45 protein-coding genes (1 of these 45 only partly in view) are annotated in these 57,671 nt (G+C 41.2%); 13 read left to right on the top strand and 32 right to left on the bottom strand.

Annotated elements, in window-relative coordinates:
* The 13 genes from TOL9009_RS0112060 to TOL9009_RS0112005 all read right to left on the bottom strand — a co-directional run.
* Nucleotides 1–316 carry the 5' end (the start) of a GumC family protein gene (locus TOL9009_RS0112060; RefSeq protein WP_029633033.1) on the bottom strand. The gene continues 1,916 nt to the left of window position 1, outside the view, so 316 of the gene's 2,232 nt are visible here — the first part of the coding sequence; its start codon is at nt 314–316; the stop codon falls past the left edge of the window.
* Between the two features lie 24 nt (nt 317–340).
* Complete coding sequence (locus tag TOL9009_RS0112055) at nt 341–1,441, bottom strand: glycosyltransferase (protein ID WP_029633032.1); 1,101 nt, start codon at nt 1,439–1,441, stop codon at nt 341–343.
* A gap of 460 nt (nt 1,442–1,901) precedes the next feature.
* Nucleotides 1,902–3,215 (bottom strand): NAD(P)H-dependent oxidoreductase, encoded by a 1,314-nt coding sequence (locus TOL9009_RS0112050; protein ID WP_029633031.1) that lies wholly within the window; start codon nt 3,213–3,215, stop codon nt 1,902–1,904.
* Between the two features lie 236 nt (nt 3,216–3,451).
* Nucleotides 3,452–4,009 (bottom strand): dTDP-4-dehydrorhamnose 3,5-epimerase, encoded by a 558-nt coding sequence (gene rfbC, locus TOL9009_RS0112045; RefSeq protein WP_029633030.1) that lies wholly within the window; start codon nt 4,007–4,009, stop codon nt 3,452–3,454.
* A gap of 193 nt (nt 4,010–4,202) precedes the next feature.
* Complete coding sequence (locus tag TOL9009_RS0112040) at nt 4,203–5,171, bottom strand: glycosyltransferase family 2 protein (protein WP_029633029.1); 969 nt, start codon at nt 5,169–5,171, stop codon at nt 4,203–4,205.
* Nucleotides 5,172–5,403: 232 nt separating this feature from the next.
* Nucleotides 5,404–6,432 (bottom strand): NAD-dependent epimerase/dehydratase family protein, encoded by a 1,029-nt coding sequence (locus tag TOL9009_RS0112035; RefSeq protein WP_029633028.1) that lies wholly within the window; start codon nt 6,430–6,432, stop codon nt 5,404–5,406.
* 90 nt (nt 6,433–6,522) lie between these two features.
* Nucleotides 6,523–7,458: a glycosyltransferase family 8 protein gene (locus TOL9009_RS0112030; RefSeq protein WP_029633027.1), complete on the bottom strand. Its 936-nt coding sequence runs from the start codon at nt 7,456–7,458 to the stop codon at nt 6,523–6,525.
* Nucleotides 7,459–7,602: 144 nt separating this feature from the next.
* The gene (gene lhgO, locus TOL9009_RS0112025) at nt 7,603–8,817 is read right to left on the bottom strand and encodes an L-2-hydroxyglutarate oxidase (RefSeq protein WP_029633026.1); all 1,215 of its coding nucleotides are present in this window, start codon (nt 8,815–8,817) and stop codon (nt 7,603–7,605) included.
* Nucleotides 8,818–9,065: 248 nt separating this feature from the next.
* On the bottom strand, nt 9,066–9,260 hold the full coding sequence (locus TOL9009_RS38930; protein ID WP_038296306.1) for a hypothetical protein: 195 nt from the start codon (nt 9,258–9,260) through the stop codon (nt 9,066–9,068).
* Complete coding sequence (gene rfbF, locus TOL9009_RS0112020) at nt 9,254–10,027, bottom strand: glucose-1-phosphate cytidylyltransferase (protein WP_029633025.1); 774 nt, start codon at nt 10,025–10,027, stop codon at nt 9,254–9,256. The genes TOL9009_RS38930 and rfbF overlap by 7 nt, the downstream gene beginning before the upstream one ends.
* Nucleotides 10,028–10,359: 332 nt before the next feature.
* On the bottom strand, nt 10,360–12,531 hold the full coding sequence (locus tag TOL9009_RS0112015; protein ID WP_029633024.1) for a tetratricopeptide repeat protein: 2,172 nt from the start codon (nt 12,529–12,531) through the stop codon (nt 10,360–10,362).
* A 52-nt stretch (nt 12,532–12,583) separates the two neighbouring features.
* On the bottom strand, nt 12,584–13,366 hold the full coding sequence (locus TOL9009_RS0112010; RefSeq protein WP_029633023.1) for a PP2C family serine/threonine-protein phosphatase: 783 nt from the start codon (nt 13,364–13,366) through the stop codon (nt 12,584–12,586).
* Nucleotides 13,367–13,431: 65 nt separating this feature from the next.
* Nucleotides 13,432–14,106 (bottom strand): vWA domain-containing protein, encoded by a 675-nt coding sequence (locus TOL9009_RS0112005; protein ID WP_038296305.1) that lies wholly within the window; start codon nt 14,104–14,106, stop codon nt 13,432–13,434.
* Nucleotides 14,107–14,730: 624 nt separating this feature from the next.
* Between TOL9009_RS0112005 and TOL9009_RS0112000 the strand changes: the two genes are divergently transcribed.
* Together TOL9009_RS0112000 and TOL9009_RS0111995 are read left to right on the top strand one after the other, a co-directional pair.
* Nucleotides 14,731–16,083, top strand: a complete 1,353-nt coding sequence (locus tag TOL9009_RS0112000; protein WP_029633021.1) for a response regulator — start codon at nt 14,731–14,733, stop codon at nt 16,081–16,083.
* Between the two features lie 320 nt (nt 16,084–16,403).
* A complete protein-coding gene (locus tag TOL9009_RS0111995) occupies nt 16,404–16,802 on the top strand; it encodes a hypothetical protein (protein ID WP_029633020.1) in 399 nt (132 codons plus the stop codon).
* Nucleotides 16,803–17,116: 314 nt separating this feature from the next.
* Here the strand turns inward: TOL9009_RS0111995 and TOL9009_RS0111990 are convergent, their stop codons facing one another.
* Complete coding sequence (locus tag TOL9009_RS0111990; RefSeq protein WP_029633019.1) at nt 17,117–17,308, bottom strand: hypothetical protein; 192 nt, start codon at nt 17,306–17,308, stop codon at nt 17,117–17,119.
* A 169-nt stretch (nt 17,309–17,477) separates the two neighbouring features.
* Between TOL9009_RS0111990 and TOL9009_RS47200 the strand changes: the two genes are divergently transcribed.
* The 3 genes from TOL9009_RS47200 to TOL9009_RS44475 all read left to right on the top strand — a co-directional run bounded on the left by TOL9009_RS47200 (nt 17,478) and on the right by TOL9009_RS44475 (nt 20,480).
* Entirely contained in the window at nt 17,478–17,633 is a 156-nt protein-coding gene (locus TOL9009_RS47200; protein WP_186227539.1) for a hypothetical protein, read from the top strand.
* 74 nt (nt 17,634–17,707) lie between these two features.
* Nucleotides 17,708–20,236 carry a mannose-1-phosphate guanyltransferase gene (locus tag TOL9009_RS0111980; protein WP_029633018.1) on the top strand — a complete coding sequence of 843 codons (2,529 nt, stop codon included), beginning with the start codon at nt 17,708–17,710 and terminating at the stop codon, nt 20,234–20,236.
* Nucleotides 20,237–20,264: 28 nt separating this feature from the next.
* Nucleotides 20,265–20,480 carry a hypothetical protein gene (locus TOL9009_RS44475; RefSeq protein ID WP_186227711.1) on the top strand — a complete coding sequence of 72 codons (216 nt, stop codon included), beginning with the start codon at nt 20,265–20,267 and terminating at the stop codon, nt 20,478–20,480.
* Here TOL9009_RS44475 and TOL9009_RS0111970 read toward each other — a convergent pair.
* The 4 genes from TOL9009_RS0111970 to TOL9009_RS42135 form a co-directional block, all read right to left on the bottom strand.
* Complete coding sequence (locus TOL9009_RS0111970; protein ID WP_029633017.1) at nt 20,443–21,834, bottom strand: ABC transporter ATP-binding protein; 1,392 nt, start codon at nt 21,832–21,834, stop codon at nt 20,443–20,445. The two genes, TOL9009_RS44475 and TOL9009_RS0111970, sit on opposite strands and share 38 nt — an antisense overlap.
* Before the next feature lie 174 nt (nt 21,835–22,008).
* Nucleotides 22,009–22,656 (bottom strand): NADPH-dependent F420 reductase, encoded by a 648-nt coding sequence (locus TOL9009_RS38925; protein ID WP_051502873.1) that lies wholly within the window; start codon nt 22,654–22,656, stop codon nt 22,009–22,011.
* A gap of 35 nt (nt 22,657–22,691) precedes the next feature.
* Nucleotides 22,692–23,147: a hypothetical protein gene (locus tag TOL9009_RS0111960; RefSeq protein WP_029633016.1), complete on the bottom strand. Its 456-nt coding sequence runs from the start codon at nt 23,145–23,147 to the stop codon at nt 22,692–22,694.
* 295 nt (nt 23,148–23,442) lie between these two features.
* Nucleotides 23,443–24,294, bottom strand: a complete 852-nt coding sequence (locus TOL9009_RS42135; RefSeq protein WP_051502872.1) for a helix-turn-helix transcriptional regulator — start codon at nt 24,292–24,294, stop codon at nt 23,443–23,445.
* A 426-nt stretch (nt 24,295–24,720) separates the two neighbouring features.
* On the opposite strand from TOL9009_RS42135, the gene TOL9009_RS47195 reads away from it, so the two are divergent.
* Entirely contained in the window at nt 24,721–24,873 is a 153-nt protein-coding gene (locus TOL9009_RS47195) for a plasmid mobilization protein (RefSeq protein ID WP_186227538.1), read from the top strand.
* A 239-nt stretch (nt 24,874–25,112) separates the two neighbouring features.
* Nucleotides 25,113–26,369 carry an FAD-dependent oxidoreductase gene (locus TOL9009_RS0111945; RefSeq protein WP_029633014.1) on the top strand — a complete coding sequence of 419 codons (1,257 nt, stop codon included), beginning with the start codon at nt 25,113–25,115 and terminating at the stop codon, nt 26,367–26,369.
* A gap of 530 nt (nt 26,370–26,899) precedes the next feature.
* Here the strand turns inward: TOL9009_RS0111945 and TOL9009_RS0111940 are convergent.
* From TOL9009_RS0111940 to TOL9009_RS0111895, 9 genes are all read right to left on the bottom strand, one after another.
* A complete protein-coding gene (locus TOL9009_RS0111940) occupies nt 26,900–29,041 on the bottom strand; it encodes a CHASE2 domain-containing serine/threonine-protein kinase (protein ID WP_029633013.1) in 2,142 nt (713 codons plus the stop codon).
* Nucleotides 29,042–29,442: 401 nt separating this feature from the next.
* The gene (locus tag TOL9009_RS0111935; RefSeq protein WP_029633012.1) at nt 29,443–29,658 is read right to left on the bottom strand and encodes a hypothetical protein; all 216 of its coding nucleotides are present in this window, start codon (nt 29,656–29,658) and stop codon (nt 29,443–29,445) included.
* Nucleotides 29,659–29,685: 27 nt separating this feature from the next.
* Nucleotides 29,686–30,255: a superoxide dismutase family protein gene (locus TOL9009_RS0111930; protein ID WP_029633011.1), complete on the bottom strand. Its 570-nt coding sequence runs from the start codon at nt 30,253–30,255 to the stop codon at nt 29,686–29,688.
* 145 nt (nt 30,256–30,400) lie between these two features.
* Nucleotides 30,401–32,161 carry an FAD-binding oxidoreductase gene (locus TOL9009_RS0111925; protein ID WP_029633010.1) on the bottom strand — a complete coding sequence of 587 codons (1,761 nt, stop codon included), beginning with the start codon at nt 32,159–32,161 and terminating at the stop codon, nt 30,401–30,403.
* Nucleotides 32,162–32,525: 364 nt separating this feature from the next.
* On the bottom strand, nt 32,526–35,813 hold the full coding sequence (locus TOL9009_RS38915) for an FHA domain-containing protein (protein WP_084763189.1): 3,288 nt from the start codon (nt 35,811–35,813) through the stop codon (nt 32,526–32,528).
* 354 nt (nt 35,814–36,167) lie between these two features.
* On the bottom strand, nt 36,168–37,292 hold the full coding sequence (locus TOL9009_RS42130) for a DUF928 domain-containing protein (RefSeq protein WP_144238212.1): 1,125 nt from the start codon (nt 37,290–37,292) through the stop codon (nt 36,168–36,170).
* A gap of 393 nt (nt 37,293–37,685) precedes the next feature.
* Nucleotides 37,686–38,333, bottom strand: coding sequence for a hypothetical protein (locus tag TOL9009_RS0111905; protein WP_029633009.1), 648 nt, complete (start codon nt 38,331–38,333; stop codon nt 37,686–37,688).
* Between the two features lie 70 nt (nt 38,334–38,403).
* Nucleotides 38,404–38,622 (bottom strand): type II toxin-antitoxin system HicA family toxin, encoded by a 219-nt coding sequence (locus TOL9009_RS0111900; RefSeq protein WP_029633008.1) that lies wholly within the window; start codon nt 38,620–38,622, stop codon nt 38,404–38,406.
* A gap of 2 nt (nt 38,623–38,624) precedes the next feature.
* Complete coding sequence (locus TOL9009_RS0111895; RefSeq protein WP_029633007.1) at nt 38,625–38,819, bottom strand: type II toxin-antitoxin system HicB family antitoxin; 195 nt, start codon at nt 38,817–38,819, stop codon at nt 38,625–38,627.
* A gap of 153 nt (nt 38,820–38,972) precedes the next feature.
* Here TOL9009_RS0111895 and smc point away from each other — a divergent pair, with 153 nt between their 5' ends.
* The 3 genes from smc (at nt 38,973) to TOL9009_RS0111880 (ending at nt 44,291) form a co-directional block, all read left to right on the top strand.
* On the top strand, nt 38,973–42,569 hold the full coding sequence (gene smc / locus TOL9009_RS0111890; protein WP_029633006.1) for a chromosome segregation protein SMC: 3,597 nt from the start codon (nt 38,973–38,975) through the stop codon (nt 42,567–42,569).
* 103 nt (nt 42,570–42,672) lie between these two features.
* A complete protein-coding gene (locus TOL9009_RS0111885; protein WP_029633005.1) occupies nt 42,673–43,659 on the top strand; it encodes a PRC-barrel domain-containing protein in 987 nt (328 codons plus the stop codon).
* Nucleotides 43,660–43,757: 98 nt separating this feature from the next.
* Nucleotides 43,758–44,291 carry a hypothetical protein gene (locus TOL9009_RS0111880; protein WP_029633004.1) on the top strand — a complete coding sequence of 178 codons (534 nt, stop codon included), beginning with the start codon at nt 43,758–43,760 and terminating at the stop codon, nt 44,289–44,291.
* Nucleotides 44,292–44,614: 323 nt separating this feature from the next.
* Here the strand turns inward: TOL9009_RS0111880 and TOL9009_RS0111875 are convergent, their stop codons facing one another.
* A complete protein-coding gene (locus TOL9009_RS0111875) occupies nt 44,615–46,171 on the bottom strand; it encodes a tetratricopeptide repeat protein (protein WP_029633003.1) in 1,557 nt (518 codons plus the stop codon).
* A gap of 621 nt (nt 46,172–46,792) precedes the next feature.
* Between TOL9009_RS0111875 and TOL9009_RS44470 the strand changes: the two genes are divergently transcribed.
* Together TOL9009_RS44470 and TOL9009_RS0111865 are read left to right on the top strand one after the other, a co-directional pair.
* A complete protein-coding gene (locus tag TOL9009_RS44470; protein WP_051502869.1) occupies nt 46,793–50,554 on the top strand; it encodes a response regulator in 3,762 nt (1,253 codons plus the stop codon).
* Between the two features lie 121 nt (nt 50,555–50,675).
* Nucleotides 50,676–51,056 carry a response regulator gene (locus TOL9009_RS0111865; protein ID WP_029633002.1) on the top strand — a complete coding sequence of 127 codons (381 nt, stop codon included), beginning with the start codon at nt 50,676–50,678 and terminating at the stop codon, nt 51,054–51,056.
* Between the two features lie 123 nt (nt 51,057–51,179).
* Here the strand turns inward: TOL9009_RS0111865 and TOL9009_RS0111860 are convergent, their stop codons facing one another.
* From TOL9009_RS0111860 to TOL9009_RS38900, 3 genes are all read right to left on the bottom strand, one after another.
* Nucleotides 51,180–53,276 (bottom strand): PAS domain-containing hybrid sensor histidine kinase/response regulator, encoded by a 2,097-nt coding sequence (locus TOL9009_RS0111860; RefSeq protein WP_029633001.1) that lies wholly within the window; start codon nt 53,274–53,276, stop codon nt 51,180–51,182.
* A gap of 368 nt (nt 53,277–53,644) precedes the next feature.
* On the bottom strand, nt 53,645–55,540 hold the full coding sequence (locus TOL9009_RS0111855; RefSeq protein WP_029633000.1) for a CheR family methyltransferase: 1,896 nt from the start codon (nt 55,538–55,540) through the stop codon (nt 53,645–53,647).
* Nucleotides 55,541–55,682: 142 nt separating this feature from the next.
* On the bottom strand, nt 55,683–56,252 hold the full coding sequence (locus TOL9009_RS38900; RefSeq protein ID WP_051502868.1) for a chemotaxis protein CheB: 570 nt from the start codon (nt 56,250–56,252) through the stop codon (nt 55,683–55,685).
* Between the two features lie 94 nt (nt 56,253–56,346).
* Here TOL9009_RS38900 and TOL9009_RS45505 point away from each other — a divergent pair, with 94 nt between their 5' ends.
* Entirely contained in the window at nt 56,347–56,532 is a 186-nt protein-coding gene (locus tag TOL9009_RS45505; protein WP_144238211.1) for a hypothetical protein, read from the top strand.
* On the opposite strand, the gene TOL9009_RS0111845 is transcribed toward TOL9009_RS45505, so the two are convergent.
* Nucleotides 56,523–57,392 (bottom strand): polyphosphate kinase 2 family protein, encoded by an 870-nt coding sequence (locus TOL9009_RS0111845; RefSeq protein ID WP_029632999.1) that lies wholly within the window; start codon nt 57,390–57,392, stop codon nt 56,523–56,525. The two genes, TOL9009_RS45505 and TOL9009_RS0111845, sit on opposite strands and share 10 nt — an antisense overlap.
* Between the last annotated feature and the right edge of the window lie 279 nt (nt 57,393–57,671).

Below are 57,671 nucleotides of genomic sequence, written 5' to 3'. Positions count from 1 at the left end.
TTTCAAGAAGTCCAGAACTCTTCATCAGGTTCAACTGAGTTGCGACGTCTATCTTAACATTAGACTCAGTAAACTTATTTTCTGCTCCACCTCCTTCTGGGGTACCCTGATAGTTAGGTTCTATCTGCAACTGCATACTGCTTTTGTAGGTAGGTGCTGTTTTAGAAGTTAAAAAATGTGCAACGCCTACCGAAGTCATAAATACTACTAAAAACCAAGGAAATCTCCTGATTAAAACTGCAAACAGTTGTCCATAACCTGGTTCTGTTTCAGCAATTGGATTTACATTGGGATTTAGACTACTAGTTTGAATCACGTTTACTATCCCTCAGCTAACAGTTTAAATGAATGATGGATGTAGGCTACAAGTTTGGTCAATAACTTGCTCTACTTGATTAAAAAATGCCTCTTCCGAAAAATGTGTCACAGCATGATTGCGGATGTCGGCATAATCCCAATTGATTTCCCTGGCTTCTAGTAGTGCGGTTTGTAGAGATTCGGGTGTTTGTCTCTTAAAAAAGACTCCTGTCTTTCCAGGTACCTGAGTATCTAATACCCCACCTGCTCCATAGGCAATGACTGGTGTTCCACTAGCATTAGCCTCTACTGGAACTAAGCCGTAATCTTCTAAAGCTGCCACTATAACAGACGTAGCTTTAGAAAACAACTGAGTGCGTCGTGCATCAGGTACATGCCCCAAAAACTCAATATTATCTAATGCTTTGGATTTTAACCGTTCTTGTTCTGGACCGTCCCCTGATATTAATAATCGCCACCCCAGCCAATTGAAAGCTTCAACTACTATATCAAGACGTTTATAGCTGATCATCCGGGCTGAGGCAAGATAATATTCTTCTTTTATATCTGAATAAACAAACTTTTTGGTATCAATTGGGTAGTTAATTACAATAGCTTTTTTCTTGTAAATTTTTTCAATCCGACGACCTACAACAGTAGAATTAGCAATGTAAAGGTCAGGTTCCTGTCCATAAATCAGGTCTACCTTTCTCATTACTCCAAAAATTTGTTCGATTAAAGGTGCAAAATATCGATAGTCTCCATACTCGCGTAAATAAGTTTCTGTATCCCACAAAAAACGCGTAACATTATGACAAAAGCAAATGTGGCGTGCTTTTGGGTTTTTTCTTACTGCTTTGGCGAAGCTGGTGCTACTACTGATGATGAGATCGTAGTCTTGCAGGTCTAAGGCTCGAAAGGCAGGAAAATAAAAAGGAGCCATTAAGCGGAAATACTTGGCTGCACCTGGAATGCTTTGCAAGAAAGTTGTGTTAACTATACGATCGCCTAAATCAATAGTTTGTTGGCGATCGTACAATGATGTGAAAATGTCAGCTTCCGGGTAGCGCTTACACAGTAACTCAAACACGCGCTCTGCCCCACCGCGCTGGGTTAAGTAATCATGGACTAGAGCAATTTTCATAAATTTTACCTAAAGTTTATTTAAAGCTTATTTAAATCTTCAGCAGTTAGTTCCTAAAAATAATTTTATTGTTTATCAGTAGAAGTTACTATCCCACGCCTGTTTCTTTATCAGAATATTTCCAAAAAGGATTTTTTCTTTATGAAAAAAACAATTATCTATATGTAGTAATACTTAAATGTAACAATGACAGCAGTGAACGTTGTATTTATGGGGGAAAGGAAAAAAGAGGAAATGTTGAAGTAATTCAAGACCAATCGACTAATTTCAAATAACTCCTACCCTTTACTATGAGTCTTTTTAACCTTTTCCCCTCTTAAAATAACCCTTTCCCCCTCTTCATGATGATATTAGCATCCAAGGTAATTGCTCAACTTATACTAATTTTTATCGCAGATTGTTGACAATTTTGATTGCTTTACATAAATACTTGTCACTACTGTCACTTCAATTCAAGATATTACCCGACTGCTGCCAGGGTTTTTCCAGTAGCGAAGTAAGCATTTTGCTCTCCTCGCAGTTTATCGCCAAGTCTGCCTGATGGCAATTCTACATCATCGTAGGTGAGAACTTGATCTTTAGAAATATCTCGTTTCAGGCGACATCCTTCGGCTAAACCAATTGGTAATAGGTTTTGCTCTTGGACAATTTGCGACTTCTCACATTGACCGTAGGTCATGTAGTAGCCAATGCCATCCAGGGTTTCTCCAGCTTTCAGGTCGATTTTAGCGGTGGTGACTACATCCACAAGGGGACCGGCGATGGGGGACATGACAGCATCCTGGAACAAGACAGCACGCGCAACGGATAGTGGAACTTCAAAATGACACAGATGATAAGGAGTATAGAAGCTGTAGAGAGGACCTTCACCTAATTTGTACAAGTTGAGGTAGTGACGTTGCTTGGGATCGTCGTGAGTTGCAAATACAAATACACCTGGACCTGGTTTTGCTCCAACTACGTAATCGACGATACCGCCTAATTCTTTAAGCTGTTCAACATCATACATGTTGGTCATTTCATCGACATGACCTGCAAAGTCATATCCCAACATTCCCCGCTTGGCAATTGTCATTCCTGTAGCGTTGGCAACGATCGCTTGCTCGAAGGAAATTTTTGTGCCATCAGCAAAACTAGTTACCATGTGAGCCTTTTGACCCCAGCGTTTGGCAAATGCTTCCTGTGTGGTGGGATTCCGATAAGGGTCTTGCAGTCCTTTGATATTACCGCACAATAAAGGAGTTAAACCAATACTTTTAACAAAGCGGTAAAGGTTCATTTCCACCCCTGGCTGATCCCCGTCGCAAGCGCTGAGAATAACGCCAGCTTTATCGGCGTATACTTTTAAGATTGGACCAATTGTCCCATCGAGTTCAGCGTTCATCATAATTACGTGCTTGCGATGGGCGATCGCTTCCATGACCACAGCCGCGCCAAATTCCACTGCACCTGTAACTTCAATTAAAGCATCAATGCCTTCAGCTTGACACAGCAACATCGCGTCTTCGGTGACAGCATACTCACCACGGGCGATCGCGTCTTCTAATTCAGTTACAGTGGAAACAACTTGAACATTCTCAATTCCTGCTTCCGAATAAGCTCGCTTGGCAGCGTCAATTTGACGGTTGAAGATAGCAACTAACTCCATACCTGGAACCGAATTAGCAATTTGATTGGCAATTCCTCGACCCATAAAGCCAGCACCAATCATGGCTACTTTAACCGGTTTACCTGCCTCGGCACGTACTTGTAAGGCGCGATCTATAATAATCATTGATTAAACTCCTTCCATCAAATCGTGTTTATTGTTAGCGTTTTTTTCGCAAGTTGTTTTTGTGAAAGGGAAACAACTTAAACCTATTGATTTAATAGATACAAACATTTATTTTTCTAATAAAAAATAAATGTTTCCGCTAACACCGCCAAGAAAAATACTTGGAATTTGCACCTCAATCAATTTGACTAACTATTAATGAGGTGCATTATGGTGAATTGTCAACAATTATACTCTTATCTTAAAGATGTGCCTCCCACGCTCATCATTTTCATCAATGGCCAATTTAAATCTTTCTCGGAAATTTCGGTTACATCAACGGGCCATTGAATGTTAAAAAATGGGTCATCATAACGTAGACCCCGTTCATACCCAGGTGTATAAAATTCACCTACTTGATATATAACTTCAGCATCATCTGTAAGTGCTTGATAGCCGTGGGCAAACATTTCCGGAACGTATAAAGCGCGACGGTTATCTGCGCTGAGTTCTACGCCAAAATGTGATAAAAATGTCGGAGACTCAGGACGCATATCAATAATTACGTCGTAGATAGAGCCTTGAGTACAGCGGACTAATTTTGTTTCGGTTGCTGGGGAAACTTGATAGTGCATTCCCCGCAGCGTTCCTTTTTTATGGTTGTAAGATAAGTTGCATTGAGCAACAGTTGGCTTTAAGCCATGTTCTTCAAACTCTTTCGCGCAAAAAGTACGGGCAAAGAAACCACGGTGATCTGGTTTTTGTTCTAAATCAATGACGAAAGCGCCTTTGAGTTCAGTTTCGGTAAAAATCATAGATAACCTCGATTTAATATTTACTACAAAGGAAACTGAGTAATTTCCGAAAATTCTCTGAGGAAAAAAGGTTTTTATCAGAGAAAATACTACTTCGTACCTAGTTTAACCAAATCAGATTCTTTGCGTAACTCCGATCAGTATTGGGTACAAAGTTCTGGTCGTTTGGGGGGGTAGACGATCTTCTGAATCTTTATGTCATAGCATCGTTACTACTGCGCTCCAGTTTCAATCTGCTTGGCAAAATCATTTGCCAAGCAGATACGCTTACTAAACCCAAGTATGGAATTATTGTAGTGATTGCTAAGATGGGCCATCTTCTCAAAGAACCAAGAAAAACTCTCCAGTTATTTTTTAAAAAATGTTGCAAAACCAATTTTCTACAAAATTTATTCGAGTATCCTATTTCGATCAGCTTTACATATAATGCAGGTAAATCAATATATTGCATCTTCAGCAATACTTTTGGTTCACGCATCCAATAACTAACTCCGAAAGCATTTTGAACATAGGTTTCTTTCGTGACCTTTGCGCTTCCATAAGCGGCACAGAATGCAGTCCAGTATACTTGTGCCTCCATGTTATTTAAACCAGATGACCATTTCTTGAGAGCAGACTGTACCAATTGTGTTCGGTATACTTGAGCAGTCATAAACCCTACCCCAGCGTGATTTTCCTCCAGACAATATTCAAATAGTGCTTTTCCATCGGCATACACTTCTTCATTGTCAACATTAAAACAGCGATTATAAATCAATTGTCCAGTTTCTGCGCTCCGGCAAGAGAAATTGAGAATTAATAGGGATAACTCTGGATATTGTTTGAGATTCTCTAACACATAACCCAGAGCATTAATCTCAATTGGGTCGTCATCACCAATTGTCCATAAGTATTTACTTGTAGCTGCATTTATGCAATAAGCAATATTTTTCATTACGCCAATATTCTCAGTGTTTCTATTAGCGATAAAGTTGGTATTACTAAGGTTTTGCTGCCATTTTTTTATGACTTCTTGGGTATTATCTGTTGAACAATTGTCGGAAATAATAATTTCACATTCAGACTCAAAACCTTTGATAGCTTTAGCTAACCAAGTTAGTTGCTGTTCTAAAAGTTTTGCCCGATTGTAAGTAGGAATCGCGATTGTGAGTAATTTGTTCATAGCTGAATTTTTATCGAATGAAGTCCGGTGTTAATTTTATTAGTTGTCCAGGGAGATAAACACTCCCATTCATCACGATCCGATTTGAAATTTTTTCAGCCAATTAATCAAAACAAGCGTTCTTCCCTGATTTAATTGCCATAAAATACTTTGTAGATAAGAGAAGTCCGAATCAAATAATATTTGATCCGGAACCTTAGAGCAGCTTTTAACTGCAAAACACTATATCTAACTATTTCTTCACCCAGAAGAAATCTTGGTCAATTTGCTGGGTGCGAATTAGGTATTCTAGCTGCTTCAAGCGGGTGAAACCTCTAGATAAGAAAGTTTCTTCAGTCATATCTATTTGGCTGAATAAATCAAACAATTGTTGAGCACCACGTTGAGCATTCCAATCACACTTAAATCCTGGCAGGATGGTGTTAATTTTCTCAAAAGATACTCGATAGCTGCGGTTGTCTGCACCGCTATCACCAAAGGATAATTTACAACCTGTGAAAACATTAGCAATAATTTCTGCGACTTCTTTAACTCGATAGTTATTAGTAGTATCGCCAACGTTGAAAATTTGATTGTGTACAATATCCCGTGGTGCTTCGATCGCGCAGACAATTGCTTTACAAATATCCAACGCATGAACTAACGGACGCCAAGGTGTACCATCGCTGGTCATTTTAATTTCTTTGGTAGTCCATGCCAAGCCTGACAAGTTGTTTAAAACAATATCAAACCGCATTCTGGGGGAAGCACCAAAGGCAGTAGCATTTCGCATAAAAGTAGGAGAGAAGTCATCATCAGCGAGTGGTCTGACATCTCTTTCTACCAAGGTTTTGCATTCTGCGTAAGCTGTTTGGGGATTCACTGATGATTCTTCGGTGACATCACCTTCTGTAGCTACACCGTAAACACTGCAAGAAGACATGTATACAAAGCGACGCACACCCGCTTCTTTGGCTAGTTTGGCAAGGCGAACAGAACCTTTATGGTTGATATCGTAGGTAATAGTAGGTGATAGTTGTCCCGTGGGGTCGTTGGAGAGTTCTGCCATGTGAACGATCGCCTCGACACCTTGCAAATCTTCGGCGGTAATATTACGGATATCTTTGTTAAGAGTTTTTGCTGTTACTTGGGTACCGTTGTACAACCAACCCACTTTATAATATCCTGTGTCTACGCCGAGAACTTCGTGTCCGCGTTCGATTAACAAAGGAGGTAATAATGAACCTAAATAACCTTCAGTGCCGGTAACAAGAATTTTCATGGTTTTTAATTCCTATAGATTGATGAATTTGATTATTTTGACAATTTTGCCAGGGAAAAATAATTCCAGAAAATTACTATCATTATATTTTCACAGTTTTGCTGTATTTAATGATGTTAATTTCATGAATTTTCGAGCCAATCTTCTCCAGATTGTATCTCGCCATCCTGACCAAGCTGTTACGTCAAGGTAACGGAAGAATAAATCTTTTTTAGGGTGCGTACATTCGCAACGCAATCCGGCATACCACGGTTTAGGAAGAGTACTAAAGTGAATGATCTGAGGCTGATGAAGCAGGTCGTTATAGACAGGTTCTGGAAAAGGACTATCTTTCCAGGATGAATATTCATATATCCTGGGCATTTGATTCCATTTTGGATGAAGTTCTTGCCATTTACCTGCAAGAACTGCATTTAGCCCATCCTGATCGTTAGACAAATGTTCTCTCTTCATACATTCAATGATTTTTTTGCCTATATTCTCAGAGCGCCACTTTTCCAGATTCATGACTAAAAGACCAGAATTAAAGTATTTATAGTCAAGAGGAATCCCTAGTTTGTTATAGGTTTCCAAGGCATCAGAAATCGATATATACAACTGGTGATCGTCTTGTACTGCTAATACATAGTTATCCCCAACATCAATATTCCATAACTCTTCTAAATCTCCTGTTACTACCATGTCGCTATCTAAATAAATAGCTTTATCAAACTTTTGTGGTAATAATTCAGGAATAAAAAGTCGATAATATGCACTAACTGTTAGATGTCTGGACACTACTAAATCTTCAAAGAGTGTATTATCAGGCTGTACCCATGAAATATCGATTTGTTCTGAGTTTAGTGACTTGATAATCTTACGTTTGTTGACTTGACTAATTCCTCCATCAATAATAAATAAGGCTATTTTTCGATTACTTTTAATGTTGGTAAGTGCAGAACGAACTGTGACTGCAAGGGGCATGGCATAGTTATTATCGGCAGCACAGACTAGAACAATCGGCTGACTGTTGGAGCAAACGGACATAACGGAAATCCCTGATGACTAACTCGCTTATTCTACAACGCTAGAAATGGATGATTGTCCTATCTAGCGGCTGATTAAAGAATGCCTGCGCTCCCTGGCTAGTACAGGCAAATCTTGGGTAGATGCTAACTAAGTAATCAAAAATTAATTGACTGCTGCCATCATTAGATGCGACTGTTCAGGAATTTGGGCAACAATGGATTTGCCAATTTCCAGTGAAGAAGTGGCAGCAGGAGAAGGAGCGTTGCAAACATGGACGGAATTTTGATCTTGAACAATCAAAAAGTCGTCTACTAGTTTACCGTCGTTCATTAAAGCTTGAGCGCGAACTCCTGCATGGCAGGGAACTAAATCCTCTGATCTGACTTCAGGAATTAATTTTTGTAAACTTTTGGTGAAGGCTGCTTTACTAAAAGAGCGGATGATTTCTTGAATGCCTTCGTCAGCGTGTTTTGCTGCTAGTTTCCAGAAACCTGGGTAAGTCATGACTTCAGCAAAATCCCGCAAGTCAAAATCTGTCTTTTTGTATCCTTCGCGCTTGAGGCTGAGAACTGCATTGGGTCCAGCGTGGACGCTACCATCTATCATCTTGGTAAAGTGGACGCCCAAGAAGGGAAAATCAGGGTTGGGAACGGGGTAAATTAAAGTCTTGACAAGATAACGCTTTTCTGGTGTAAGTTCGTAATATTCGCCCCGGAATGGTACTATTTTGGCTTGGGGATCGACTTGAGCTAATTTGGCTATGCGATCGCTATGCAACCCAGCACAATTAATCACAAAGCCAGTTTCAAAAGTACCGTTATTAGTTTCCAGTACTTGATTTTTGCCACTGCGGGAGATTTTCTCAACTTTTGTATTTAGACGCAGTTCTCCACCTTGCTTTTCAATTATCTCTGCGTACTTTAAACAAACTTGCTTGTAATTGGCAATACCAGTTGAAGATACTTGTATTCCAGCTACGCAAGTGACATGAGGTTCAATTTCTTTGACTTCTTCGGCAGTGATTCGCTTAACTTGTAGATTATTTTCTAAGCCGCGCTTATAAAGATTTTCGAGACGAGGCAGTTCTTGTTCATCGGTAGCAACAATCACTTTACCGCAAACTTCATGAGCAATATCATGCTCTTGGCAGAATTCCACCATTGAGCGACTACCATCGCGGCAAAATTTAGCTTTGAAACTTCCTGGTTTGTAGTAGATACCAGAATGAATGACGCCGCTGTTGTTACCGGTTTGGTGAAATGCCCATTTGCTCTCTTTTTCTAAAACTAAAATTCGCGCATTGGGATAGCGTTTGCCCAAAGCCATTGCTGTAGAGAGTCCAACTATTCCCCCACCTATTATGGCAAAATCATACATTGGTATTTTTGCACCTTTAATTACAAAAGTTTAAATTTTATGAATCAGGAGATTTTTTTTCAATTTTTCGAGTGGGGAGTTAAAAGTTAAATTCTTAATTTATAACCCCGTAGAGACGTTCCACCGGCTTCAGAAGGCAGAAGGCAGGAGGCAGAAGGCAGAAGGCAACCCACCCTTACTCATAGTGGGATTGAAACAAGGACGTTTTATACCGTCCGTGCAAGCCATCTTGAGTATAATTATTTGTTTCAACTGGGCTTTAAACCCACAAAGTAAGTTTTAATTGATACTCCTAACATAAGTGCCTTCTGCCCTCGAACTTCTGCCTTTCTTGTAAAGACGTTCCACCGGCGTAAAGACGTTCCACCGGCGTAGAGACGTTCCACCGGCGTAAAGACGTTCCACCGGAACGTCTCTACATAACTGATAATCTTGCCTACCATACCTTCCAAGGAGCCTTATTATTCTTCCATAGGTCTTCGAGGTAGTTTTTATCGCGCAAAGTATCCATCGGTTGCCAAAAACCTTGATGTCTATAAGCAGACAGCTGATCCATTTCTGCAAGCTTTTCTAATGGTTGCTGTTCCCAAACGGTAGAATCATCACCAATCAAGTTGATTACTTCCGGTTCTAGGATAAAATAACCGCCATTAATCCAGGCGCCATCACCATCTTGTTTTTCGCGAAAGCTGTTGATTTTAGTTTGGTCTTGTCCTAAGGATATGGCACCAAAGCGTCCGGCTGGTTGAACTGCGGTGAGTGTACCTAAAGTTTTTTGTTCTTTGTGAAATTTTATTAACTCAGTGATATTCACGTTGCTAACACCGTCACCGTAGGTGAAGCAAAAAGTTTCATTATCAATATGGTCTGCAACTCGCTTCAAGCGTCCGCCTGTCATGGTATTATCACCTGTATCGACTAAGGTGATACGCCAAGGTTCAGCATTGCCACGATGCACGTTCATCTGGTTAAACCGCATATCAAAGGTCACGTCTGACATGTGTAAGAAGTAATTGGCAAAATACTCCTTGATTACGTACCCTTTATAACCGCAACAGATGATAAAGTCATCAATACCGTGTGCCGAATAAGTCTTCATGATGTGCCACAGGATGGGCTTACCACCAATCTCGACCATTGGCTTGGGTCTAACGCTAGTTTCTTCACTCAGACGTGTGCCAAGTCCTCCAGCCAAAATCACTGCTTTCATGCAATTACCTCAGAATTGTTAGGTAAATGAGTATTTAAACTTCTCTAAACTGAGAACGTAGCAACTTAACTGATAAAAAAAGTTAATTGTCAATTTTCTCAGTAATAAATCTAACCGTATTTTCCGTCTTAAGTATGAAGACAAGGTAAATAAACTTGTAATATCTGTAAAAAAATGAAAAAGGTTTGTAAATGGTTATTAATAAATGTAAAAAAATTATTTTAATTTCAATAAAAATAAAAATCAAGTATTATTAGAAAGAGCTAACTTTTAATGGTTGGCTCTTTCTAATTACAAAGTATTTACTTGTTAGTTAAGATATTTTTTAGTTTTTAGTTACCTTTTAACAAGCTAGTTGTGTTTTCCAAAAAAGTGTCACATTTGTTTTCCAAAACAACGCAGATGCTGCTTAATGCTTGTTGGTAATTATCCATATCCTCTTGCTCAAGGAAAATTTTCGCAGATGTCTGCAAATCGACGATCGCTCGTGTGTGATTTGTATTAGAATTGTTCCCGCCATACTGTGAAAGCTCGTAGCGGACTATACCTCGTTTGAGGTAAACTTTCGCACTCCGAGAATCGATGCGTAATGCTTGGTTAAAGTCGGCGATCGCTTGTTTATATTCTTGATCGAAATCGCTGCTGTATTGACCAATTTGATAACGAACAACACCCCGCTGAAAGTAAGCTTCTGACTTGGCTGCATTTAAAGCGATCGCCTGATTAAAGTCTTTAATTGCTTTGCGGTAATCTTGTTGAGAATCACCACTATATTTAGCAAGTTGAGAACGGACTATACCGCGTCTGATATAAGCTTCAGCTTCATCAGGATTAAGACGCAGGGCATTATTAAAGTCTGCTAGGGCAAAGTTGTAATCTCTATCGGGATCGCTGCTATATTCGGCTAGCATATAGCGGGCATTGCCCCGATTTACATAAGCCTTTATTTCATTAGGATTGATTTGTATCGCCTGACTATAATCTGTAACTGCGCCATCATAATCTTTCAGATTATAACGGGTATTGCCACGGTTAATATGTGCTTTGGCGTGTGTGGGATTTTTTTGGATTGCGTGGCTAAAATTACTCAGTGCTTGTTCATAGTCTCGCACTTTATAAAAGGCATGACCCTGTTTATAATAATCTTCAAAAGTGAGATTATCTTTGCTTTGCTCTTTGCGAGACATCAAGGTTTGTTGAGAATATTGATTTTGGGAAACGAAGGGACGAGTAAATTTAATCATTACGTCCAAATACCCCAAAAGTCCAAAACCCAACAAGCACAAAACGATTGGGTAAAATTTTGATTTCTTGGCAGGTTGATGATAAGAATATTTTTGCTGTTGTATTAATTGCCGATAATTAACCTGGTTTGTGGGAATTGGATAAAGGTTGGTGCGTGTTGCAGTAGTGCTGCGTCGAGTTTGTCTGTACGGTTGTAGATGTTGTTTTGATTCTATTGCCTGCTGTGATGGAAAGGGGTCACGTCCGCCTAAGCGCAAGGTACGTTCACACCAAGGACACTTGTGCAGATGGCTGCTATGGCGGTGCTGGGGGTTGACTGTGCAGGTAATCAGGTCATTTTCGATTTCAGCTAGTTCTAACAGCCAAGTTTGAGCGCTGGGACGCATCTCTGGGTTGTTATGACCATGCTCAAAACAGCGAACAAACATTTCTTGTAAGCTGGGTGGAAGAGTTTCCCAAGCTGGTGCTATCGGGGTAGGAGTGTAAGGGACGCGGCGCTGTTGACTATATGTAAAATGACCCTGAGCAATGCGTGCTTCGTAGGTGGGTGGCTCCCCTGCACCTTGATAGATACCAGAAAATGGATGTGTACCTTCCATTAAGAGTTGGAATATGAGTACTCCCAACCCAAATAAGTCATGAGCGATCGCGCGATCGTATTGAGCAAAAATTTTATTTTGCAGTTCTGGTGGGGTAAACTCTGGTTTCCCAACTTGACAGCGGAAAATTATATTTTGATTTGCATCCCGCACTTGGAACGAATCTGTATCTACCAGCGTCACTAGTGCTGTGTCGCTGACCATGATATTCGATTCATTCACATCGCCGACGCAGTAACCGCTGTTGTGCAAAGCCGCAAAAGCTGCTGCCAAATTGCGTGCCGTGCGGAGCAAGTATTGATAATTAAATAATGGACAGTGTTCGCGCCTAGTTCTGGGGTTGTAGAAGTCGATGACTGGACGCATCCCTCGAATGCGCGGCATTAAAAAGCCAACAATGCGATCGCTTCCGTCTGTTGCTTTGAGCGGTTCATAGGGCCAAGCAATAGAAATATGATCTAAACTAGCTGTGGGGTTTTCTGGTGGGTTGGCAAGCATTGCCAAAAGTTTACGACCGTGTTGCTCAGTTGGCTTGTGATAAACTTTCGCCACTAAACTGACATCGCTTGGAACAGCATAAATACAAGCTTCTCCGCCTCGCCCTAGACTAATGGTGAGGTTAAGGATTTCTTGCTTGGTAAGACAACGTAAAACTTGCATGATAGAGTTATAATTTACGTGGTTTCTTTAAGTTAAAGTCGCACCAATCAGGCTAATAATTACTTAAGGCAGCAATTATTAGCGTCAAGTCATCATCAGTACGTTCGGTGATTCGCTCCGAACGCAAAAACCTCACCAACTGCTCTTTTGCCAGTGTTTTATCTTCTGCATTTGCTGCAAAGTCAAATAGAGGAAAAAAGAACGGTTTATGAGGCGCACCCACTGCCATGTTTAATGCCAGCATTTGTAACCCGTCGGTAAGAACACCAACGTTGATTATGGCTTCCCGCCATAATCTCATTTGCGCTGTATCTAGGGCATTAGGCGAAGTTAAAAAAGTGGTGGAATTGATGTATTCGCCGTTGTCAGGCATCGTTAGAGCCAGTAAGTTGCCCATGCGATCCTTTGCCACTGCCATCCCATCACCAATCTGGACGACTGCGGCAAGTTCTGGTGTAGCAATGGTGATAATTAAGGTTGTTGCTAAATCTTGTGGCTGTTTATCACAAGCTGCCGCTTCATCTTCAACGGCAATTTTGGCAGCGACGATGGCATCATTCAAAAGCGATCGCACTTCCTCATCATCATCCAAGGTTCGCCTGGTAAATTGTTTAACAGATATATTTTCGATAGCAGCTTCTACAGCCACCATCGCGCCAATTTTACCACTTACTGCACTTCCTGCACCATCTGCTACCGCTGCTACCAAAACGTTATCTGGCAATATTTGCCAGTGATGTGCGTCTTGACAGGGCTGTTTGTTTTTTAAATGGCTTGTACCACCTACAGATGCAGCTACTACCCGCCATTGAGATATCTTACTTGATGTGTTCATTCTGCCAACAGCTGTGTAAATATAATCGCGGCGATGGGTCAGCCGCACCCATTGCGATCGCCTTTTTAAACAGATCCCCAACCGATTGGTGGTAGTGCAACCTGTTCATCTACCTGTGAATGCGAAACTGCTGACATACTCGCTGATAACCAAACAAACATCTCTATAAAGTTCAGTCCTTCAAGTTTCAGAGGAGTACGTACAGCAATTTTACTTAAGCGTGTCATATTCGCATTTTCCACCCCTACGGTAAAAAAAGCAACACGTTTATTTATTTCATCTGTTTGTAAACGCTGGGACGCTTGCTCTATCGAATGCTCTAATTCGCCTTGCGGTTCTCCATCGGTAATCATAAATACCCAAGGACGATAGTAAGCAACGCCATTAGTGCGATATTGAACTTTGCGCTCTTGAATCAAATCCAAGGCTTTATTAATTCCTGAACCCATAGTTGTCAATCCTTGTGCTGTCAAAATCGGCGGATTGAATTGATCGGCAGTCACAAAGTCTTGCACTACATTTACGCTACTATCAAAAGTAACTATTGCTACTTCTACTCTTCGTGCCGCGAGGGAATTTTTGACTAATTCGTCCTTCAAACTGAGCAATCCCTGGTTTAAAGCCTCAATTGGCTCTCCTTGCATCGAACCTGAGGTATCCAGTAATAACACGCAAGGACAACGTGGTTCAGGGTTCTCAGCAAATTCGACTACTTCATCCAGTTTTAGTGTATCCGGCATAACTTTTTGTGTTATGTTAAAGTCCAAAGCTTTTTTTCCCTTTTCTCAAAGTATATAATTGAAAGCGCCCAACAAGCGACATTCTTGTAGTTTGTTGGAACAGTGCTCTCTTATTTATTAAACAGATTACTACTAGCAAAATCCCTAAGCATTTAAGAAAATCTTAAATGGCAACGTAGTTGAGTAAAAGGGAATTTACTAGAGACTGTGATTAGCTGTAGCACTGAAGAAAGGAAAAGTTCTAAATAACCCTTATAGAATATCAAGGATCGGATGCCCTGCGTATGCTGAATTTTAAAGATTCGATGTAGAGAAGTCAGATTTTAGATAAAAGCAATTCAGCATATTTAATATAATCAGCTTTCTCACTATACTTGTGTAACTATGCACACTTAAAATTCAAATGAAGCGGAAAATATTTTATTTCAAAATATAGTGCAAAATGTAACAAATTAAAGATATGGTAATTTTTGCATATTAAGATTTGCATTTATGTAACATATCTACATAGCCAAAGTTAAAATTTTGTTTGTAGAGAAATATTTAATTCTTCAGGGTGCCTCATTTACCGATACTTAAAACTTACAAGTATTCGGTCTAATTTACCGCAAATTATCCAAAAACATGAATAATTCTGGCACATTTACCAAATTGAGTCCCCTGAGTTTGTTAAGACAGTTATCTAATTGTTGTGAAAGTAGTTGTTTAGAAGCATTTAGCAACTCAGTTTCTTGGTCGATCTATTTAGAACATGGTAAAATTACTTATGCTACCGATTCTGTTGAACCTTTTGATCGACTAGAACGGCATTTACGTCGCCTCAGCCGCCAAATTCCCCTGCTAAAGAGCGAAACCCGTGTTCAGTTACGCCTAATGTTTGAAATTGACTCACACGGTAAGCGCAAAATACAGCATGAAAATTTCACAAACCAGCCACCTGATTATCAAGCCATTTGCTGGCTTGTCAGTCAAAAATATCTGAATTCTGCACAAGCTGAAGCGCTAATCCAAGAACTGGTTCAAGAAGTGATTGAATCATTTCTATTAATCAAGCAAGGTTCATATAAATTAACAGATACATATTTGCCAAAAATTTGCAACCTGGATGTAGAGAAAGCAATCGAATATTGTCAAGAAAGACTGCAAAATTGGCATTCTTTAGCACCGCAAATTTCTTCTCCATTTCAGCGCCCTTATTTGTGCATTTCTACGAGAATTAATCCAGAAAAACTTCCAGAAATTCACCCCAATTTAACTCACTGGATGAAAGGGTTTAGCTTGCGTCATCTGGCTGTAATTCTGAATCAAGATGAATTAAAGCTGGCGCAAATGTTACATCCTTATATCTTAGATGGAGCGCTGTTATTACATGAACCAGATCCACCATTTGATAAATTCCCAAAGACTTGTGAAGAGTTATTAATTCATCGTGATATTGTCGAATTAGTTGATATTGTAGCGCCCAGTAGCCTTGCTGCCAAAGAGAAGCAAAGTATTGCCAAGAATAGAGATACTCTTGAGCGATTACCATATATATCTTCTTCTGTCAGAGATAATTATCAGCAATTAGCAACAAAAAATAAGACAAACACTGCTACTTTAACAGAGCGAAAAGTTCACAAAATAGTTTCTGTTGATGATAGTCCGACAATGCTGAAAGAAATTAGTCGCTTACTAGAAGATGAAAGTTTTTCTGTAGTGACAATTATCGATCCACTAAAAGCGGTAATGTCGATTGTTCGCCACAAACCAGACTTGATATTACTGGATTTGAATATGGCGGGAATTGATGGTTATGAGTTGTGTAGGCTAATACGCAATAATTCAATGTTTCAAGAAACTCCAATAATTTTTGTTACCGGTAGTAAGGGAATTATAGATAAGATAAAAGCAAAAGTTGTGGGAGGATCGGGGTATTTAACTAAGCCGTTTAGTCGCTCAGAATTGCTGAAAATGGTGTTTATGCATTTGACTTGAACAAGGGACTGGGGACTGGGGACTGGGGACTGGGGACTAGGGACTGGGGAAACAATCGCATGTGGGATTGTTGAAAAGAATTTTCCCTAAGATTAAAGTGCGATCGCTTTGCCTCCAACCAAGGGCAGAATTTTTCCCTTGCCCCATGACCCATTCCCAAGTTTGTCCTCTCATTGGATACTCATGCTTTCAGGGGATGCGATCGCAATTTTGCAAGTGTAACTATAGAAAGTGTCCAACGTAAGAAAACCTTACCGTTGTCTAAATCTAGGATCAAGTTGTTCAAGATAACAACCTTGACTTGTTGAGAAGGTACAACTATGAATCGAATCTTAAAACGCACATTTTTACCCAGCCTTTTGGCTGCCACTTTAGCTGGTGTCACTTTAGTTCCAGCTAAACCCGCTGCTGCCGACGATCGCATTCTTGAAGATGTCGGTATTGGTGCTGCCGCTGGCGTGGTATCAGGCGCTATTAGAGGACGTGGTTCAGTGTTAAACAATGCTGTGAAAGGTGGTGCTGCCGGCGCTGCTGTTAATGGTGTTAACGGTACCAGAAGAAATCCCAGAAACCGTAACTTAGGTCAAGATATCGGCGTAGGAGCAGCCGCAGGTGGTGTCACTGGTGCAGTTACTCGCGGTCGTAAAGATACTTTAGGTGATGTAGTCGATGGTGCAGCCGCAGGTGCAGCTATCCATATCTTGAGGAATAGAAAATAATTCATTGTTCGTGCCGAAGCGAACCTTATTGACACAGGACTTACGCACAGACTACGTATTTCCGTCCCAATCGACGCAAGGAAGCAATCTCAAAGTCTTGTTTTCTCGTAACAAGTGCGTAAGTCCTATGACACTTAAAGCACATACAAACTAAGCCTGCCGATTAGCAGGCTTAGATGTGAAAAGTCCGCCCCTTGTGCGGACTTTGTGTTTATAATTGCAGAAATTTGGGTAGAGTGCGATCGCCTGTCCTGCCAACTAAGCATATCCATCGCACAGGCGAAAAAAGATACAACTAAACTTATTAGCAACCTTTAGCCCTTCAGTGCCTTTTTAAAGTTGCGACGATAGGATGGATTTGTCAGAAACAAAGCGGGCCATAATAAAGATAAACCAAGGCGATTGGGCAAACTTTGCGAAAAATTCGTCCGCTCAAATCCATTCCAAAACTTCCACACACCATATAAATAAGCCGCCATCAAGCCAAAAATAATTAATTTAGACATTCGTATTACTCCATAAGTAACTGACACAATTCCAGAAAAGTACTCTCACACCCCCACCGAAAAGCAAAAACTAAACTTTTCAGGATTCGGCTTGGGAGTCACCTGACGATACTTTGTCTTATTCCAGTTTAAGATAGCCTTTCAGATTCGGGGAGAGGGGGATGGGGAGATGGGGGGACAAGGAGACAAGGAGACAGGGGGACAAGGAGACAAAGAGGAATTATTTATGCCCAATGCCCAATGCCCAATGCCCAATTCTGAGCATATCTACTTATTTATTGACAGATGCATCTTGTGGAAGTTTCTAAAATATCAAGATCCGTAGGAGACTAAGGAATAGCAGAACAAATCTCACGGGTCTTGAAGCAGCGATTGCGCTCACACAGCTAAGGAGGATTTATGCGTGCAGTACTGATGGCAGGTGGTTCGGGAACGCGGTTACGTCCGCTAACTTGTGACTTGCCCAAACCGATGGTGCCCATCCTAAATCGACCAATTGCCGAACACATTATCAATCTTCTCAAACGACATCACATTACAGAAGTTGTTGCCACACTGCATTATTTACCTGATGTCTTGCGAGATTACTTTCAAGATGGTAGCGATTTTGGTGTACAAATGACCTACGCGGTGGAAGAAGACCAACCACTGGGAACAGCAGGTTGCGTTAAGAACATTGCTGAACTTCTAGACGAAACCTTTTTAGTAATTAGCGGAGACAGTATAACAGATTTTGACTTAACAGCCGCAATTGAATTTCACAAACAAAACAAGTCTAAAGCCACTTTGATTTTGACTCGTGTCCCCAACCCAATAGAGTTCGGGGTGGTGATTACCGATGAACAACATCGAATTCGTCGATTTTTAGAAAAGCCTTCTACCAGTGAAATTTTTTCCGATACGGTCAACACTGGTATATATATTCTCGAACCTGAAGTTTTGGAATATCTGCCATCTCACATAGAATGTGACTTTTCTAAAGATTTATTCCCCTTACTTTTAGAGAAAGACGAGCCGATGTATGGTTATGTCGCTGAGGGTTACTGGTGCGATGTCGGTCACTTAGATGCTTATCGCGAAGCGCAATATGACGGCTTGGAACATAAAGTAAAACTTGACTTTGCCTACAAAGAGATGTCAACTGACTTGTGGGTGGGTCAAAACACTTATATCGACCCGACGGCTAAAATTGAAGCACCGGCGGTTATTGGCGATAATTGCCGCATTGGGGCACGAGTCCAAATTGAAGCCGGAACCGTAATCGGGGATAATGTCACCATTGGGGCTGATGCTAATCTCAAACGTCCAATTGTTTGGAATGGGGCAATTATTGGCGAAGAAGCACATCTATCAGCTTGTGTAATTTCCCGTGGTACTCGTGTTGATCGTCGCGCTCATGTTTTAGAAGCTGCTGTAGTCGGTTCGCTTTCTACTGTGGGAGAAGAGGCTCAAATTAGTCCAGGTGTCCGCGTTTGGCCCAGTAAAAAAATTGAGTCCGGTGCCATTTTAAATATTAACTTGATTTGGGGTAACACTGCTCAACGAAATTTATTTGGGCAACGTGGTGTCCAAGGATTAGCCAATATCGATATTACCCCAGAATTTGCGGTCAAGTTGGGAGCGGCTTATGGTTCTACTTTGAAACCGGGTTCTAAAGTCACGGTTTCCCGCGATCAGCGGAATATTTCGCGGATGGTGACGCGATCGCTCATTGCTGGTTTAATGTCTGTAGGCATCGATATTCAAAACCTTGATGCTACCGCTATCCCAATAGCTCGCACAGTTATCCCCACAATGTCGGTAGCTGGTGGTATTCATGTGCGCGTACATCCCGATCGCCCCGATTATATCCTGATTGAATTTATGGATGCCAAGGGCATCAATATTTCCAAGGCAAAGGAAAAGAAAATTGAAGGAGCTTACTTTAAAGAGGATATGCGGCGATCGCAAATTCACGAAATTGGCGATGTCTCATACCCCAGTCAAGTCATTGACCGCTACTGCACAGCTTTTGAAAAGTTATTGAATATTGATACTATTCGTAACAGTCGGGCAAAAGTAGTAATTGACTACGTTTATGCTGTCTCTGGTGCAGTATTGCCGCAAATGTTAGATAACTTTGGTGCTGATGCGGTGGTACTAAACGCCAGTTTGAATAAAAACGCTATGTCCACATCCGATAGAGAAGGGTTGATAACTCAACTGGGACATGTGGTGGAAGCTTTAAAAGCTAACTTTGGCGTTCAAGTGTCGGCAAATGGCGAACAAATGATTTTGGTGGATGAATCGGGAATTGCGATTCGCGGCGAAATGTTGACAGCGCTGATGGTGGACTTAATCTTAACTTCTAATCCTAGAGGGACGGTAGTAGTACCCGTTCATGCTTCCAGTGCTGTGGAACAAATTGCGCGTCGCCATGATGGGAAGGTTATTCGCACAAAGGCAAATCCTACCGCATTAATGGAAGCTTGTCAAACAAATCCCAGTGTAGTTTTGGGTGGTAGCGGCGACACTGGCTTTATTATCCCACAATTGCATCCGGGATTTGATGGGATGTTCTGTATTGCCAAGCTAATTGAAATGCTAACAATCCAAGAGCGATCGCTTGCCTCTGCCAGAGCAGAATTACCGCGTGTAATTCACAAAACTTATACAGTTCGCTGTCCTTGGACTGTCAAAGGTGCGTTAATGCGGTATTTGGTAGAAACCCATCCAGCACAAAACCTGGAATTAATCGATGGGGTAAAAATTTGTCAACCCTACGATGACAGTTGGGTGTTAGTTTTACCAGATGCCAGCGAACCACTGGTACATTTATACATCAACAGCAACGATCGCGATTGGGTAGATGATTCTTTAAGACAATACCGCACCCGCGTTCAAACTTTTGTGGAAAAACAAGAGGAGCAAATTCCTGTAGAGGTGTAATTGGTTGGTGGGCAATGGGCATTGGGCAATGGGCATTGGGCAATGGGCAATGGGCAATGGGCAATGGGCAATGGGCATTGGTAATAATTCTTTTACCTTTCCCCTTTCCCCTTTTCCCTTTCCCCCTCTTCAAAGTGATATGAGAAGTTTAACAGGAGCGATCGCCCAACCGCTCCAATACTCCAACACTTTGATGAAGCTAAAATTTACTTTTCAAATGGCAAAGATGGGGACGAACTCTTAGGATATATCGCGCTTTCGGTTTCCGGGTCAAAAAAGTGGATTTTATCTGGTGTCAGGGATAACCATAGTTGTTCGCCAATACGTACAGTGCGATCGCTTGGGACTCGCACTTGCAGGTAATTGCTTGAATAAGTAGTTTGATTCGGTTCGACAAGTTTGACAACAAGATAAGTGTCGTTACCCAAGTTTTCCACCAAGTCCACTTCAACTTGCAGATTTTTGGTTGCAGGTAAACTTATACTTAAGTGTTCTGGACGAATACCCAAAATTAAAGTTTGCCCGTCGTATTTTTGTAACGCAGTTGCCCAAGCTTCTGGTAAGGTGAGACGAAACTGAGAATGGGTAATTACCTGTGGAACTTGAAATTTTACAGGTATAAAATTCATCGGCGGCGAACCGATGAATTCTGCAACAAAACGATTCGTCGGACGGTTGTATAATTCCAATGGAGCAGCAACTTGCTGAATTTGCCCTTGATTCATAATGGCAATGCGATCGCCCATTGTCATCGCTTCAGTTTGGTCGTGGGTAACATAAATTGTCGTTGTACCCAGCTGACGTTGTAACTTGACAATTTGAGCGCGAGTTTCTGCCCGTAGTTTCGCATCTAAATTAGAAAGGGGTTCATCCATTAAGAATACTTGCGGATTCCGGGCGATCGCTCGTCCTAATGCTACCCGTTGTCTTTGTCCGCCAGATAACTGTTTGGGTAAGCGATTTAACAATCCTTCCATTTGTAATAAATTGGCGACATAACGCACCTGTTCATTCACTGCCCTTTCTTTCTCAGAAATATACCGCAGTCCCTTCGGTAACTTTCGCGTCACACTCACTAGTAGATTTTCCGCCCAGTTCCGCAGATGGGGAGATAAGGGAGACAAGGAAGAGGGGGAAGACAAGGGAGAAATTCTTTCTTGTCCCCCTTGTCCCCCTTGTCCCCTTGTCCCCTTGTCCCCTTGTCCCGCTCCTCCCCTGCGTCGCAACCCAAAAGCGATATTGTCATACACCGTCATGTGTGGATAAAGGGCATAATTTTGAAACACCATTGCGATGTCTCGTTCTTTGGGGGGGAGATCGTTAACTAGGCGATCGCCTACCAAAATATTACCGCCAGTCATCGCTTCCAACCCCGCAATTAACCTCAGCAGGGTGCTTTTCCCACAGCCGGAAGGTCCCACCAGCACCATAAACTCGCCATCTGCTACAGTCAGATTAATCCGTCGCAAAACGTTAATATTTTCTGTATGTTCTAGCGCTGCGTCACTCTTGTTTGCATTTTTAGTTTGTAAAGCAACACTTTCCCCTTTACGTGGGGGAAAACTTTTATAAACATTTTCTAAAAGAACTTGCGCCACGAGTGTTATTTATTGAAATTGTTATTTGTCAAGAGTCAATCTTTCGATTATTAGACCTCTTGCAAAATTATTTTATGGTAAGTAAACGATTTTGTGGCTTAAATTAATCTAGCGATGCGATATGAGCAAACAAAAAAGCTATTTCTTCGAGATTTTAAACGCGAGGGAAGGGGTTTAACGTTGCAACGCTTTAAGCCCAAGATTTGGAAACAACTGACTCGAAACAGCAAACTGTACCCAGGCAGTTGCTAACGTCTCCAAAGTACGAGCGACTATCAGGTTGCCTGCGTCTACTGCTTGGTAGCCGCATTCCTCAATTAGACCTGCAACGATTTGTTTTGCCTCGATATCATTACCACAGTAGAACACACTAGGAAAATCAGAACCAAATTGTCTTGAGTCTGAAGCGATGATTTCGGCAAAGGTTGTATTGAATGCCTCTACAACCTTTGCATTGGGTACAAGTTGTTGAATGGTTTCAGCAACAGAAATTTTTAAGTCAGTCGTTAAGCCGACCGTCTGTCCTGTAAAGTCTGGTTTAAGTCCGCTAACACAGGTAATGATGATTTTTCCAGCTAGAGAACCAGCTGTCTGGATCACCTCTTCTAATGAAGGCAGCCAAACTGCTAACAAAACGACATCGCTCTGTGCTACCCCTGCTTGAATGCTTTCAGCTTTTGCCGTTATACCTGCTGAAGTCGCAATTTCACGCAGCTTATTTTCGTCTCGCGAGTAGGAAAAGATAACTTGATGCCCAGCTTTTGCCCAAAGTTTGCCAAGTGCCGCACCCATGTTGCCAGTACCAATAATGCCAATATTCATTTGCCCTCTCTCAAGTTACAATTTTTTTACTGAGATCATTCAGTTAACTTTGCTGGTGCGGTTAACCAATAGCCGACGATCGCGATCGCAATGGTGATCGTAGCGGCTACAACATTTGGATAAATCGAGATTCCACCTAACTCAGGTTCACGAATATTACCCAGAACCGGATCATTGAGAAAACCATAGGACGTTCCGGGCCAAAATCCGGCAGCAATCAGCCCAATCCAGAACGCAGAACCGAGAAATGCAGCCAGTCCCATTGAAAAGCGATCGCTCGTCGGACGTACCTTCAAAATTGCTAAGGCTGCACTTCCGAGTGATGCAGCCGCAAAGAATGACATGGCACAATGGAGCTTGGCATGAGGCAACCAGGCAGGGTTATTCATGTGACCGTTTGCCAATAAAACTGCATCAACTCCAATCGGAACCGTTAGGGTTGAAATCGCAGCAGCGACAAGCAGCCATTTAGCAAGTTTTTCTCGATGCATACTGATATATTTTGGTTCAATTATTAGGGTAAGGAAACTAAGTTAAGACTATCTAAAGCGTATAACTTATACCATTTCTGTATGAATATGCACTTAATTTAGCCCAGGTCGGTAAGCTCTGTTTGTATAGCCCCACCCTTGGCGGGCGTGAGTGTGAATAAAGCGCAACCTCACATAGAATTGGTATTCTCAGAAAGTTTACTTTATTTAAGGGATGGAAGATAGGCGTTTCTTGGGGAATTATGGAATGATTGAGGTTATTCTTGCTATTGTGCAATCAATAGCACCCGTTCGATTATGGCAACTTTTTACCTAGCAACAACCCTGGCGTAACTCCAAAATGCTTTTTGAATTGTTTGGCAAAGCGGCTTTGATCGTTACAGCCAACGAGGAGAGAAATTTCTGCGATCTTGTGTTTCCCTTGGTGCAATAGTTCCTTGGCTTTTTCCATTCGCTGTTGAAGCACATATTGATAAGGCGCGATACCTATCGACTGCTTAAACACTCGGCAAAAATGATACTGACTCATACCCGCAACTGCTGCCAGTTCAGCTAAATGAAGCGGTCGATCTAAATAGCTGTGGATGTAATCCAACACAGACTGGAGCCTATGTATAGGCAAACTTTCTGTAATGTCCTGAATTTTGGGTTGGAGGGTACAGTATTGTCTTAGCAGGTGAATAATCAATACTTGCATCAGCGATTCGCTGTAAAGTGATCCACCTATACCACCCGTGTCAAGCTCTGCTTGAAACAAGTGAGCGATCGCCTGAATGTGTGGATTGCGCGCACCTATCGTACTGAGCAATTCAACATGGCTTGCATCCAATCCACTCACTTCTTCTGCTGTTCGACTTAACAAGAGTGGGTCAATCACAAACATTAGTGATTCATCGGTGCTATCCCATGCCCAAAGCCCTGATATCTGAGCAGGACAAATCCAGAAATCACCTTTGATTTGAGATTTTTCAGATTCCTGTTCACCGATACGAGTCATTTTTTGTTGATTGCTATCGCTTAACAGAAGGCAAAGCAGATGATCGTTGCATCCTGGAAAGTCAAGCTCATTCGGTTCTGAGACATGGTGATCGATGGTCAATCCAGATAATTGAAGAGTGCGGCGCTTAGAAATCCATGCTTCCTTCATCTAAACCTCACATCTGTCCCACTTCTTAAGCAAGTATGCTTTGACACTCCCCGCACTAAAGTGACGGGGATTCTTAGTTCATCGACGTGCCTTAAAACTGTCTATCCTTGCGGCAATACTTAAACCTAATACCCGTTTATACAACCAAGCATCTAGTTTAATTTAGACAACCCCAGTGGGCTTCATCTCCCTAAGCGTTAGAGAATAAATTCTCTAGTTCCGGTATGCCCTACCGTACCTTAATCAATTAATAGTTTTGTTTACTGGAATTAATGCTCGTTGGCATCTTCGCTTTTTTTATTGTGGTGTTTCGCTACCCACGAGTCATTATTTTTTCCTAGCCAGTCGTTTTGGGGTTGGTTATCCATTTGTGCTAGCGGTTACTCTACCTGTGACATAATAAACTGTGCCCTCAATCGTGGCTATATGTCAAGAGAAAAAGCGCTAAAAGTGAGACTTTCTGATTTTGAATATGAGCAGTTAAAACTAGAAGCACAAAAGCAAGGAATCTCGATGTCCGATTTGCTTAGGAAACTTATATCTACTTTACCCAAACCTGAAATCTTGACGGCTGAATAAATTCAGCCATTCGCTTATATCCCCCGTCTAAAGCACAGAATACGGTACTACGTACCTGTTCTTCGGGGGCTTTACGCTTCACTATCGTAAGTTTGTAGCGTTGAAACTCAGCGCACCAGTTACCCATACTAACTAATTTACCGAACATGATATTAATCTGAATACGAAAAGTTAAAAAAACAACTTTAACCACAAAAAGCGAACTATTTTTAATTTAAAGGCTTTTAGGAGGTGTGTTTATGACTGCTAATATACCCTCGAATCCGGTTCAAGAGCCAACCGTTAACCCGGATCATGACATTTTAGACGTACAAACTACATCTTGTTGCATTGTCGGTGGTGGTCCTGCAGGTGCGGTGCTGGCTTTGTTGTTAGCGCGTCAAGGTATCCCGGTGATGCTGCTGGAAACACATAAAGATTTCGATCGCGACTTTCGGGGAGACACAATTCATCCGTCTGTGATGCAGATTATGGAGGAATTAGGTTTAAGCGATCGCTTGTTGCAATTGCCCCACGGCAAGATGCGCCAAATTATGATTCAAAACAATAATGATACCGTCACCTTGGCTGACTTTAGTCATCTCAAAACCCGCTACCCATATATTACGATGCTTCCCCAGGTTAAGTTCCTGGAGTTCATCATCACGGAAGCGCAAAAATATCCGAATTTTCACTTAGTCATGGGTGCGAATGTACAGGAATTAATTGAAGAAAATGGCGTAACTCAAGGTGTTCGTTATCGGGGACAAGGTGGCTGGCACGAAGTCCGGGCAGTACTTACAGTCGGTGCAGACGGGCGTCATTCGCGATTGCGACAACTAGGTAACTTTGAATCAATTCAAACCTCACCTCCAATGGATGTCATGTGGTTTCGTTTACCTAAAAAACTAGAAGATGCTGAAGGTGGAGTAGGGCGTATTGGTCAAGGTCATATTCTCATCATGCTTGACAGGTCTGATTCCTGGCAAGTTGGCTTCGTCATTCCCAAAGGCGGCTATCAAGAAGTACGATCTGCTGGTTTGTCAGCATTAAGAAAGTCTATCGTTGATGTCGCACCAGAGTTAAGCGATCGCATCGAAAATTTACAGGATTGGTCACAAGTGGCTTTTCTCTCTGTAGAATCCAGCCGAGTTAAGCGCTGGTATCATCCCGGACTGCTGCTTATTGGTGATGCGGCTCATATAATGTCCCCAGTTGGCGGCGTTGGTATTAATTACGCGATTCAAGATGCTGTAGTCACCGCAAATATACTGGCTAAACCATTGAAAGCTGGGCGTGTAAATGAAGGCGATTTAGCGAAAGTACAACGCAAACGCGAGTTACCTACACGCATCATTCAGACATTTCAAGCTTTAATTCAGAAACTAATTTTTACCCGTGTTCTCAACTCAGATCAAATTGTCCAGCCTCCGGGTTTCTTGCGTCTACCCATTTTACGCGACTTGCCGGCGCGGTTGATTGCTTTGGGTGTTTTTCCAGTTCATGTCCAAACTTAATACACGCATTTCACTTATAAAAAACTACCTCACCCCCATCCCCTCTCCTTAAGAAGGCTAGTAGTCCATGTCATAAGTTTTGAGGGGTTTCAACTTAGCAAAATAATTGATTTTTAAGGCTTTGGAAATTTGATTACCCATCAGAATTAATGACATAGACTACTAGTAGTCCATGTCATAAGTTTTGAGGGGTTTCAACTTAGCAAAATAATTGATTTTTAAGGCTTTGGAAATTTGATTACCCATCAGAATTAATGACATAGACTACTAGGGTGTACACACAAGTCGGAAAAACTTCATCCAGCAAAGATTTGCGGTGCGTGACGCTGGGTTGACAAAGCTAAATTGTTGTGTTTGGGAACCCATTTATCGTGTTGAGGAGGTTAAGAGGATATTATATTAAAACCGAAGAACCCCACCCCGCCAAAGCTACGCTTTTGCTCCCCTCCCCGTGAACGGGGAGGGGTTGGGGGTGGGGTGCAATAACTGCGGGAATTATAACTAATTATCCGAACTTGATTTATAATTAATCATGCGAACCTGATATTATCTAAACTGTACAAAACTTCCTCAACCGACTGATATCGCTTTTGAAAGTCAAAAGCCACCATTTGGTCTAAGATATCAGCCAATTCTTGAGAAGTCTGTTCTGCAAGATGTCTCCAAGCAAGTTCTGTTGTCGATTCTCGTTCAAGGTTTTTAGCAGGTATTCCAGTTAAAGCTTGAATAGCAATCATTCCCAGAGCATAGATATCGCTGTTTAATCTGGGATGTCCCATAAACTGCTCAGGTGGTGCATAACCCGCAGTACCCACTGCGATTGTGGGGTTTTCTACTAGCATCTGAGGCTGAATTTGTTTAACTGCACCAAAGTCAATTAAAATTATTCGTCGATCTTGTTTGCGTCTAATTAAGTTACTAGGTTTGATGTCTCGATGGATGACACCACGACTATGAACAAACTTCAGTACCCACAAAACGTCTTTAATGGAATTGACAACTTCAGCTTCTGGAATCAACTTTTGAGGAGTCCATTCTTCTTGGAGAGTTTGTCCTGGAATATACTCTTGTACTAAATAGAATTCCTGAGACTCTTCAAAATAAGCCATTAGCTGGGGAATCTGATCGTGATGACCCAAAATATCTAAAATTTCAGCTTCAGTTTTAAATAGACGTCTGGAAAGCTCTAAAAATACTTCATCGGTGCGAGCAGGTTGCAAATGCTTAACTACACACATAGGCTTGCCCGGTCGATGAGTATCTTCAGCTAAATAAGTATAACTAAATCCCCCAGAACCAAGTAACTCAGTGACTTGATAACGCTTGTTTAATAGTCTTTGTACTTGTGAGCTATCATGAAGTCCCGTCCTTATGTGCGTTCTGGAATTTCCTCCTTCCCTTAAAAGTGCTTGCAATAACGAGATGTTTTCATTTTGGTCTTTAATCTGAAGTGCTATTTTTTCTTTATCTTGCTTGTTTTGAAATGAGGTATAACCGAGAACCCCCACTGTTGCTATAATAAAGCCTAACGCTGGGGATGCTAAAGGTACCCACCCGGCATAACTAAAAATAACAAACCCGCTAAACAATAGTAGTACTAAACCACCGGCGCACAAGAGTCCTAAGCGGAGTGGATGCTGAATACGCCATCCGAGTACACCACCAGCGAAAGTCCATCCCCAGATCCAGAGAATTTCTCCCCATTGAGGTAAAAACCAAAATAGAGGTCGCACTCCTGAAGCTGCATCGAGAATCTGGCTGACCATATGTGCATGAATTGTCACTCCAGGCATTTTGCCAGAATCGTCCCGCTTGCCATTACTATAAGGTGTATTACGAATATCTTGGGAACTTGGTGCAGTGGAGCCAATTAAGATAATACGATTTCTGACCGAAGTCGGCTGGATGCGATCGCCTAGCACATCTGATATACTGACATGTTGAGCGACATTATTCTGCGATCGGTAGTTTAACAGTATTTGAAAGCCACTAGCATCAATGTCTTGATAACCACCTGAGTCAGCTTCTAAGCGCTTAAACAAAGTTTTCCCTATTTGCATTCCCCCAGAAGTGAATTTTGGTTGAATATTTAAGTACTGAAGCGCCAATTGAAACCCAAAAGAAGCTGGAGTTTTACAATTTGATTTGGCATAGGGTGTAACCACTAGTAAATTTCGCCGAATTAACGTATCTCCATCTTCCGGGATATCAGCGAATCCTGCGTTTTGGGCTTCTACACCCATCGGTGGTGCTACAGATTCAACATTATTTGCACCCACTGTACAGATAGTCACAATGCGTGAACTATTTTTTATGTGTGTTAAAAGTTTCTCATGACCAGGTTCAACTGGGCGATCGCGAAAGAAATCTAAACCGATGACTTTTGGTTGATAGCGCTCTAGTTTAGTCAATACTGTGTCTAAAGTTTCCCCAGTCAGCGATCCCTGGTTTAATTTTTTAATATCATCTGCGCTAAATTCCACAATCAACAAACGGGGGTCTGGACTTAGAGGAGCACGTCTTTGCATCATCAGGTCAAAAGCTTTCAGTTCTGCCGACTCTAATACATCCTCTAATACTTCCAGCCGTTGAGCTCCAACTAGCAATACACCTGTAATTAAGCTAATCACAACTACGGGCTGTTTCAGCACATTTTTGAAGTTGATAACCATAAGAAATTAAAAATTAAAAATATAAATTTCTGATTTGGTTCTATTTTTTAAATATAATACCTTCTGAGGAGCCTATAATCATAGCCCGCCCAATCATTAGCTTCCGTTGTATAGACCAATACCGAAGCAAGGAAGTAAACGAAACTCAAACCCAATTGAATAGCGACGAATAGGTGTTGATTAGGTTTGAGTAGATTTTATATAACGGTTGCGATATTTGTATTAATGTTAATTATCAGGACATAATATTAGACCTGTAGAGACGCGAAATTTGAGGCATCTGGCGTTGAGGTCATGAGCGCTATCTGCTCCTGCCGTCACGTCTCTACGGTCATATTTTGGGTTTAACTGAACGATATTGTTGTATAGCTGAGGTAGTCGTTACAACAAAAGTTCTCCTATTACGGTATGCTTTGTGGTTGACAACCAGATGACATACCGATAAAACTGCCAATAAAAAGCAGGATGCCAAACATCAACAATAAACCGCCACTGACCTTAATCGCAACATTTCCATCAGGTCGAATTTCTGACCGAGATTTATCGCTATTGATCACAAGAAAAATACCAGAGACAATTACGACAATTGCTCCCACCAAAAATTTATAGCAGTTCATAAATCCTTGCTTGTAAAAGAGTTTTTTCTAAGATTTGACAAATTGAATTACACCGCAGGCTTGCCGACCACCGCCGGCTTCATCTGCCGTACCCCCAGCTTTCTTTTGATCGACCAACTTATGTATAATTACCGCACTTCCATCACTATCAAATAAGCTTGTGGGACTCTCAGAGAGAGTGAAACTGTTAGAAAAAGTTTCCATTCTCCCTTTACCGACAACACTAATTTGGATATTTTGTAAATCTCCCAAATGATAAGGATGATTTTTTTCTACAGGAGTTGATGAACCGAATGGACCTGGATCAAAATGTCCGCCAGCAGAGCTAAAAGGTTTTTCTAGTTGAGCTTCACAGACACCTTTTTCGTGTATGTGAATGCCATGAAGTCCAGGGGTTATAACTTTAGGATCGCCTTGAAGTTCAACAGCAATCCAGACCAAACCATTTGCCGTCTGCATTGCTTCAAAGGTTCCTGTGATACCAGGACCAGCGATCGCAGCTTTTGCTTGTACGTTTTTACTGACATTTTCTCCAGACGAACTACAAGCTGATATTAATAGTACCAATATCAAAGCTAGGTGGTAGATGAATTTCATGGATTGTTATGAAAGGTCATTGGGCATTGGGCATTGGGCATTGGGTAATGGGAATTAAAAAAGTTCAAGAAAGCGAGTGCGTGACTAAATACGATTCTTTCCATGCCCAATTCCCATTGCCCCATGCCCAATTCAACCTAAAAATCTACGCATCAATTACAACTTTGCCAATAGGGTAAGAAATGCAAGTAAGAATGTAGCCTTCTTGAACTTCGCTTTCTTCCAAACCTTCGGGTTCACCTTCTAACCTGACTTCTCCTTCTAATTTGCGTTTCTTGCAGCTACCACAAACTCCAGCACGGCAACTACTGCGAATTTTAACTCCTGCCTGGTCAGCCAAATCCAAGATGGGTTCTTCCCCATCAGCATCGACTTCTTTGCCTGACTTAGAGAAAACGACAACAGTTTTGCTGGACGAGGTTGACTTGGGCAAGGTGGGAGTTGGTGCCGCTACTGATACGCTTACGGCAACGCGATCGCTACCATTTGATGCTGGAACAGTTTCTGTAGACAAATTCCTCATCATATCCATAAAGCCAGCAACGGGGGTGACGTTTTTAGCTGTGCTGCTAGCGACAGTTTCTGGTTTAGGCTCAACAGATTTGGTTTTTTTCTTTGGAGGTCCAAAGCTTTCTTCATAGTAGTTTTGCATGGGGAAGCTGATACTTTCGAGCATTTGTTTGGTGCCTTCCATGAAGGTATCTGGTCCACATACATAAACAGTGCGAGTTCGATAATCTGGCGCAACAACTTGCAACATAGCTGCATCAAGTCTGCCAGTTAAACTTAACCAGCTATGACCCGGTTCATTGCGAGTTGTGGAGACTGCTAAATGAAAATTTGGATACCGCCCAGACATCATCTCTAGTTCCTGCCGATAAATGATATCACGGGGGCTGCGAGCGCAGTGAAAAAAGATAATATCGCAATTAGCGCCAGTATCACATAACCACCTAGACATAGACATCATCGGTGTGATCCCGCTACCCGCAGATATTAGCAAAAGTTTTTGCGATGGATTGGCGAAGCAAGTAAACTTACCCAAAGGTCCATTTATCTTGATGATACTGCCTGGTGTAACGTTGTCGTGCAACCAGTTAGAAACTAGACCTTTTGGTGTAGTTGGTTCACTACCAGCAGGAGGTGGGACGCGTTTGACGGTGATTTCTAAGGTGTGGGGACGTGAGGGAGTTGAGGAAATGGAATAGGAACGCGATATCTCTTCACCATTGATTTCTAAATCAAGGGTGATAAACTGACCTGGTTTGTAAGTGAACAACACTGGTGGATCACACGCAAAGCGAAAGGTCTTCACATCATATGTTTCATCGATAACACTGATGCAGCGGACTGTTAAATCTCCTTTCGTCCAGCGTTGTAAGTCAGTGGGTTCTATCATCGCCACTGGCATATATTCTTGAGGAGAGACAGCAGCAGGAGCGGGTACAGGTGCTTCTACTGGTTTAGTATCAACTTTTTGCTCCGCAACAACTCGGTTAGCTATTTCTTGATTGTCTGATTGGGAGCTAGTTTTTTGTACCTGTGGTATGTCTATTATCGTGTCATCGTTGGAACTCCTTTCTACTGAACTAATTTGTACAATCATCAAGAAATATCTACCGACTTGAATTGAGTCGCCATTCTTGAGTAGATAATCATGATTGATTTGGGCGTTTTCGCCATTCAACCGCGAACCACAGCTGCTTGCAAGGTCAGCATAATAATAATTTTCATTTTTGTAGGAAATTTTTCCATGCATCCGGCTGACTTCGGTGCCGTCTAAAACTAAATCACAATTCAACAAGCGTCCAATAAAACATTCCTGATTGATTTTTGTACTTAAGTTTAAATCTACTTCTTGCAGTTGCTCTGGCTTTTTTGGATCTATTACTTTGATTTTAATCACGCCTATTTTCCTCCAAGAATGTTAGTTAAATTGTGTTATAACCCCAATCGGTAATTGATATTACAATCTCTACTAGCTTTGAAATTTATTTCCTTAAGGTTGCCAAGAAACATCTACAGTCTAACTAAAGTCAATTACGGAAAACCACTATAAATAATATCAGATTTTGTTGAGGGTTTCTCAAAAAAATTAGTTCGTAATTAATCTCATGTCGGCGCTTATTAACTCTAATAAAAACGCTGGAAGCATCGTTATAAAGAGGTTCAATCCACAACGTATCTACAATAGACGTAGCTTGATTAGACGTAGCAGTGCTACGTCATTTGATTTGTGGTTGCGTTGTTGAGCGCAACCACAAATCAAATTAAATTTGGGTAACGGTAGCTATTTGCCCTAAACTTTGCTGAAGGCGAACACTGACCATTTTTAAGACATTGGTTGTGAGTAATGGGTCTAGTGAAAGTACTGCCTCGAAATCTTTTGCTTTGATAGCTAAAGTCCGAATTTTGAGTTCACCTGCAACAACTGTTGTTGCATATTGGCTATGGGTCAACACTTCTAGTTCACCAATAGTTTGCCCAGAGGATATAGTAATACCTTTGCCTGTATTGTTGGAAAGTACTTTTGCCTCACCATCAATTAAAACTATCAGTTCAAGGGCAGGTCTTCCCTCTTTGCAGATTTCTTGTTGAGGATGATAAATGCGTAGTTCGCTATTACGTGCCAGTTCAATCAAAGCATTTGCCTTGATATTTTTGAAGAAGCTGCTGTCATAAAGCCATAACAGCTTGTCTAAAGTTCCTACAGATTCGGTGATTGTATTCTGTTGCAAAGATCGCATTTCCCACTGGACGTGGATAACTAAATCATCTCCACCGCTAAAACGAACGAAATCTCCGGATTTGAGTTGTTTTTGCTGGTCGTGAATGTTTTCTTTGCCAATACGTAGACCGTTGCTGCTTCCTAAATCTTTAACGCTGACTCCTTTTTCATCGAGATAGAATATAGCGTGCTGTCGAGAAACACGCTTATCGGCAATAACGATATCGTTCTCCTGTCCCCGTCCAACTTGAATTGTTGACTGCTGGAAAGTCTTCTTTTCTGTGCGTCCCGTTGCTCTGATTTGAGCAATTAGAGTTGGTACAGTATCAGATCCATTTGCTTGGTGAGTTTGACCGAGAATTATTTGTGCTGTTTCTTGCACGAGCCAATCATTATTTTGCTTGGCATCTAGCAATCGGCGAGCTTCCGCAAAAGCAATAGAAGGATTAGACTGATGCAAGGCATAAAGACAGGCAGCTTGTACTAAAGGATCTACGTCTTGTAAAAGTGCAAGCAAAACATCATTAATTGCCTCTGTACTATATGTGCCTTTAACACTCAAGTTAGTAGGAGCAGAGTTAAAAGAATAAGATTGTGTTTGTTGCTCAGAGTAATTGTTGGTGACACCAAGTTGTTGTGTTGATGTCGCTAGAGGCTGAGTTAGCTGATCTTGTTGTCGTAATGAAGAGATTACTCTTGGACTCAAACGGTTTTGCCATCTTGACTGCTCATCGTGGAGAATTTCCTCGGTGACATTTGCTGCCAATACACCGATTTGACGACCAATATTAAACGCTTCCGGTGAGTCTCCGAGCAATTCTAAGATCCGCAATAACTGGATGGTAATGAGTTTTTTCTTTTCTTGTACAGCTTGTCGCAGCAAGACATAAACAGGTGCGTGCGGGTTTGGCACTGAATTAGACAGTATTTGACCATGCACGGCTAAATTTTGCAGTTGAGTTAATAAAACTTCAGCTTTCTGTAGAAGTGGACCGTCTTGATTAAACATTTCTGCGAACACTTGTTCGTGTTCGTCTGTGGTAATGGCATATTCTTGTCTTAATGCCATGATTTCCTTTTGCCTGCGTGCGATCGCATCAAGTAAAGGTGTACCACTTTCCAGCAGTTGCTGAATTAGCGATTCTGATGCACGTCGATACCCTTCGATCCGCAATTGGGTTTCTCGACTGCGTTGTTTTTGCGGTTCTAGAAGGGTGTAATCTTCAACTCCCAGTTCTGCTAAGACGGCATAATGTTCTTCATCTGTGACGTTCAGTTCTTTCCGCATATCTTTGAGAACTTCCAAACTCTCTGCGGAATTTACTTTTCCTTCTTCTAAGGCTTCGCGCAAAACTCCTTTATAAACTTGTACTCGATCTGCACGCTTAAAATCAGGTAGTACTTTGGCAAGAACGTACACTTCATCGGGAACTAAATCTTGCAGCGAACGTCCTTCAAGTAGCTTTGACCAATCTACCGCTAGTTTGTTCAGTTGGCGTCGTAAATTACTTGCCAGACTTTCGCGAGAATAACGCTCTCGGGTGCGAGTTAAGCTGCGATACAGCCACAAGCTGCTGAGGATGACGATAATACCGTTCAATGCCAGGATACCCCAACCGGGCAGTAAGCTGATATTCGGGCGTCCGCCAAACATGAAGAAGACGTTGAAGGAGACAAATACAGACAAGACAAACATGACATGTAGTATTTGTTCTTCATTTAGGTGTTTATTTTTAGAATGCAGGTAAGCTCTATAGGCTTTTTCTAAACCTAAACTGATGAAATAGCTGCCGATCGCAAAAACTGCCAATGTCAAAGGTGCTGTAATTACCTTGGGAATGGGAATTGCTTGATTAAAGAAGTAAAATCCTGGATTGAAGAGTGTGCGTAATTGCGTTTCTTCATGAGTCCATGCTCCAGAGTAATAGTAGTCCCAGTTGCCAGCATACAGAAAGTAGAACCAATAAAATCCGAACATCAGACCAAAGTAACTGTAGAAAAGTATCTTTTGGTCTGGTTTGGTGATTCCCTCCCAGTAGGAACGCTCGGCGTCAATGTCCATACAAGGAGATTGACAACTTACACAAGCACTTTTTTCTTGACCAGAACTATCGACAGTCCGACAAGTTGACTGGGTGATGCTTTGGGGTGGTTTGTCGTGAGCATCAGTTCCTAATAAGCCCCGTGGACCTGTGTAAAACATTTGTACAGGCGCCATTGGGCAAAAATACTGACACCAGCTTCTTCCTTTGTAGAGAAAGCCTATACCAATGGCTGATGTGATGGTAAATAGCAGAAAAATTGCCATTGCGGTGCGATCGCCATTCACAAACAGAATGCGAATGTTCAAACCCAAGTAAAATAAACCTAATTGCAGATATAGATAATTGCGTCCCAGCCAAGACTCTTTCTCTATACCTGCCAGTTCATAGCGAACGTTACCTGTGTCTGGGTTAACGACTTTCCGCTTGCGTTGAATTCCTAAGGCGCGAGGAATTTGTGAGAAGAAATATAATGGACAAATCCGTCGCCAAAATTCATGACCGAACACTAGTAAGACCAGGATTCCTATCGGCAGAACCATTGCCCAAAATATGCGTCCCCCCATACCATATGGCTGCTCGGGTAGACACACCCCCTGAACTTTGACGCAGCTTGAGGGATCGAGGTATTTCTCTGGATGGAGATGAAAAGGACTAATGGTATTACTTGGATCTGTGAACGAGAACGAAATTGGATCGTACAATAAAGAGAATATTAACGTCAGCCAGCCTATCGCTAGTAACCACCTGACGAGATGCATTTTTTTTTCTTCAACTTGACTAATCATCTGTTTTAGCTTCTATATAGCAAGACATGAAAAACAGTCATGATATTGTACAAAAGATGAGCGTTTTTTCCTGATCTTATGCACACTAGGTAGAATAATCCACTATTCAGGTGCTTTCAAAAAATGAAAGCAAGAGTTGAGATAATAGTACAACTTTTCTCAAACAATTTCGTAAATTACTGACTTTTGCAAAATTTCTATTAATGCTGCATCACTAATCGCCCCCAAATTCAGTGATAGCCCTCTCTAATAATTTCAGAAATTACTGACTTTTGCAACATTCTATTAATGGTGCATCGGTAATTTTCTCCAAATTGACTCATCGCATTCTTTAAAAGAAAATAATTTCGGAAATTATTGACTTTTGCAACATTCTATTAATGGTGCATCGGTAATTGCCCCCAAATTCACTGATCGGAGCAAATCTTGCCAATCAGTTTTTAATTCCGTATCATTAGGACGTTGACGCCTTAACTGCGCCAGATTTGTCAAGGCATCGGTGAAAGAGCCAGACAATGCATAGATATTAGCACGTTCCCGGATATCTGAAGACGCTAAATTTTTTTGCAATTTTTCATCAGGTGCCAATCTCACAATTGAGCCTTGTACAACTAAGTCTCGACTGCGTTCTTTTTGATCGCATACCGCTGATAAAAACCAACGGTAAGTTTTGCCTACTTTAAGTTCTGGACTTGAATTAGCAGGTATTACACTAACAATTCCTGATTTCGCTGGAGTTTTAAAAGTTGATTTACTAATTACCTCCTGGTTTTCATCTTGTATAACTAGTTCTAATGCTTGAGCATTAGTTTGAGGAACATGGAAAAATAATGTCGGATAAGAGGAAGTTGTTATTTGAGGATCTTCTAAGGGTGCCAGAGTAATAATTGGTTGATTGTCGGATGTGCAGGAATTTCCTCCCCTAGATCCTGCTGATATCCGTCTACGCGGTATACCACCTAACGATGCTGGAGGATTAAATTTTCTAGTTCTATTACCTGCATTCACACTAGCAGGAGCGGACTGCTCAACAGACTGTCGATTATTATTACCTAAACTTATTACTGTTTCGTTATCTGGTAGCTTTTGTGTCCGCGTTCCTGCGGGGATCAATCGTCCGGGTTGCCCGAAGTCGAAGTTAGCAGGTATGTATAAAATATTGCGTCTTGATTTGCTACCGAGGAGGCGATCGCGTTCGATATAACTTTGGATATTGCTAATAGCGATCGTCGCATATGTATCGCCCGGTTTTGCCTGTAATGCCTGTTGGAAGTATTTTAAAGCAGCAAGGTAATTCCTCTGCTTTGTAGCATCATAGCCTTGTATCATATACTTGCTATAATTGCTTTGGCTAGATTTCGCTTCCATCAGCATCATTGTGGGAAAATTTGCTGGTATCTTCATGGAGCAGCCACCAGGTAATACCAAGGCAATAATTGCGACAACGCTGATATATTTTGTCCAGATTTGGTATTTCACGACTGATGCGCTATTGGTAGCGCTACTGATAGTATCTATATTACTACAAAATTGGTTTTTATTATTCCGCAATTACAAAGGTAGAAATATCAAGCTGTAATTCCCCCACCCTATTTATTTTCCGGCATAAGTGTCAATAAGTTAAAGTATTAGTAATAATTAAATCTTGTTCGTAGTGAGCGATTTATCGCTCAACATCAACGTTTAGTTGCATGGCAGGGAACATAAGTAGACTCCAACCCGTTACGAGTTACATTGGCTACATCGGCAGTCAGCGTCACCTCTCCCTATTAAATATCCAGCCAGTTGCGGGGATAATCTCCACGATATCAGGGCGACAGGCATAAATCCGGGCGTATAGACTATAATTTTGAAAGATAAAAAACCGGATTTCTAGAGATTAAATATTTGAGAGATTGCTTTCAAAACTTGTAGTAGTTCAATTGAAGATTCAACACGAGTAATGTCTAGTTTTGGCAGTAATTGATAAATGGGTGGATTTCCTTGCTGGATGTAGACAAACTGATAATCCATACCGTTAGTAGTCAGTCCCCAAACTGATGATTGTTGTTCAATGCCTTTATAAGCATAAGTGAGCAATTGGGGTAAACCATCAAAGGCATTAAGACTACTATTTTTAGCTTCAATTACCAGTATCCAAAATGGTGTAGTCGTCGTTCTAGCTTCAGTTTGATTAACTGCTAAAATATCCATCCTTCCTTTGATGATTGTATCTTCATCTTCAACTGATATATCAGCAATATTTTCTTCTAAAGTTATTTTAATACTAGTCCTATAAAAGCCCGCTAACTTCATTAATGGAGCCAGAAAAAGAAACTTTATTTGCCCTTCGGAAATTTTACCTTCTGAGTAGTAGCTACGAAAGATATTTTGGATTTGCAACAGTTCTTGTTGTTCAAACTCTGTTAGAGATTCCAGAGATAGTAATGATGTAAATGAGTTATTGAGTTGCTCTTCAAATTTGAAAAGCTGCCGGACATTTTTTAGGCTGAGGTTTCTTGTGTCTAAAGTTGTAGTCATTGTTTAATTTTTCAGGTCAAGAGTCAAGAGTCAATGGTCAATGGTGAAAAAGATTAGAAGTTAAGCTTTACTACTTTGACAAAAGTTGCTGAAATTTCTCAATTGTTAATCCAGCATCTTTGACAATTCCAGCGATCGCATAAGCATTGACAGGATTTGCTCTCTTAAGGACAATAATCCTTTCTCCATTGGTCATGACAACATGTTTACCCTGCCCTACAATAATAAAACCAGCTTTCTCAAACGCGGCGATCGCTTGTAGATGATTTACTCTTAGCAACCTGGGCATATTTATTCTACTTCTACATAACGAGCTTCAGTACCCGGAATCATCTCTTCCACTGCATCGAGATACGCTTGGATAGCATCTTTGACATTTTCTAAGGCTTTTTCTTCGGTTTCTCCCTCTGACCAACAACCTGGTAAGCTTGGACACCAGACAGCATAACCTTCTTCAGTCTTTTTTAACTTGACTTTGTATCGCATATTATTATCTCGTAACTTTCTTCTTTTGTAATTATATGAACAGAGAAAAGCCGTCACGATGTAATAATTCTTAATTTATCCTGCCAAAATGTTGCAAATCTTGATTTAATTGATAGACTTGTACCTTATTAGCACTTCTACAGATAGCGCCTTATGGTGCATATCAAGCGCGTTGAACTTACTAATTTTAAATCCTTCGGCGGTACTACTTCTGTCCCTTTACTGTCGGAGTTTACTGTCATTTCGGGTCCTAATGGTTCCGGAAAGTCTAATATCTTAGATGCGCTGCTGTTTTGCCTCGGACTTTCTAGTTCTAAGGGAATGCGAGCCGATCGCCTTCCGGATTTGGTAAATAATACTCAAACGGGTAAAGGACGTTCTACTGTCGAAGCTAGTGTGACGGTAACGTTTGATTTGGGGGATGAGGATTTCTCACGCAAAGTCCCAGAGACGCAAAGTGAGGAAGTGGAAGAAGAAAATCCTAAATCCCAGGATTGGAGTGTGACTCGCAGGTTGCGGGTTACTCACCAAGGTACTTATACATCGAATTATTATATTAATGGTGAAGCTTCTACGCTGACGGATTTACATGAGCAATTAAGTGAATTGCGGATTTATCCTGATGGTTATAATGTGGTGTTGCAAGGCGATGTTACCAGCATTATCTCAATGAATGCGCGAGAGCGACGAGAAATTATTGATGAATTGGCTGGGGTAGCGTCGTTCGATCGCAAGATTAATCAAGCTAAAAGTACTTTAGACGAAGTTAAGGATAAAGAAGATAGTTGTCGAATTGTTGAGACGGAGTTAACTTCACAACGCGATCGCCTTTCTCAAGATCGTGCTAAAGCTGAAAAATATCAAAAGCTTCGCACGGAATTTATCGAAAAGCAATCTTGGGAAGCTGTGTTGTCATGGCGTAGTTTACAATTATCACAGGAAAGGTTAGCGAATCAAATTCAATCAGGCGATCGCACTTCTTCGGATATTTCAACTCAATTAACAACGCTTGCTTCTGAAATCGCTCAAAAAACTGTTGAGTTAGATGAACTTAATCGACTTGTCAAGGCGTTGGGAGAAGAGGAAGTTTTAGCGGTACAATCTAATCTGGCGACTCAAGAAGCGGAAAGGAAGCAACTTCAACGTCAACAAAGTGAGTTAGAAGCTGCTTTTGAAGAAACGGCAAAGCGTTTGGAACAACAAACCCAAGAAATTCAACAATATCGAGTTTCTTTGGAACAACAATCTCAACAACAAATTGTAGAGACGCAATTAATTGCGTCTTTATGGGAAGAAAGAGATGAAGCGCGACAATGTTTAGAAGGTTCTCGCGAAGCTGCTGCGGAAATTGCCTCTGCGAGTGAAGCTTGGGTACAGCAACAAACTGCGTTAAATCGTCAAATTGATACTTTGTTGCAATCTTTGGAACCGCAACGCACTGAACAAGCGCAACTTAGAGAACGCAATAATCAATTACAAGAGTTGATTCAAGAACAAAGTCTGTTAGTTGAACGTGATGAACCTTTGTTAGGAGAAAAGCAAGTTGAATGTACGCAATTGGAAGCAGAATTTAATGCTTCTAGCGAACCGATTCAAATTTTAGCGCAAACTTTAACTGCTACAGATCAAGAATTAGTAATTCAACAAGAAACGCAAAAGCGGTTACTTTCTGAACAACGAGAAAAACAACGTTCTTTAGATAAGTTAGAAGCGCAAGTTGCGGCACAGCAAGAAGTTCAAGGAACTCAAGCTAGTAAAGTTATTTTACAATCGGGAATGCCGGGATTGTGCGGGTTAGTTGTACAGTTAGGAAGAGTAGAACCGCGCTATCAACTCGCTTTAGAAATTTGTGGCGGTGGACGTTTGGGACATATTGTGGTAGAAGATGATAGCATCGCCGCTGCGGGAATTGAACTGCTGAAACAAAAGCGTGCGGGGAGAGCAACTTTTTTACCGTTAAATAAAATTCACGCATCTAAATATATTCAAGATGCAACCCTGCGTTATGCGAACGGCTTTGTCGATTATGCGGTGAATTTGGTGGAGTGCGATCGCCGTTATCGAGATATATTCAACTACGTTTTCGGTAACACGGTGGTGTTTGACTCGATTGAGCAAGCACGCAAGCAGTTAGGATTATACCGCATTGTTACCTTACAAGGCGAATTGTTGGAAACCAGCGGTGCAATGACTGGGGGAAGTAACACCCAGCGATCGGCGTTGCGGTTTGGTACGGTGGAAGCAGCAGAATCTGATGAAGTTATTGGTTTGAAAAGTCGCTTAAATGAAATTGAGCGGGTTTTAGAACGTTGTGGTGAAGCAATAAATACTCTCTCAGCTAGGAGTAAAAGCCTTTCAATAGAGGTAACAGAAGCACGTCAAGCGAAAAGAGAACAACAACTGCAATTAGAGCAGTTACAAAAAGAAATCAAAACTTTGACAATACAGTTAGAAGGAACGCGATCGCAGCTTTCCCAAAACAGCGAAAAGTTAATTACTGCTCAAACCCGTTTGGAAGTTTTAGATCGGGAATTACCAGGGCAAGAAAATCAACTGCAACAATTACGACATGCTTTAAATGAGTTGGAAGCGTCGCAAACTCCCAGCGAATGGCAAGAAATTCAAGCAAGAATTAAACTTCAAGAGCAAGAATTGCAACAACGCGAAACAGCGTTAAGAGAAGCAGAACAAAGATTAAAAAATCTCGAAAATCAGCAGCAACGTTTGCATGAGAAAATTCAAGAAGGGGAACAGCGAATAAGCGAGTATCACACGCAACAGATATCATGTAGAGACGCGATATATCGCGTCTCTACACAAATGACAGCGATTAGCACGCAAATAGCCGAGACTCGTGTCAAATTGAGCGAACTGGAAGGGAATTTAGGAGAAGAGAAACAAAAACGCGATCGCGCAGAACAAGAATTGCGATCTGCCTTACTGCGTCAGCAACAATTACAATGGGAACTGGAAAAACTTCAAGAAACTCAACAAACAAGGGCGGAAGAATTAGCCGCAGTTAGGGAGCAATTGCAAATTCTAGCCCCAGAATTGCCCAGCCCTTTACCAGAAGTACCCAATAAAGTAGACTTAGAAGAATTGCAGAAAGAATTGCGATCGCTTGCCAAACGCTTGCAAGCAATGGAACCAGTCAACATGCTTGCGCTGGAAGAATACGAACGCACTTCAAACCGCTTGAATGAACTTACAGAAAAGTTACAGAGATTAGAAGGCGAACGCACCGAATTACTTTTCCGGATAGAAAATTTTACCACATTGCGGCAACGCGCTTTTAAAGAAGCCTTTGACGCGGTGAATGAAAACTTTCAATCAATATTTGCTACGCTTTCTGAAGGTGACGGCTATTTGCAACTTGAAAATCCCGAAGATCCGTTTAGCAGCGGATTAAATTTAGTTGCACATCCTAAAGGTAAACCCGTACAGCGACTAGCTTCCATGTCTGGGGGAGAAAAATCGATGACAGCACTGAGTTTTATTTTTGCTCTACAACGCTACCGCCCATCGCCATTTTACGCCTTTGACGAAGTAGATATGTTTCTAGACGGAGCAAACGTAGAAAGATTAGCTAAAATGATTAAGCAACAGGCGCAACAAGCACAATTTATAGTTGTTAGTTTGCGCCGTCCGATGATAGAATCAGCCGAACGCACAATTGGCGTTACTCAAGCACGAGGAGCTTACACCCAAGTTTTGGGGATTAAGTTGCCATCTGACCATACATCGGCTTGAATAGAGACGCGATTAATCGCGTCTGTACAATTAGACGCGATTAATCGCGTCTGTACAATAGTATATATATTAACCGGATTCGAGATCAGGACTCGGCAAGCGAATGACCTCTGAACAAATAATTAGACGCTCTGATATTTTAAACACCCAGGTAATTACCCGCGACAACGCCAAACGGCTAGGAATCGTCAGTCAAGTTTGGGTAGATATTGACCAAAGAGAGGTTGTGGCTCTTAGTTTGCGAGATAGCCTGATCTCTGTTTCGGGTATTCCGCGCTACATGTACCTCAACAGCATCAGCCAGTTTGGTGATGCCATCCTAGTCGATAACGAGGATGCGATCGAAGATGTAGAGGTTGATACTTACAGCAACCTGGTTAACTGGGAAGTAATTACAGAAACCGGCGAAGTATTAGGTAGAGTGCGGGGCTTCAAATTCAACGGCGAAACAGGTAAAATTTACTCAATCGTCATCGCCTCTTTGGGATTACCACAAATTCCCGATCAATTCCTCAGCACCTACGAATTTCCAGTTGAAGAAATCGTCAGCACCGGTCCTAACAGATTGATTGTCTTTGAAGGCGCCGAAGAAAGAATAAATCAGTTATCAGTTGGTTTGCTGGAACGTCTCGGTATCGGTAAAGCACCTTGGGAACGCGATGCAGACGAGGCTTATGATTATACTCCTCGCGCAGTCACACCAGATAAACAACTACCAAGTGGAGTACCTTTACAGCCACCTAAGACAAAAATTCGCGCTCCCGAACCGGTAGCGCAAGAATGGGACGAAGACTATATCGAAGAAGAAGTCCCCCTGCGTCGTGCTGTGGAAGCGCGGCAATATGAGTCAATTCAGTACGAAGAAGACGACGAAGAAGACAACTGGAGTGAAGCAACGGGTAAAGATAAATATCAAAAACCCATTAGTTACGAAGCCAAACCCGTCAACAACAAGCCATACAACGACGACTACGACGATTACGACGACGATTTAGACACCGACGCTTGGGATGATGCACCAAAGCCAATAAACATTCCCAAGAAAGTTAAAGAAAGACAGCCTGAATACGAAGAAGAAGGCGGATATTAAGTTTATTAACTAACTATAATCCTCTCCTCGCTTGCGGGGAGGGGTTTTTACTGAAATTTTCTTTTTGCTTCTTGAGTTAACTTTTCACTAAAAGAAAGATGGATGAAGAACTATTACCAGAAATAATTGAAAAGCGTGAGCTAAACTTTAGCTATAAAGAAAAGCAGCGGAAACGCATCGAAGAGTTGCTTGGACACGATAATACATTACTTCGCATCTATTACTCTACAACCTTGGCAAATCAGTCACAAAACGAGCTTTACTATCGGCTGGCTAAGTTAACTGATAGCTTATTTTATCCATTAAAAGGTCAAGAATTAGTTGACGAAGCATATTGTAAGGTGTGGTTTTCCAAAAATGAAGAACCAGTACAAGCAAGCTTTGATACAGCGAAGGAATATGCTATCGAAATAGCGAACTATCTTGAAGTATTCGCAAAAGCTTTAGCAAACCAAGCCAAAGAGATTCGCCAAAAAGTCTCTGAGATACCTCAAATCAGTTGTAACCTAGAAGAAATGGATAAGATTAAGCGTGCTATCGAGCAAGCTGATGATGAGTTATTCATTCCTTACGTAAAAAAACTCGAAGAAATTCACAAACGACTTCTTGAGAAACAGCAAAAATTATCCTAGAAAAACGCGCCTGCTTTAATCCCACACTATGACAATTTGAATATGTTGGTAATATAGCAATCCTAAATCATTCATTAAACTCTCTCTTTTTCCTTCCTCTGTGTTCTCTGCGTCTCTGCAGCTCGTTTCTCAAAAACCTTTTTCACAACTCATTTAAGATTGTTATATTTAGCACTGTGAGGTAAGAAGTCTTTATAGAATTGAAAAAATGCTTCAATATTTTAGCCTACGCAGGTAGGCTTCGTTTGTATAGCCGAGGCAGCGCGTTGCGGAGGTTCCCTCCGTTGTAGCGTCTGTCGTCCAGGCTTCTAGCCTGAGGGCAATTAAAATTTTAATATATCCAAAGATTCCTCTATTTCTAACTCTAAAATCCTCTCTCTTGCATCTTTATGTTCTGCTAACTTTCCTTCTTTCCAATATAAATCTGCTGCTTTCTGAAAATCATCGATCGCTAACAACTTATCTCCTAAATAAGAGCGAGCAACACCACGGTTGTAATAAGCATCCCCATAATTGTAATTAATCTTAATTGCCTGAGTATAATCTTCTATTGCTCCCGTGCGATCGCCTAAATCAAAACGAGCATTTCCCCGGTTATAATAAGCTTCTGCATCATCAGGATTAATTTTAATTGCTTTATCGTAATCTTCTAAGTCATAAACAACATTACCACGGTTGTAAGCAACTTCATTAGAACTAATTTCAATTGACTGAGTAAAAATATCAATAACTTTTTTAGAATTTCCTAGTTGAGAACGAGCATTACTCTCACCACAATCAGGATTAATCTTAACTGCTTGGGTATAATCTTCAATTGCTCCTTGATTATCTCCTATGTGGAAACGAGCGTCGGCACGATTTCTATAAGCAACTGCATCATAAGGATTAATTCTAATTGCTTGGGTGTAATCTTCAATTGCTTGTTCGTAATCTCCTAATTCATAACGAGCCAAACCAAGTTTATTGTAAGCTTTGGCATATTTAGGATTAATTTTTATTGCTTGATTGTAATCTTGAATTGCTTTCTCGTCATCCACTAAATAATAACGAGCTAAACCACGCTTATAATAAACTTCCGCATCATCAGGATTAAGTTGCAAGGCGGTGTTATAATTCTTAATAGCCGCTTCATATTCTCTTTTTTGAAAGCATTCATCACCCTGTTTGACGTGAAGTTGAATTAAATCTTCTTCACTATATATATAAGTTGGTTGAAACTGGCTTTTGTTTTGCGGTTTGGGATAATGTTGATATTGTTTAGAGAAATGATGATTTTCAACAGATTGCAACTGTTCTAAATAGCCAAATAAACCACCACCATATAATAATTGCTCTATCCCAAATGAAATTCTACCAGTTTTCAGCTTAATCATCTGAGTGGGAAGAAACCCAGCAACAAAAAGGTGATATTCTGGTTGTGCTTCGTTGACTTCTTCTTGAATCAAAATACAGACGACAACGGCATTTTTTTCAACTTCTGCCGAACTAACTGACCATCTAACTCTCTCAATGCTGCCGTGACGCGATTTTACTTCAATACCGATCGCGCGATCGCATGAGAGTGTAAAATCAACGTTACCATCACCGCCAAATCGTTTTTCATAATCTACTTCGGTGATAAAATCGGCTAAACGTTCTTTGACAACTTCTTCACCCAGTTTTCCTTTCAAATTGTTGATAAAAACATCTCTAACTGGTGAAGTACGTTTATATTTTTCTGCCATTAACCAGCAAAAATCTCGCAGCGCTTTTAATCTTTCTCCAGATATTATTGTCAATTCACTATATTGACCTTCGGTTTGACAATGCAGCAAACAACCGGATGACAACCTTTTGATAAAATCTGACTGTAGCGATCGCAGGAGGGTAATCCAGTCCATGCGTGATTTCTGCGATTTTTACTTTTATTATCTTCTTAAAATATCAAGTCTGCTTTCATTTTTCAATTATCTATGAGCAATTGTATTTTATCGGACTTACACACTGTACAAATGGGACATCATGTGTATAAGGCAATACGATTGATGTTAAGGTTTTTTGGCACTGATTTTAGACTAATAGAGACGCGAAATTTGAGCCAGCGCGTTGGGGAGGTCACGAGTGCTATCTGCGACTGGCATTGCGTCTCTACTGAACGGTATTGGTGTATTGCGAACAGACGTAGCAGTGCTACGTCTCTACATTCTTTTTCACACTTATGTCTAGTATGATTTTATTTCCATATAAACCTCGTCCATGTTGAAACCTGGAGTTTTGCTCTTATTCAGATGTGTCTCAATCGACATCAGGAAGCACCTATCTAAATTTTGGCAGAAAACTACGGCTCTCAAGGTAGACGAGGTTTAGTTTTTTTAATATTTGTAAACACAGTTATTCAATTTGTAAAACAATATTTATTTAACTATAGTATCTTTCTAAGATGAATATTAATAGTAACTTTTGCAAAACTTGCATTTTAATTAGTTTTGTTATCTACATTAACCATAACTAAAACTTCTTTTATGAAAATATTACTTGTGGAGGATGACGAGTTTGTAGCTGAGGCTATAGTCGCTGTTCTGAATAACCAAAACTATGTAGTAGAAGTTGCTCCCGATGCTGAAACAGCTTGGAATTTAGTAGAAACATTTGATTATGACTTAATCCTTTCAGATGTCATCCTCCCAAAGTTAGATGGTATTAGTCTTTGCCGTAAAATAAGACTTTATGGTTTGCAAATGCCAATCATGTTGTTGACTGGGTGCGATAGTAGTCATGAGAAGGCTACAGGATTAGATGCAGGTGCAGATGACTACCTGGTTAAACCCTTCGATCAAGAGGAATTAATTGCACGGGTGCGAGCGCTGTTGCGTCGCGGTGTTATTCCGTCACAACCTGTGTTGGAATGGGGTAATTTACGGCTCGATCCGACAAGTTGTGAAGTGACTTACGCAGAACAACCGCTATCATTAACAAAGAAAGAATATGCGTTGCTAGAACTTTTTTTGCGAAACACTCACCGCGTATTTAGCTGTGGTATGATTTTAGACCATCTTTGGTCTTATGATGACACTCCAGGTGAAGAAGCTGTTCGCACTCATATTAAAGGATTGCGAATGAAGCTTAGAAGTGTGGGGGCACCAGGAAATCTGGTTGAAACAGTTTATGGAATTGGCTATCGTCTGAAGCTACGGAAAGAGGAGGAGGAGACAAGGGGACAAGGGAGACAAGGAAGACAAGGGGACAAGGGGGACGACAATGAGAATAATTCTTTCTCCCCATCTCTGACTCATTCATCACCGACTGCAAAGCAGACATTATTAGCGATCGCTGGAGTTTGGAACCGATTTAAAGGACGCGTGGGTGAACAGGTAACTTTTTTGGAGGAAGCTGCTGTTGCATCTAGTAACAATGCTTTGAATCAAGAACTCCGCAAACAAGCATTTCAAGAAGCTCATACTTTAGCAGGATCTTTAGGTACTTTTGGCTTTCCTCTAGGCTCAAAGTTGGCACGAAAAATTGAGCATCTACTGAAAAGTGATAAAATTTTGACCTTCGCCCAAACGACGCAGTTTCAAAGTTGGGTAGAGTTATTGCGTCAGGAAATTGAGCGAAATCAAGATGAGACTGTTTCAGTGTTACCCCCTGTAGATGAATATCCTTTGCTGTTAGTAGTCGATCGCGATCGCTCCCTTGCTTCTCAACTTGCAATTGATGCAAACTCAAATTTAAAAGTGGCGATCGCTACCAATATTGAAACTGCTATCCAGAAGTTGTACCAAGAACATCCCAACGTAGTATTATTAGATCCCAGCGTTTCCCCACTTGAGGAAGACAGCTTGCGCTTACTTTCCCAGCTCAAAGACCGCAAACCACCAGTTCCAGTCATAGTATTTACTGAACAAAGCGATTTTAGCCATCGATTGCAAGTTGCTCGTCACGGTGGACACACATTTTTACAAAAGCCCTTACCCGTTGCACAGATACTAGAAGCAGTGACACAAGTATTGCAACATTCACCTGATGCAGATGCTCATGTCTTAGCTGTAGACGATGATCCGAAAATAGGTGCGCTGTTGCAAGTATTGCTAACTCCTTGGGGAATCAAGGTGACAACCCTCAGCGATCCGCAACGCTTTTGGGAAACTCTGGAATCTATAAAGCCAGATTTTCTGATTTTGGATGTGGAAATGCCGGATGTTAATGGTATGGAAATTTGCCAGGTAGTACGTAACGAGCCGCGTTGGAGTGAATTGCCGATTTTATTTTTGACAGTTCATAACGATGCTAATATCATTAATCAGGTGTTTGCAGTCGGTGCAGATGACTTTGTAAGCAAGCCAATCATTGGACCAGAACTTGTCACTCGCATTATCAATCGTCTGGAAAGGATTAAATTACGGCAGCGTCTTGCCCAAACCCAGCAAGCTGAAGCTATTGCTAGTAAGAATCATATAACCCGCATTCGCCAACAAACAACAGTTGCTAATTTGGCTCAGTCTGCTTTGTCTGGCAAAGATTTTTCTAGCTTGATGAATGAAGCAGTAAGTATTATAGCAGAAAATCTGGAAGTTGAATACTGTAATATATTAGAATTTCTGCCAAAAGAAAACACCTGGGTGTTACGCTCTGAGGTGGGCTGGGATTCGGAATTAATCGGGCAAGAAATAATCAATTTAGACGCGTTTGTGAATGAACCCATGATTATTGAAGATTTACAAACATCTAAGTTCAATAATTCCTTTTTGCGGCAATATCAAGTTAAGAGCGGATTAAGTGTACCAATTTTGATAGATAATCAATTTTATGGCGTTTTAGGAGCTTATACACGCAAAAAACAGACTTTCAGTTTAGATGATATAAATTTTGTCCAAGCGATCGCAAATGTCTTGTCAGCAGCACTTGAGCGGCAGCAAACTGACCAAGCTTTACGTAAAGGTAAGCACGAATTGGAATTAAGCGTAGCAGAACGCACAGCAGAATTAATTAAAATTAATCAACAACTTCAATTAGAACTTAACGAGCGTCAACGCACACAACAAGCATTGCGAAACTCTCAAAGTCGATTTGCGGGAATTGTAGAAATCGCCGATGATGCAATTATTTCCATTGATAGTAGCCAACACATTACCTTATTTAACCAAGGGGCAGAAAAAATTTTTGGCTACACAGCAGCCGAAGTGTTAGGACAACCTTTGGATTTACTGTTACCATTGCGATACACTAAAACACATCGTCAGCATGTAAATCAATTTGGCAACTCGACAAAAATTGCTTGTGGCATGAGAGAACGTGGTGAGATTTATGGTTGTCGCAAAGATGGTAGTGAATTTCCGGCAGAAGCTTCGATTTCTAAGTTAAAACTGGGGGAAGAAACAATATATACCGTTTACTTGCAAGATATAAGCGAGCGTAAGCAAGTTGAACGCATGAAAGATGAGTTTGTCTCAGTCACTAGTCACGAACTCCGCACTCCTCTAACTTCAATTCACGGCTCTTTAAAAATGCTGGCAAGTGATTTAATTAAGTCAGATTCTGAACAAGGAAAACGTCTGCTAGAAATAGCTGTTAATAGTACCGAACGTTTGGTGCGTTTAGTTAACGATATTCTTGACATTGAGCGCATCGAGTCAGGCAAAGTGAAGATGGAAAAACAAACCTGCAACATTGCCGACTTAATCGCACAAGCAGTAAATGTAATTCAGCCATTTGCCGATACAGCCAATGTTACTTTATCTGTTTCTAGTTTATCGCTTCTTCTGTGGGTAGATGGCGATCGCATCATCCAAACCCTAACTAACCTGCTAAGTAATGCGATTAAATTTTCCAAAGTTGGTGCAACTATCTGGTTAAGCGCTGAGTTGAGACAAGGAGAATGGGGACGGGAGAAGGGGATAAGGGGACAAGGAGATAAGGGAGATAAGGGAGACAAGGGAGACAAGGGAGACAAGGGAGATAAGGGAGCAATATCTTCCTCATCTTCCCCATCCCCCCCTCTCCCCCTCTCCCCCTCTCCCCATCTCCTCATCCGAGTGAAAGACACTGGACGTGGCATTCCTCCTGATAAACTTGAAAGTATATTTGAGCGCTTTCAACAGGTAGACTGTTCAGATTCTCGCAACTATGATGGCACCGGTTTGGGCTTGGCAATTTGCAAAAGCATTGTCCAACAGCATGGTGGAGATATTTGGGCGGAAAGTGTACTGGGTGAAGGTAGTAATTTTTACTTAATTTTGCCTGTAGTTCAGGTTTCCCATGATTCTGAATTACTAGACATCTGCTAAAAAAGACGTAGAGACGTTCCGGCGGAACGTCTCTACAAGGGTTTTGGGCAACCCATAAGAAGCATAGGGGTCGATGTCTACTGTTTTCTTAACTTTAGTACTGTTTAAGGTAAAAGTATTAATGGGAACAAAGCGTATTTTGGTAGTTGATAATGAAAAATACATCCAAGAAGTTACTAAGATTTGCTTAGAAACAGTAGCAGGCTGGGAAGTACTGACAGCATGTTCTGGATTAGAAGGTATTAAAAAAGCTGAAATTGACCAACCTGATGCTATTCTTTTGGATGTAATGATGCCAGAAATGGATGGTATGACTACCTTAAGCAAACTACAGGCGAATCCAGCCACTAAAGCAATTCCGGTAATTTTTTTAACAGCAAAAATCCAAGTTTCTGACCGACGTCGCTATGCTCAAATGGGTATGCCTCGTGCGATCGCTAAACCCTTCAATCCTTTAGAATTAGCAGGACAAATCGCCAATGCTCTAGGCTGGAGTATGTGAAATGCTGAGTCGGGTAATGGGCAATGGGCAATGGGCAATGGGCAATGGTAATTTCCCCCTTGTCCCCTTGTCCCCCTTGTCCCCCTTGTCCCCCTTGTCCCCCTTGTCCCCCTTGTCCCCTTGTCACCCCATCCCCAACACTCCTTGTAAAATTTTCAACAGATCCTTAGCGCTGAAGGGTTTCGGTAAAAATCCTTGAATGCCAGTGCCTGTTGCTTGTGCTAATGCCTCAGCAGATACTAATCCACTCATAGCAATAATTTGCACTTGAGGATTCATTCTTTGCAAAATGCGGATGACTGTTGCTCCAGGCATTGAGGGCATCATAATATCCATCAGCACTACCCTGATTTCTTTTTTGTACTCAGTGTAGAGAGCAAGTCCTTCAATGCCATCTTGTGCAGTTAATACTCTGTAATTGTGGATTTCTAGTGTGGTTCTGGTAATTTGAGTGATAGCCGCTTCGTCATCGATAACCAAAATCAATTCTCCCTGTCCTGTTAGCAGTTCTATCTCATCCACTGGTTGGGTTATAGTTCCATTCATGCTTGGCAGGTACACTTTAAACTGACTGCCTACACCTACTTCACTGGATACATCCAAAAAACCGCCGTGGCTGTTAATAACACTGATCGCGATTGACAAACCCAGTCCAGTACCTTTGCCTACGTCTTTGGTAGTGAAAAAGGGGTCAAAAATGCGATCTATGACTTGTGGGGAAATGCCAACTCCTGTATCGGTAATGGTAATTAAAACGTAGGAGCTAACTTTTGCCTCTAAATGCATTCTGGCAAAAACAGCATCAATAGACAAGTTGACCGCAGAAATACTTAAATTACCACCATTGGGCATGGCATCGCGAGCATTGAGGCAAAGGTTTATCAACACCTGATGCAGTTGAGTCGCATCACCAGTGACAAAGAGCAAATTTGGCGCTATGTCGATGTTGAGATTGATGGATTTGGGAAATGTCCCAATGATTATCTGCACGATATCTTCTAGTAGCTGCGATGGTTGCACAATTGTCCGCTTGCTTTCGGAACCACTGGCAAAGGATAAAATTTGGCGGACTAAATCACTCCCACGTTTGGCACTGCTTTCCAACAACTTAAGCATTTTGAGCGATCGCTCATCAATATTCTTTAGTTTCATTGGCAGCAGTTGCGCGACTGTCAAAATTGGTGTAAATATATTGTTCAAGTCGTGAGAAATACCACTAGCCAAAGTGCCTAAGCTTTCCAAGCGTTGGGTGCGGAGAAGTTGCGATTCTAATTGTTTATTCTCGGTGATGTCAGTATCAACAGTGAGGATAGATTTAGGTAAATCTGCGCCATCACGCATCAATGTCCAGCGGCTGGCAATGATAATTTCTTTCCCGTTTGTAGTCTGTTTACGTAATTCACCTTGCCACGAGCCAGACTCAACAACGGTTTTCAGCGCTGCTTCTATTTTTAACGAATATGAAGAAAAAATTTCCTCAGCGTACTTTCCCATAACATCTTCAGCTTGCCAGCCGTACAAATTCTCTGCACCTTTGTTCCAAAATAAAATTTGGTTTTGCAAATTTCGCACGACAATTGCATCTGTTGTAATATCTAACAAAGCAGCTTGTTCGCGGATTTTCTGTAGTCTCTGCTGGCGATCGCTAATATCTCTTAACAACCAACGCAAGCTAACTATTTTATCATTATCCTGCACTCTTACCGCAGTTATTTCTGCGGGAAAGTCGATTTTTCCATCTTTCTGAAATATCTGAGTTTCATGTAAGCGAATTTCTGCTTGTTGCTGCAACTCCGTCATAAGTTGACGAAATTTATTTCTTTGTGCTGGATGCACAAAAACTAAAAGTGGTTTACCAATGAAATAAGATTGGCGTACATTCAATAACTGCGCGGCAGCATAATTTGCTTCTTGAATTGTGCCATTAGTATCAGTCACGAAGTAAGCATCCGGAGCAAAGTCGAATAAATCTTGATAACGCTTTTGTTCGGCTTCTACAAGATGTCGGGTAGCTACTAACTCGTCATTTTGTTCTTGTAATTCCTCTCCCAACACTTGTAGTTCTTCTAGAGAAATCGAAATTTCGGCGATCGCTTCAGTAAAAAGTTCTGTAGGAGGAATATCTCTAGACTCCTTTTTTGTGTATTCTGCACGATGTAACAGATTATTTAATCTTTCATGGGCTTGATTGATCGCTTGTTCTAAAAGTTTCCGTGTCATTTATAATTTTCTCCTATCCTTTATTTTCAGCCATGCGCTTCTGTTAAAATATTCTTCTTGTTCGTAGTGAGCGGTTTACCGCTCAAAGCAAGGATTATAACGACTTAAGCCGTTATTACGTTAAGGAGAGTTTATTTATGGCTATCTATTATTGTTACTTAGTACAGCATTTCATTAATTTGTAGCATATTAAATTTCGGAACACTTTGCAATGCGATCGCATCTCCATACATTGGACACGCGAAAATCAATGTAGAGACGCGTTAGCGAAGCGGGACGAAGTTCAATTTCGTGTCTCTACAGCGCGTATTGCACGCAACCAAGAAACGTTATATTTAAAAACGCTACGATTTTACGCAAAACTGTACTTAGTCCTGTTGCCGTTGCCGTTCTTCGATTTCTTGAACAGAAACCATACTGTTGACTTTTTCTATATCAGCCATCACTAATATTGCTCCTTCTATATGAACACCAAATAGAGGAGTACAAGCAACATAACATTTTATTTGCCTGCCCCGACGATTCATCGCCTCTATAATTATTTCTTGAAACTGTCTGCGTCCCGATATTGAATCGTTAATTATCATTCGCAATTGCTCCACGGGCAAACCAATGTCTAAACTAAATAAAGACTTGCCCAACACTTCATCACTCCGCAACCCCCACATATCTTCTAACATGTAATTCCAAATTAAGATATTGAAGCTGTTGTCAATCACTACCACTCCGGTTTGCATACTTCTGAGAATGGAACTCAAGAAAACATTTGTGCGGTTGAGTTCTGTTGTTCGCTGGCTCAGTTCCTGATTAATTGTTTGTAATTCCTCGTTTGTAGATTGGAGTTCTTCGTTCATTGTCTCCAATTCTTCGTTAGTCGATTGGAGTTCTTCGTTAGTAGTTTCTAATTCTTCATTAGTCGATTGGAGTTCTTCGTTGGTAGTTTCTAATTCTTCATTAGTCGATTGGAGTTCTTCGTTGGTAGTTTCTAATTCTTGTCGAGAGTGTTGCAATTCGTCTTGTAAGTGAATGTGATGAGTTACATCATCAAAAGAAATGCTCACACCCAATGCTTTATTAGCATTGTCGAGCAAAGGTACAACCCGCACATCTAGATGTTGTATTTCTGTGGGCAAATTCCGCTCTATATTTGTCAGCGTAACCGACTGACGTTCGGCATAAGCTTGCTCAATTAGCGATCGCAATTCTATGGGACGATAAGAAAGTTCCAAATCCTGGAAAGGACGAGTTAAATCTTTGGGTGATAGACCAAACATAGTCCGAGCTTGTTCATTGGCTAATATCAAATTACCATTGACATCAATGACAACTTGAGCAATTGGCGCATTATCAAAAGCGATCTCTCGCATCCGAATGTGCCGAGAAAATTGATTGTTTGCTTCTTCGTCACCGACTTGTGCCAAAACCAAAAGGCGATCGCGTATATTTGTAGAAGACACCTTCGTAAATATTCTATACTTTAAATCTAAAGGAGTAAATAAATTAGAGTGGGTTAATAGCATTTCTGCTTTACCCAAAAATAGATAGCCTGTATCATTTAAGGCAAAATGAAAGCGAGCTAAAACCCGCGTCTGCGTTTCCGCATTGAAGTACATTAGTGTATTGCGACACACCAGTAAATCTATCCGAGAAATTGGCGCATCTTGCAGCAAATCATGGCGACCAAAAATCACCGATCGCCGCAAATCTTGACGGAAGATATAGCGGTTCCCTGTAGGTTCAAAATATTTGGCAATCAGTTCATTTGGAAGTGCTTGGACATCTTTGGCAGAATAGATCGCTTGACGAGATTGACTGAGCGCATCTTCATCGAGATCCGTGGCGTAAATTTTTACCCGCTGACGAAATTCCTCCGTTCCCAAGCTTTCAGCCATCAGGATTGCTAAAGTATAAGCCTCCTCACCAGAAGCACAGCCAGCACTCCAGATGCGAATCGGCTCAGAATCTGCTTTACTTTTAATTAGGTTGGGCAGCACTTGCTCTTGGAGAAATTCCCACACAGGGGCATCCCGAAAAAAAGCGGTAACGTTGATCAAGATAGTGTTAAACAGAAAGTTGAATTCTTCTGGGTACACTTCCAGATAATCTATGTAATCGCTAAAGCCTTCTAGTGCCAATGACTGCATCCGCTTTTCTACCCGACGTATCAAAGTCGAGCGCTTATAACCTGTAAAATCAAATCCCCGGCTTTGTCGGAGGTAAATAAGTAAAGATTCAAAAGCGGGGTCTTTTTCTGCGGAAATCATAATCTAAAGGCTAGGGGAATCGGGTATTGGGCATCGGGCATCGGGCATCGGGCATGGAAAGAATTGTATTTATTCACGCACTCGCTTTCTTGAATTTGTTTAATTCGCAATGCCCCATGCCCATTGCCCCATGCCCCATGCGCTATGTCCCATTCCCCATAACCAAAGTCATTAAAGCGTTAGAAATCTCTTCTATTGGCAGAATCAAATCTACATTCCCAGTTTGAATCGCAGCAGAGGGCATTCCAAAAAATTCGGCGGTTTTTTCGTCTTGGGCAATGACAGTACCACCCATTTTTTTTATGTATTCTATCCCGATTGAGCCATCATTACCGGTGCCAGACAAGACGAGTGCGATCGCTCGTTCTTTGTAGTTAAGAGCAACCGATTCAAATAACAGATCAGCACAAGGACGTAAAAAACGTACCGATTCCGCATAGGATAGAGAAAGCGTGCCGTTATTAACTAATAAGTGGCGATCGGGTGGAGCAATGTAAACTGTTCCTGGAGCGAGGCTATCTCCTTCTTCTGCTTGCTTGACATTAAGGGCAGTCCTCCGGCTAAGAATTTCTGCCATCACCGAAGGATGCCTAGCGCTAAGATGTTGCACTATAGCGATCGCTGCCGAAAATGTTGCCGGCAAGCTCGATAGTATCTCGCTGACAGCATTCAACCCACCAGCCGAAGCCGCAACAGCCACAATATCAAACATGAGCGCTATTCAATTGAGGTGGATATTTATTGGCATTGTCAGCGATCTGCTTGATCATTTCAGAAGGCACGTAAGTTAGTTACTACTAGCTTAGATGAATTACCAGCTCAATATCATCTACAAAAAGCGATACAATCCGGAATGGGGCATTGGGCATGGGGGATTGGGCATGGAAAGAATTTTATTAGAATACAACGCGCATCAAAAATCGAGCGTCTTTAATTATATTGCCCATTGCCCATTGCCCAATGCCCATTGCCCAATTCCTACTCAATCTTGATTTTCTAATAATTCCTTTGCCTTGAGAAGTTCTCGCTGATGTTCTTCAGTTGCGGTGGGATATGTCAGATTAAGTTCTTTTAATTTACTACAGATGATATCGGCAACTACTAGACGTGTAAACCATTTGCGATCGGCAGGGATAATATACCAAGGTGCAGATTCAGTACTGGTATGATTAAAAATATCTTCATAAGCTTCCATATAATCATCCCAAAACGCTCTTTCAGTTACATCACTTGCGGAATACTTCCAATTTTTTTCCGGCGTTTCGATGCGTTCTAAAAAGCGTTTTTTCTGTTCTGATTTAGAAAGATTCAGAAAAAACTTCATAATGATTATTCCATTGTTTACCAAATATTTTTCAAAATTATTGATTTCTTTAAAGCGCTGCTGCCAAATTCGATTATCTTCAGGAATGTGGGGAAGTTGTTGCTTTTTCAGCAACTCTGGATGCACGCGAACTACTAAAGTTTCCTCATAATATGAGCGATTGAATATCCCCATTCTACCCCGTTCTGGTAAAGCTTTCATGCTGCGCCAAAGATAATCGTGGTCAAGTTCTTCGCTACTCGGTTGTTTGAAACTGAATACTTGACAGCCTTGGGGATTAACACCAGACATTACATGTTTAATAGTGCTATCTTTACCAGCAGCATCCATTGCTTGAAAGATAATCAGCAACGCATAGGTGTTTTGAGCATAAAGAACATTTTGATATTTTGCTAGTCGTTGAACATCTGTCTGTAATTTTTTTTCTGCCTCAGCTTTTTCGTGATAATCGTCTTTATAAGCTGGGTCGTAATCTTTTTGCAAAGAAATCTTTGCTTTAGGTGGAACTATAAAAGCGTCATGATTCATAAGTCATAAATTAAAAAAATATCATGTCTGGGCAATTAAGCAAACAGACCCGGAACCCCACCCCGCAAAAGCTGCGCTTTAGCTCCCCTCCCCGCTTGCGGGGAGGGGTTGGGGGTGGGGTTCCGGGTCTGTTTGCTTAATTGCCCAGACATGATATTTTTTTAATTTATGACTTATGAATCATGACGCTTTTATAGTTCCACCTAAAGCAAAGATTTCTTTGCAAAAAGATTACGACCCAGCTTATAAAGACGATTATCACGAAAAAGCTGAGGCAGA

Source organism: [Scytonema hofmanni] UTEX 2349, assembly GCF_000582685.1.
GTDB classification, from domain to species: Bacteria; Cyanobacteriota; Cyanobacteriia; order Cyanobacteriales; family Nostocaceae; genus Hassallia; species Hassallia hofmanni.
This window is presented reverse-complemented; position numbering and strand designations above follow the sequence as displayed.

Excerpts from the sequence above, each read along its gene's own strand:
- TOL9009_RS0112015 (WP_029633024.1), bottom strand. The coding sequence starts at position 12,531 with ATGCAAGTTTTACGTTGTCTTACCAAGCAAGAAATCCTTAACCTCACC.
- rfbF (WP_029633025.1), bottom strand. The coding sequence starts at position 10,027 with ATGAAAGCAGTGATTTTGGCTGGAGGACTTGGCACACGTCTGAGTGAA.
- TOL9009_RS0111935 (WP_029633012.1), bottom strand. The coding sequence starts at position 29,658 with ATGAACTGCTATAAATTTTTGGTGGGAGCAATTGTCGTAATTGTCTCT.
- TOL9009_RS44475 (WP_186227711.1), top strand. The coding sequence starts at position 20,265 with ATGGGCATTGGGCAATGGGCAATGGGCAATGGGCAATGGGCAATGGGC.
- TOL9009_RS0112005 (WP_038296305.1), bottom strand. The coding sequence starts at position 14,106 with ATGCCGGATACACTAAAACTGGATGAAGTAGTCGAATTTGCTGAGAAC.
- TOL9009_RS0112030 (WP_029633027.1), bottom strand. The coding sequence starts at position 7,458 with ATGTCCGTTTGCTCCAACAGTCAGCCGATTGTTCTAGTCTGTGCTGCC.
- TOL9009_RS0112010 (WP_029633023.1), bottom strand. The coding sequence starts at position 13,366 with ATGAACACATCAAGTAAGATATCTCAATGGCGGGTAGTAGCTGCATCT.
- TOL9009_RS42135 (WP_051502872.1), bottom strand. The coding sequence starts at position 24,294 with ATGAAGGAAGCATGGATTTCTAAGCGCCGCACTCTTCAATTATCTGGA.
- TOL9009_RS38900 (WP_051502868.1), bottom strand. The coding sequence starts at position 56,252 with ATGTTTGATATTGTGGCTGTTGCGGCTTCGGCTGGTGGGTTGAATGCT.
- TOL9009_RS0111900 (WP_029633008.1), bottom strand. The coding sequence starts at position 38,622 with ATGCCCAGGTTGCTAAGAGTAAATCATCTACAAGCGATCGCCGCGTTT.
- TOL9009_RS0112035 (WP_029633028.1), bottom strand. The coding sequence starts at position 6,432 with ATGAAAATTCTTGTTACCGGCACTGAAGGTTATTTAGGTTCATTATTA.
- TOL9009_RS0111905 (WP_029633009.1), bottom strand. The coding sequence starts at position 38,333 with ATGACTACAACTTTAGACACAAGAAACCTCAGCCTAAAAAATGTCCGG.
- TOL9009_RS0111865 (WP_029633002.1), top strand. The coding sequence starts at position 50,676 with ATGGGAACAAAGCGTATTTTGGTAGTTGATAATGAAAAATACATCCAA.
- rfbC (WP_029633030.1), bottom strand. The coding sequence starts at position 4,009 with ATGATTTTTACCGAAACTGAACTCAAAGGCGCTTTCGTCATTGATTTA.
- smc (WP_029633006.1), top strand. The coding sequence starts at position 38,973 with ATGGTGCATATCAAGCGCGTTGAACTTACTAATTTTAAATCCTTCGGC.
- TOL9009_RS0111980 (WP_029633018.1), top strand. The coding sequence starts at position 17,708 with ATGCGTGCAGTACTGATGGCAGGTGGTTCGGGAACGCGGTTACGTCCG.
- TOL9009_RS0111885 (WP_029633005.1), top strand. The coding sequence starts at position 42,673 with ATGACCTCTGAACAAATAATTAGACGCTCTGATATTTTAAACACCCAG.
- TOL9009_RS0111895 (WP_029633007.1), bottom strand. The coding sequence starts at position 38,819 with ATGCGATACAAAGTCAAGTTAAAAAAGACTGAAGAAGGTTATGCTGTC.
- TOL9009_RS0112050 (WP_029633031.1), bottom strand. The coding sequence starts at position 3,215 with ATGATTATTATAGATCGCGCCTTACAAGTACGTGCCGAGGCAGGTAAA.
- TOL9009_RS38925 (WP_051502873.1), bottom strand. The coding sequence starts at position 22,656 with ATGAATATTGGCATTATTGGTACTGGCAACATGGGTGCGGCACTTGGC.
- TOL9009_RS0111990 (WP_029633019.1), bottom strand. The coding sequence starts at position 17,308 with ATGTCTAAATTAATTATTTTTGGCTTGATGGCGGCTTATTTATATGGT.
- TOL9009_RS47200 (WP_186227539.1), top strand. The coding sequence starts at position 17,478 with ATGGGGGGACAAGGAGACAAGGAGACAGGGGGACAAGGAGACAAAGAG.
- TOL9009_RS0112000 (WP_029633021.1), top strand. The coding sequence starts at position 14,731 with ATGAATAATTCTGGCACATTTACCAAATTGAGTCCCCTGAGTTTGTTA.
- TOL9009_RS38915 (WP_084763189.1), bottom strand. The coding sequence starts at position 35,813 with ATGATTAGTCAAGTTGAAGAAAAAAAAATGCATCTCGTCAGGTGGTTA.
- lhgO (WP_029633026.1), bottom strand. The coding sequence starts at position 8,817 with ATGTATGATTTTGCCATAATAGGTGGGGGAATAGTTGGACTCTCTACA.
- TOL9009_RS0111960 (WP_029633016.1), bottom strand. The coding sequence starts at position 23,147 with ATGCATCGAGAAAAACTTGCTAAATGGCTGCTTGTCGCTGCTGCGATT.
- TOL9009_RS0111945 (WP_029633014.1), top strand. The coding sequence starts at position 25,113 with ATGACTGCTAATATACCCTCGAATCCGGTTCAAGAGCCAACCGTTAAC.
- TOL9009_RS38930 (WP_038296306.1), bottom strand. The coding sequence starts at position 9,260 with ATGGTAGGCAAGATTATCAGTTATGTAGAGACGTTCCGGTGGAACGTC.
- TOL9009_RS0111875 (WP_029633003.1), bottom strand. The coding sequence starts at position 46,171 with ATGGACTGGATTACCCTCCTGCGATCGCTACAGTCAGATTTTATCAAA.
- TOL9009_RS0111860 (WP_029633001.1), bottom strand. The coding sequence starts at position 53,276 with ATGACACGGAAACTTTTAGAACAAGCGATCAATCAAGCCCATGAAAGA.
- TOL9009_RS0111995 (WP_029633020.1), top strand. The coding sequence starts at position 16,404 with ATGAATCGAATCTTAAAACGCACATTTTTACCCAGCCTTTTGGCTGCC.
- TOL9009_RS0111855 (WP_029633000.1), bottom strand. The coding sequence starts at position 55,540 with ATGATTTCCGCAGAAAAAGACCCCGCTTTTGAATCTTTACTTATTTAC.
- TOL9009_RS0111940 (WP_029633013.1), bottom strand. The coding sequence starts at position 29,041 with ATGGTTATCAACTTCAAAAATGTGCTGAAACAGCCCGTAGTTGTGATT.
- TOL9009_RS0111880 (WP_029633004.1), top strand. The coding sequence starts at position 43,758 with ATGGATGAAGAACTATTACCAGAAATAATTGAAAAGCGTGAGCTAAAC.
- TOL9009_RS0111845 (WP_029632999.1), bottom strand. The coding sequence starts at position 57,392 with ATGAATCATGACGCTTTTATAGTTCCACCTAAAGCAAAGATTTCTTTG.
- TOL9009_RS47195 (WP_186227538.1), top strand. The coding sequence starts at position 24,721 with ATGTCAAGAGAAAAAGCGCTAAAAGTGAGACTTTCTGATTTTGAATAT.
- TOL9009_RS0112055 (WP_029633032.1), bottom strand. The coding sequence starts at position 1,441 with ATGAAAATTGCTCTAGTCCATGATTACTTAACCCAGCGCGGTGGGGCA.
- TOL9009_RS45505 (WP_144238211.1), top strand. The coding sequence starts at position 56,347 with ATGAATTACCAGCTCAATATCATCTACAAAAAGCGATACAATCCGGAA.
- TOL9009_RS44470 (WP_051502869.1), top strand. The coding sequence starts at position 46,793 with ATGAAAATATTACTTGTGGAGGATGACGAGTTTGTAGCTGAGGCTATA.
- TOL9009_RS0112040 (WP_029633029.1), bottom strand. The coding sequence starts at position 5,171 with ATGAACAAATTACTCACAATCGCGATTCCTACTTACAATCGGGCAAAA.
- TOL9009_RS0111930 (WP_029633011.1), bottom strand. The coding sequence starts at position 30,255 with ATGAAATTCATCTACCACCTAGCTTTGATATTGGTACTATTAATATCA.